This is a genomic window from Paracoccus sp. MKU1 (assembly GCF_001447385.1).
In the GTDB taxonomy this organism is placed as follows: Bacteria; Pseudomonadota; Alphaproteobacteria; order Rhodobacterales; family Rhodobacteraceae; genus Paracoccus.
Genome location: NZ_LLWQ01000162.1, coordinates 109,307 through 161,919 on the forward strand (window position 1 = coordinate 109,307; position 52,613 = coordinate 161,919).

44 protein-coding genes and 1 tRNA gene (1 of these 45 cut by a window edge) are annotated in these 52,613 nt (G+C 68.8%); 36 read left to right on the forward strand and 9 right to left on the reverse strand.

Annotated elements, in window-relative coordinates:
• From AQY21_RS12245 to AQY21_RS12255, 3 genes are all read left to right on the forward strand, one after another.
• Positions 1–62: transfer RNA gene (locus tag AQY21_RS12245), tRNA-Leu, on the forward strand (it extends 23 nt beyond the left edge of the window).
• 398 nt (positions 63–460) lie between these two features.
• Complete coding sequence (locus AQY21_RS12250; protein ID WP_238986761.1) at positions 461–904, forward strand: hypothetical protein; 444 nt, start codon at positions 461–463, stop codon at positions 902–904.
• A 94-nt stretch (positions 905–998) separates the two neighbouring features.
• Positions 999–3,311, forward strand: coding sequence for a Tex family protein (locus AQY21_RS12255; protein ID WP_238986762.1), 2,313 nt, complete (start codon positions 999–1,001; stop codon positions 3,309–3,311).
• 71 nt (positions 3,312–3,382) lie between these two features.
• Here the strand turns inward: AQY21_RS12255 and pdxY are convergent, their stop codons facing one another.
• Together pdxY and AQY21_RS12265 are read right to left on the reverse strand one after the other, a co-directional pair.
• Positions 3,383–4,219: a pyridoxal kinase gene (gene pdxY, locus AQY21_RS12260; protein WP_058097927.1), complete on the reverse strand. Its 837-nt coding sequence runs from the start codon at positions 4,217–4,219 to the stop codon at positions 3,383–3,385.
• On the reverse strand, positions 4,216–4,968 hold the full coding sequence (locus tag AQY21_RS12265; protein WP_058097928.1) for an MOSC domain-containing protein: 753 nt from the start codon (positions 4,966–4,968) through the stop codon (positions 4,216–4,218). The genes pdxY and AQY21_RS12265 overlap by 4 nt, the downstream gene beginning before the upstream one ends.
• A gap of 229 nt (positions 4,969–5,197) precedes the next feature.
• Here AQY21_RS12265 and AQY21_RS12270 point away from each other — a divergent pair, with 229 nt between their 5' ends.
• The 7 genes from AQY21_RS12270 (at position 5,198) to AQY21_RS12300 (ending at position 14,708) form a co-directional block, all read left to right on the forward strand.
• On the forward strand, positions 5,198–5,788 hold the full coding sequence (locus AQY21_RS12270; protein ID WP_036753460.1) for an ANTAR domain-containing response regulator: 591 nt from the start codon (positions 5,198–5,200) through the stop codon (positions 5,786–5,788).
• Positions 5,779–6,951 (forward strand): CmpA/NrtA family ABC transporter substrate-binding protein, encoded by a 1,173-nt coding sequence (locus AQY21_RS12275; protein ID WP_058097929.1) that lies wholly within the window; start codon positions 5,779–5,781, stop codon positions 6,949–6,951. The genes AQY21_RS12270 and AQY21_RS12275 overlap by 10 nt, the downstream gene beginning before the upstream one ends.
• Positions 6,952–7,237: 286 nt before the next feature.
• On the forward strand, positions 7,238–8,446 hold the full coding sequence (locus AQY21_RS12280; RefSeq protein ID WP_058097971.1) for a nitrate/nitrite transporter: 1,209 nt from the start codon (positions 7,238–7,240) through the stop codon (positions 8,444–8,446).
• A 15-nt stretch (positions 8,447–8,461) separates the two neighbouring features.
• A complete protein-coding gene (gene nirB, locus AQY21_RS12285) occupies positions 8,462–10,894 on the forward strand; it encodes a nitrite reductase large subunit NirB (RefSeq protein WP_058097930.1) in 2,433 nt (810 codons plus the stop codon).
• The gene (gene nirD / locus AQY21_RS12290; protein ID WP_058097931.1) at positions 10,891–11,226 is read left to right on the forward strand and encodes a nitrite reductase small subunit NirD; all 336 of its coding nucleotides are present in this window, start codon (positions 10,891–10,893) and stop codon (positions 11,224–11,226) included. The genes nirB and nirD overlap by 4 nt, the downstream gene beginning before the upstream one ends.
• A gap of 12 nt (positions 11,227–11,238) precedes the next feature.
• Positions 11,239–12,087, forward strand: a complete 849-nt coding sequence (locus AQY21_RS12295) for a formate/nitrite transporter family protein (protein ID WP_058097932.1) — start codon at positions 11,239–11,241, stop codon at positions 12,085–12,087.
• Positions 12,088–12,095: 8 nt separating this feature from the next.
• Positions 12,096–14,708 (forward strand): nitrate reductase, encoded by a 2,613-nt coding sequence (locus AQY21_RS12300; protein ID WP_058097933.1) that lies wholly within the window; start codon positions 12,096–12,098, stop codon positions 14,706–14,708.
• A gap of 7 nt (positions 14,709–14,715) precedes the next feature.
• On the opposite strand, the gene AQY21_RS12305 is transcribed toward AQY21_RS12300, so the two are convergent.
• Positions 14,716–15,831: an ABC transporter ATP-binding protein gene (locus tag AQY21_RS12305; RefSeq protein WP_058097934.1), complete on the reverse strand. Its 1,116-nt coding sequence runs from the start codon at positions 15,829–15,831 to the stop codon at positions 14,716–14,718.
• Positions 15,832–15,924: 93 nt separating this feature from the next.
• On the opposite strand from AQY21_RS12305, the gene AQY21_RS12310 reads away from it, so the two are divergent.
• From AQY21_RS12310 to AQY21_RS12375, 14 genes are all read left to right on the forward strand, one after another.
• Positions 15,925–16,938: an extracellular solute-binding protein gene (locus tag AQY21_RS12310; protein WP_058097935.1), complete on the forward strand. Its 1,014-nt coding sequence runs from the start codon at positions 15,925–15,927 to the stop codon at positions 16,936–16,938.
• Positions 16,939–17,023: 85 nt separating this feature from the next.
• Positions 17,024–18,613 (forward strand): iron ABC transporter permease, encoded by a 1,590-nt coding sequence (locus AQY21_RS12315; RefSeq protein WP_238986763.1) that lies wholly within the window; start codon positions 17,024–17,026, stop codon positions 18,611–18,613.
• 53 nt (positions 18,614–18,666) lie between these two features.
• On the forward strand, positions 18,667–19,086 hold the full coding sequence (locus tag AQY21_RS12320) for a hypothetical protein (protein WP_058097937.1): 420 nt from the start codon (positions 18,667–18,669) through the stop codon (positions 19,084–19,086).
• Between the two features lie 69 nt (positions 19,087–19,155).
• The gene (locus tag AQY21_RS12325) at positions 19,156–20,124 is read left to right on the forward strand and encodes a DUF1775 domain-containing protein (RefSeq protein ID WP_058097938.1); all 969 of its coding nucleotides are present in this window, start codon (positions 19,156–19,158) and stop codon (positions 20,122–20,124) included.
• The gene (locus AQY21_RS12330; protein ID WP_058097939.1) at positions 20,111–20,731 is read left to right on the forward strand and encodes an SCO family protein; all 621 of its coding nucleotides are present in this window, start codon (positions 20,111–20,113) and stop codon (positions 20,729–20,731) included. Before AQY21_RS12325 ends, AQY21_RS12330 begins: the two co-directional genes overlap by 14 nt.
• Before the next feature lie 458 nt (positions 20,732–21,189).
• Positions 21,190–22,467 carry an ABC transporter substrate-binding protein gene (locus AQY21_RS12335; protein ID WP_058097940.1) on the forward strand — a complete coding sequence of 426 codons (1,278 nt, stop codon included), beginning with the start codon at positions 21,190–21,192 and terminating at the stop codon, positions 22,465–22,467.
• 71 nt (positions 22,468–22,538) lie between these two features.
• Entirely contained in the window at positions 22,539–23,501 is a 963-nt protein-coding gene (locus AQY21_RS12340; protein ID WP_058097941.1) for a carbohydrate ABC transporter permease, read from the forward strand.
• Complete coding sequence (locus AQY21_RS12345) at positions 23,498–24,331, forward strand: carbohydrate ABC transporter permease (RefSeq protein ID WP_058097942.1); 834 nt, start codon at positions 23,498–23,500, stop codon at positions 24,329–24,331. The genes AQY21_RS12340 and AQY21_RS12345 overlap by 4 nt, the downstream gene beginning before the upstream one ends.
• A gap of 3 nt (positions 24,332–24,334) precedes the next feature.
• Complete coding sequence (locus tag AQY21_RS12350; protein ID WP_058097943.1) at positions 24,335–25,336, forward strand: ABC transporter ATP-binding protein; 1,002 nt, start codon at positions 24,335–24,337, stop codon at positions 25,334–25,336.
• Positions 25,337–25,377: 41 nt separating this feature from the next.
• Positions 25,378–26,163 carry a ThuA domain-containing protein gene (locus AQY21_RS12355; RefSeq protein WP_058097944.1) on the forward strand — a complete coding sequence of 262 codons (786 nt, stop codon included), beginning with the start codon at positions 25,378–25,380 and terminating at the stop codon, positions 26,161–26,163.
• A complete protein-coding gene (locus tag AQY21_RS12360) occupies positions 26,163–27,212 on the forward strand; it encodes a Gfo/Idh/MocA family protein (protein WP_058097945.1) in 1,050 nt (349 codons plus the stop codon). The genes AQY21_RS12355 and AQY21_RS12360 overlap by 1 nt, the downstream gene beginning before the upstream one ends.
• A gap of 67 nt (positions 27,213–27,279) precedes the next feature.
• Positions 27,280–28,452, forward strand: coding sequence for a Gfo/Idh/MocA family protein (locus AQY21_RS12365; RefSeq protein ID WP_203416487.1), 1,173 nt, complete (start codon positions 27,280–27,282; stop codon positions 28,450–28,452).
• A gap of 104 nt (positions 28,453–28,556) precedes the next feature.
• Positions 28,557–29,690: an aminodeoxychorismate synthase component I gene (locus tag AQY21_RS12370; RefSeq protein ID WP_058097973.1), complete on the forward strand. Its 1,134-nt coding sequence runs from the start codon at positions 28,557–28,559 to the stop codon at positions 29,688–29,690.
• The gene (locus tag AQY21_RS12375; protein WP_058097974.1) at positions 29,642–30,277 is read left to right on the forward strand and encodes an aminotransferase class IV family protein; all 636 of its coding nucleotides are present in this window, start codon (positions 29,642–29,644) and stop codon (positions 30,275–30,277) included. Before AQY21_RS12370 ends, AQY21_RS12375 begins: the two co-directional genes overlap by 49 nt.
• Positions 30,278–30,282: 5 nt before the next feature.
• Here the strand turns inward: AQY21_RS12375 and AQY21_RS12380 are convergent, their stop codons facing one another.
• Positions 30,283–31,047 carry an IclR family transcriptional regulator gene (locus tag AQY21_RS12380; protein WP_058097975.1) on the reverse strand — a complete coding sequence of 255 codons (765 nt, stop codon included), beginning with the start codon at positions 31,045–31,047 and terminating at the stop codon, positions 30,283–30,285.
• Between the two features lie 266 nt (positions 31,048–31,313).
• Between AQY21_RS12380 and nadA the strand changes: the two genes are divergently transcribed.
• The 10 genes from nadA to AQY21_RS12430 all read left to right on the forward strand — a co-directional run bounded on the left by nadA (position 31,314) and on the right by AQY21_RS12430 (position 47,909).
• Positions 31,314–32,366, forward strand: coding sequence for a quinolinate synthase NadA (nadA, locus tag AQY21_RS12385; RefSeq protein WP_058097946.1), 1,053 nt, complete (start codon positions 31,314–31,316; stop codon positions 32,364–32,366).
• 1 nt (position 32,367) lies between these two features.
• Positions 32,368–33,933, forward strand: coding sequence for an L-aspartate oxidase (locus AQY21_RS12390; protein ID WP_058097947.1), 1,566 nt, complete (start codon positions 32,368–32,370; stop codon positions 33,931–33,933).
• Positions 33,930–34,781 (forward strand): carboxylating nicotinate-nucleotide diphosphorylase, encoded by an 852-nt coding sequence (gene nadC / locus AQY21_RS12395; RefSeq protein ID WP_058097948.1) that lies wholly within the window; start codon positions 33,930–33,932, stop codon positions 34,779–34,781. Before AQY21_RS12390 ends, nadC begins: the two co-directional genes overlap by 4 nt.
• 248 nt (positions 34,782–35,029) lie before the next feature.
• Positions 35,030–37,426, forward strand: a complete 2,397-nt coding sequence (locus AQY21_RS12400; RefSeq protein WP_058097949.1) for a glycogen/starch/alpha-glucan phosphorylase — start codon at positions 35,030–35,032, stop codon at positions 37,424–37,426.
• A gap of 21 nt (positions 37,427–37,447) precedes the next feature.
• Complete coding sequence (glgB, locus tag AQY21_RS12405; RefSeq protein WP_058097950.1) at positions 37,448–39,643, forward strand: 1,4-alpha-glucan branching protein GlgB; 2,196 nt, start codon at positions 37,448–37,450, stop codon at positions 39,641–39,643.
• 43 nt (positions 39,644–39,686) lie between these two features.
• On the forward strand, positions 39,687–40,949 hold the full coding sequence (gene glgC / locus AQY21_RS12410; RefSeq protein ID WP_082658087.1) for a glucose-1-phosphate adenylyltransferase: 1,263 nt from the start codon (positions 39,687–39,689) through the stop codon (positions 40,947–40,949).
• On the forward strand, positions 40,946–42,349 hold the full coding sequence (gene glgA / locus AQY21_RS12415; RefSeq protein WP_058097952.1) for a glycogen synthase GlgA: 1,404 nt from the start codon (positions 40,946–40,948) through the stop codon (positions 42,347–42,349). Before glgC ends, glgA begins: the two co-directional genes overlap by 4 nt.
• Positions 42,349–44,442 (forward strand): glycogen debranching protein GlgX, encoded by a 2,094-nt coding sequence (gene glgX, locus AQY21_RS12420; RefSeq protein WP_058097953.1) that lies wholly within the window; start codon positions 42,349–42,351, stop codon positions 44,440–44,442. Before glgA ends, glgX begins: the two co-directional genes overlap by 1 nt.
• Positions 44,435–46,267: a 4-alpha-glucanotransferase gene (locus AQY21_RS12425; RefSeq protein ID WP_058097954.1), complete on the forward strand. Its 1,833-nt coding sequence runs from the start codon at positions 44,435–44,437 to the stop codon at positions 46,265–46,267. Before glgX ends, AQY21_RS12425 begins: the two co-directional genes overlap by 8 nt.
• A gap of 10 nt (positions 46,268–46,277) precedes the next feature.
• Entirely contained in the window at positions 46,278–47,909 is a 1,632-nt protein-coding gene (locus AQY21_RS12430) for an alpha-D-glucose phosphate-specific phosphoglucomutase (RefSeq protein ID WP_058097955.1), read from the forward strand.
• Positions 47,910–47,930: 21 nt separating this feature from the next.
• Here the strand turns inward: AQY21_RS12430 and AQY21_RS12435 are convergent, their stop codons facing one another.
• From AQY21_RS12435 to AQY21_RS12455, 5 genes are all read right to left on the reverse strand, one after another.
• Positions 47,931–48,269: a carboxymuconolactone decarboxylase family protein gene (locus tag AQY21_RS12435; protein ID WP_058097956.1), complete on the reverse strand. Its 339-nt coding sequence runs from the start codon at positions 48,267–48,269 to the stop codon at positions 47,931–47,933.
• 103 nt (positions 48,270–48,372) lie between these two features.
• Positions 48,373–49,515 (reverse strand): alpha-D-ribose 1-methylphosphonate 5-triphosphate diphosphatase, encoded by a 1,143-nt coding sequence (locus AQY21_RS12440; protein ID WP_058097957.1) that lies wholly within the window; start codon positions 49,513–49,515, stop codon positions 48,373–48,375.
• A 188-nt stretch (positions 49,516–49,703) separates the two neighbouring features.
• Complete coding sequence (locus AQY21_RS12445; RefSeq protein ID WP_058097958.1) at positions 49,704–50,384, reverse strand: NAD-dependent deacylase; 681 nt, start codon at positions 50,382–50,384, stop codon at positions 49,704–49,706.
• A gap of 7 nt (positions 50,385–50,391) precedes the next feature.
• Positions 50,392–50,697, reverse strand: coding sequence for a hypothetical protein (locus AQY21_RS12450; RefSeq protein WP_058097959.1), 306 nt, complete (start codon positions 50,695–50,697; stop codon positions 50,392–50,394).
• 169 nt (positions 50,698–50,866) lie between these two features.
• Entirely contained in the window at positions 50,867–51,052 is a 186-nt protein-coding gene (locus tag AQY21_RS12455) for a heavy-metal-associated domain-containing protein (protein WP_058097976.1), read from the reverse strand.
• Between the two features lie 87 nt (positions 51,053–51,139).
• Here AQY21_RS12455 and AQY21_RS12460 point away from each other — a divergent pair, with 87 nt between their 5' ends.
• Together AQY21_RS12460 and AQY21_RS12465 are read left to right on the forward strand one after the other, a co-directional pair.
• Positions 51,140–52,045, forward strand: a complete 906-nt coding sequence (locus AQY21_RS12460) for a DMT family transporter (protein WP_058097960.1) — start codon at positions 51,140–51,142, stop codon at positions 52,043–52,045.
• A 41-nt stretch (positions 52,046–52,086) separates the two neighbouring features.
• On the forward strand, positions 52,087–52,613 hold a 527-nt coding region (locus AQY21_RS12465), incomplete at its 3' end, for a GTP-binding protein (RefSeq protein ID WP_152988211.1).

The window sequence follows — 52,613 nt, forward strand, 5'->3', positions numbered from 1 at the left end:
CGCACCAGATTTAGGTTCTGGCGCCGCAAGGCGTGGGGGTTCAAGTCCCTCCACCCGCACCATTCTGAAGATCCTTGAAATCATCTCTCCGTGCGCTGTTCGCCGGGCCCTGCCTGCCGCGATCTGCCTTGCGCTGCGCGCAGAAAAGCCCGGCCAGTAGCCTGCGGGCCGTCGGCATATGCGGCAAGCGCCCTGCGGGGCGGGTTGTCCAGCGGCAAGCCGGGACAGGGCTTCGCCAGCCAGCCGCAACCTGAGGCTGTTCGGCGCGGCTGCGATTTGTTCCCGCGATAATTCATCAATAACAATGTCTTGAACTATCGCTGTTGAGGATTCGTTAACCTGTCCTAAAGGGCAACTGGCCTGAATCAAGCGGATCGTTTTAATTGTATCTTATTAAGTGATCTCTATTGTTGGTTGGTGAGTGATGTTGGTGAATGGCAAGGCCATGCATGCGGCTGGCATGCAATATCCCTATGGCGACCACGGCAGCCTGACCTTTCTTCAGGTCCCCGGAATCGGGGTTGGCGGCCAGAGCTTCTCGGGCTCGGTGGCGGATTGGTGCGCAGAGGGTTTCTCGATCTGCGAAAGCTACCTGATCGAGGCGCAGACCCTTTTCATCGAAGGCGATCCCTCAGGGTTCTTGGCCATGGCCGAGGCTCAGCTCGACGCCGAGCTGGTCGATGAGGCGCTGCTGCATGCCAATGCGCTGCTGAAGGGCGTGGCCTTCCGCAGCCTGGCCGGGCGGCTGCAACTGGTCGAGAACGGCGATGCGCCGCTTGGCCTGAACTGGACCGCCATCGCCAACCTGTGGTGCGCGATGGAGACGACCAAGGGCGACATGCGCATGCCGCGCCTGGAGCCGGAGTTCGAGCGGCGGATGCGCGCGGCGATGCGGCTGTCCTGAACGGTTTCTGCGGTCCGGTTTTCTGCGGTCGACCGGTCGGAATGCTTGGATCGCGGGCCGGTTTTGGCTATGACGGCGCTCCAGTCAGCAGAGGATGCCGCCCGTGGACGCGACCGACCGCATAGCCCGCACCATCGCCGCCGAGATCAGCGCCAGCCCCGCCCAGGTTGCGGCGGCGGCCAGCCTGCTGGACGGGGGCGCAACCGTGCCCTTCGTCGCACGCTATCGCAAGGAGGCGACAGGCGGGCTGGACGACACCCAGCTGCGGACGCTGTCGGAACGGTTGGCCTATCTGCGCGAGCTCGAAGCGCGGCGGGCCTCGATCCTCGAATCGATCAAGGGGCAGGGCAAGCTGACCGACGAACTGGCCCGCGCCATCGCCGGGGCGGAAACCAAGGCCACGCTGGAAGACATCTACCTGCCCTTCAAGCCCAAGCGCCGCACCAAGGCGATGATCGCGCGGGAAAACGGGCTGGAGCCGCTGCTGCGCGCCATCCAGGACGATCGTGCCGCCGAGCCCGAGGCACTGGCGGCGGGCTATGTCTCGGAATCGGTGCCGGATGTGAAATCGGCGCTGGACGGCGCGCGCGACATCCTGGTCGAGGAGCTTTCCGAGAATGCGGCGCTGCTGGGCCGGCTGCGCGAATTCATGCAGGCCGAGGCGATCATCTCGGCCAAGGTGGTGCCGGGCAAGGAGCAGGTCGGCGCCAAGTTCAGCGATTATTTCGACCAGTCCGAGAAATGGGCGGCGATCCCGGCGCATCGGGCGCTGGCGATCCTGCGCGGCGCCAAGGAAGAGGTGCTGACCATCGAGATCGCCCCCGAGCCGGAAACCGGCACGTCGCGGGCCGAGGGCATCGTCGCCTCGGCCCTGGGGCGGCTGGGCGACCAGCCGGGCGACAGGTGGCTGCGCAAGGTGGCGGGCTGGTGCTGGCGGGTGCGGCTGTCGAACACGATGTATATCGACCTGCTGACCGAGCTGCGCGCCCGCGCCCATGCCGAGGCGATCCGGGTTTTCGCCCGCAATCTCAAGGACCTGCTACTGGCCTCGCCCGCCGGGCCGCGCCCGACCCTCGGGCTGGATCCCGGCATCCGCACCGGCGTCAAGCTGGCCGCGGTGGACGGTACCGGCAAGCTGGTCGAGACGGCGACGCTTTATCCCTTTCCGCCTAAATCCGACCTGCGCGGGGCGGAAGCGGCGCTGGCCGCCGCCATCACCCGCCACAAGATCGAGCTGATCGCCATCGGCAACGGCACTGCCAGCCGCGAGACCGAGCGCTTCGTGGCCGAGGTGCTGAAGCGCCTGCCCGAGGGCGTGAAGCAGCCGGTCAAGGTGATCGTCAGCGAGGCCGGCGCCTCGGTCTATTCCGCCTCGGAACTGGCTGCGAAGGAGTTTCCCGGCCTCGACGTGTCCTTGCGCGGCGCGGTCTCGATCGCGCGGCGGTTGCAGGATCCGCTGGCCGAACTGGTCAAGGTGCCGCCTGAATCAATCGGCGTCGGGCAATACCAGCACGACGTGGACCAGCGGCATCTGGCCAGGACGCTGGAGGCGGTGGTCGAGGATGCGGTGAACGCGGTGGGGGTGGATCTGAACACCGCCTCGGCCCCGCTGTTGGCGCATGTGGCCGGGCTGGGTCCGTCGCTGGCGCAGAACATCGTGGCCTGGCGCGACGAGAATGGCGCCTTCCCGTCGCGCGCGGCGCTGAAGAAGGTCGGCGGGCTTGGTCCGCGCGCCTTCGAGCAATGCGCGGGCTTCCTGCGCATCCGCGACGGCAAGGAGCCGCTGGACGCTTCCTCGGTCCATCCCGAGGCTTACGGCGTCGCGCGCAGGATCGTCGCCGCCTGCGGCCGCGACATCCGCCAGATCATGGGCAATGGCGCGGCGCTGAAGGGTATCCGGGCGGAAGCCTTCGTCGACGAGCATTTCGGCCTGCCCACCATCCGCGACATCCTCTCCGAACTGGAAAAGCCCGGCCGCGACCCGCGCCCCAGCTTCGTCACGGCGAGCTTCGCCGAGGGGGTCGAGGACATCAAGGATCTGCGCCCGGGCATGGCGCTGGAAGGCACGGTGACGAATGTGGCGGCCTTCGGCGCCTTCGTCGATATCGGCGTGCATCAGGACGGGTTGGTGCATATCAGCCAGCTCGCCGACCGGTTCGTGAAGGACCCGAACGAGGTGGTGAAGGTCGGCGACGTGGTCAAGGTCCGGGTGACCGAGGTGGACGTGGCGCGCAAGCGCATCGGCCTGACCATGCGCAAGGATGGCGGCGCCTCGGCCCGCGACGCGCAGAAGGAGCGCGGACCCAGGGCCCAGCCGGGCCGAGGCCCGAAATCCGCGGCGCCCGCCGGCAAGGAACAGCCCGGCGCCCTGGGCGCGGCGCTGCTGAACGCGCTGCGCAAGGATTAGGGGGCTCTGCCCCCGTCGTGCCTGCGGCCCGACTCCCCCGGGATATTTGGGCACGAAAGAAGCCCGCGGCATCAGGGCCTGAGCAACGCGGTGCGGAATTCGGGGTCGGAAAGCACCACCTCCTTGGTGCCAAGCTCCGCCGCCCGGCTGAGCGCGCGCGCGGTCTGGATCTGTGCGAATTCGACGGCCTGCGCCAGGCTGCGACCCTGCCCCAGCGCGGCGGTGATCAGCCCGGCGAGCAGGTCTCCGGTCCCGGCCAGGGCCACGGGCAGGTGCGGCGTCGGATGGCGCGTCAGCCCCTGTGGTCCCCGGATCACGCTTTCCAGCATGCCGGGCGCGGTCTCGCGCAGCTTGCAGCCGGTGACGATCAACTGCGCCTGGGGCGCCATGCGCAGGGCCAGCGCGGCGCGGTGGATGTCGGCCAATTCCGCGATGGGCTGGCCGGTCAGCCAGGCGACCTCGAACGGGTTGGGCGAGGCGATGTCGGCCATGGGCAGCAGCCGGTCGCGGAAGGTGTCGGCGATCTCCTGCGGCACATAGAGGCCGGGCTGCTCGTCCCCCAGAACCGGGTCGCAGTAATAGCGCAGGCGCGGGTTCGCCGCCTTGGCGCGGGCGACGAAATCGGCGGTCAACTGCGCCACTTCGACCGAGCCGATATAGCCGGTCAGCAGGAAATCCGCGCGCTCGGGCAGGCCGCGATCCCAGGCGCCTTGCAGCAGGTCGGCGAAGAAATCACCGGGCAAGGGCCGGCCGCGCAGGGTCGGATAATCGGGCGTGTTGGAAAAGATCACCGTCGGGATCGGCGTCACCTCCAGCCCCGCCGCCAGCATCGGGAACACCGCCGCCGAATTGCCGACATGACCCATGACCACCTGGCTCTGGATCGAGATCACCAGCGGGCGGGTCATGCGCGGCCCTCCAGCCGCTGCGACCAGTCCTCGACCCGGCCGCTTTCCAGTCGGCGGATGGCATAGCGCCGCCAGCCTTCGGCCAGAACGTCCAGCGCGGCGATGCCCTGCAACTCGCCAAGGTTCAGCCGGTCCACATAGAGCGCATGCCACAGCCGGCGTAGCGTCCAGTCCGGCGCCACGCGATCAATCAGCTCCAGCCGATCGCCGGTCGTCACGATTCCCGGCTCCAGCACGCGGTAATACCAGCCGGTGCGGCCGCTTTCCTGCACGCGCCGCGCCATGGCCTCGACCCCGAAGCGGCGGTTCAGCTTCCAGCACGGCTGGCGGCCCTGCGAGACCTGCACCAGCGCCGTGCCGAGCCGGAAGATGTCGCCCACCGCGACCTCCGCCTCGGTCAGCCTCCGGGTCGAGATGTTCTCGCCAAAGGCGCCGGGCGCCTCCAGCAACCGCCTGATTTCACCGTTTTCCAAATACTCCACGGGGGTCCGGGGGTGTGAAACCCCCGGCGGTTCCGCCGGGCGCAGCGGCCCAAGCTCTTCGCGCCATGCCGCATAATGGTCGAATGGATAATGATGCACGGCCTTTTCCGGCCCGCCATGCACGCGACGGTCGGCCTGCTCGTCGCCGGAAAACCCCTCGGGGCCAAGTGCCAGCGGGCGATCCACCGGGCGCTTGTCGATGCCGCTTTTCTGGTCGCTTCCGGGCAGCGGGGCGGCCTTGCCCGTCAACAGGATGATCTCCGCCATGGCTTCCCTCTGCTCGCGCGTCGCGCCCAGATTAGCCGAACCCCTCGCAGGCTCAAGGCCGCGGGGCGGGAATCGGGCGGCCCTGGCACCGCCCGAACCATGGGCAGTGCCGCCCTCAGCTGCCCGTATATTGCGCAGATCCGGGACTGGCCGGGCTGCGCGCCGGGACAGGCGTTGCGGGCGCGGGGTTGCGGTGGCACCTGCTGGGGCGGGAGAGAGCAGGAAGCAGATGGACAAGCGCCTTTCGATCGTCGTCATCGAACCCGACCCGGAGCGCGCCGCCCCGATCGTGGACGGGCTGCGCGAGATCGGCGACCATGACATCCGCATCATCTCCGAGGAAACCGGGCTGGCGCGCCATATCGCCGAATGCCGGCCCGACATCGTGCTGATCGATCTGGCCAACCCCTCGCGCGACGTGCTCGAGGAGCTGGCGCTGGCCTCGGGCCCGACCGAGCGGCCGGTGGCGATGTTCGTGGACCGCTCGGACGAGCACCTGACGCGGGCGGCGGTCGAGGCCGGCATCTCGGCCTATGTCGTGGACGGGCTGCGCCCCGACCGGATCAAGCCGGTTCTGGACGCGGCCATCGCGCGCTTTCACATGTTCCAGCGCATGCGCGCCGAACTGGCCGCCACCCGCGCCGCGCTGGAGGAGCGCAAGGTGATCGACCGCGCCAAGGCCGTGCTGATGAAGGCACGCGGCATCGACGAAGAGGCCGCCTATGCGCTTTTGCGCAAGACGGCGATGGACCAGGGCAAGCGTGTGGCCGAGATCGCGCAGCAACTGGTCCTTGCCGCGGGGTTGCTCTCATGCCGTTGACACCCTTGCGCCTGGGCTATGTGCCGCTGATCGATGCCGCGCCGCTGATCGTGGCGCGCGAGCTGGGCTTTGCCGCCGAGGAAGGGCTGGAGTTCCGGCTACTGCGCCTGGGCGCCTGGGCGCAGGCCCGCGACATGCTGGGTGCCGGGCTGATCGAGGCGGCGCATATGCTGGTGCCGATGCCGGTGGCGCAGGCGCTGGGGTTGGGCCCGGCGCTGCCGGACCTGGACCTGGTGATGTTCCTATCCCAGGGTGGGCAGGCGGTCGCGGTCAGCGCCGCGCTGGCCGCCAGGATGCGCGAGCAGGGCCATGATTTCGACTTTCGCGACGCCCGAAAGGCCGCCCTTGCGCTGCATTGCGCCGCGCCGGGCCGGTTGCGGGTGGGCGTGCCCTTCCATTTCTCGACCCAGCTGGAACTGATCCGGCACTGGCTCGGCGCCTGCGGCTTCAGCCCGGCCTTGGAGGTCGTCACCGTGCCGCCGCCGCTGATGGCCGAATCCATGGCCGCGGGCGAGGTCGATGCCTTCTGCGTCGGCGAGCCCTGGGCATCGAGCGCGGTGGACCGGGGATTGGCCGCGCTGCTCTTGCCCGGCACGGCGATCTGGGCCGCGCCGCCGGAAAAGGGGCTGGTGCTGCGTCGCGACTTCACCGAAGCCGAGCCGCAGGTGACAGGTGCGCTGATGCGGGCCATCTGGCGTGCGGGGCGCTGGCTCGACGAGCCCGAGAACCGCGACACCGCCGCCGAGATCCTGTCGCGGCGCGAATATCTGGACCTGCCGGCCGAACTGGCCGAGCGCGGCTTGACCGGCCGGTTGCAGGTCACGCCCTCGGGCGAGATCCGCCATGTGCCGGGCTTTGTCGCCTTCCATGCCGGCGCGGCGAATTTTCCCTGGAAAAGCCTGGCCGCCTTCTTTGCGCAGCGCATCGCGCAGCGCCATGGGCTGGAGCCTGGGCCGGCGATGGAAAAGGCGATGGCGCATTTCCGCACCGATCTTTACCGTCGGCATCTGCGCGCGGCGGGGGCAGCCTTGCCCGGCGCCTCGGCCCGGCTGGAGGGTGCGCTGGCGCAGGACCGCGAGGTCGCGGCCGAAAAGGGCCAGATGATTCTGCGCGCCGATGCCTTCTTCAACGGCACTATCTTCGAGCCACCCTTCGCCGGCTGAGCGTTTTGCGGGCAGATCGGGCACGGGGATGCCCGGCTTTCGGGCGGAACCGGCGGCGGATGCTGCGATGCCGCATCAGGGCTTGATCCGGCCCGCGTCCTGACCCAGTCTGATCCCATGGCCCGGCGCAACGGCGCGCCACCGGCCCGCTCGCAATGATGCGGCACGGGTTCCCGCGACGATGCGGAAATCCTCTCCTCCGAAAGCGCAATTCCGCTGCGGTCTCTCGCCGCCCGGCCGCGTGCTTTCCGACAGCCTTCGCCATCAGCAACGCATCGGAGCCATCATGCCCGCCGTTCCCCCCGTTCCATCATCCGAGGCCAGCCGCGCGCTGGGCCTCTCGACCTTCGCCTTCACCATCTGCTTCGCGGTCTGGACGATCTTCTCGATCATCGGCTTGCAGATCCGCGAGCAGCTTTCCCTGACCGAGACCCAGTTCGGCCTGCTGATCGGCCTGCCGATCCTGACCGGTTCGCTGGTCCGCATCGGGCTGGGCGTGCTGACCGACCGGCTGGGCGGGCGGCTGGTCTATACGCTGACCATGCTTTCCGCCGCCGTCGCGACGTTTCTTTTGTCCCTGGCCACGACCTGGCCGCAGATGCTGCTGGCGGCGCTGGGCGTCGGGCTGGCCGGCGGTTCCTTCGCCGTGGGCGTCGCCTATGTCTCGCGCTTCTATGCCGAGGGGCGGCAGGGCACGGCGCTGGGCATCTTCGGCACCGGCAATGTCGGCGCCGCCGTGACCAAGTTCGCCGCGCCCTTCGTCATGCTGGCGCTGGGCTGGCAGGCGACCGCGCAGATCTGGGCCGGCGCGCTGGCGCTGACCGCCGTGCTGTTCTGGCTGCTGAGCAAGGACGATCCCGTCACCGCCGCAGGGGCCGGCCGCAAGGCGCCGCTGCGCGCCGAGTTCGCGCCGCTGGGTCAGCTTCGGGTCTGGCGCTTCTCGGCCTATTACTTCTTCAGCTTCGGCGGCTTCGTGGCACTGGCGCTGTGGCTGCCGCATTACCTGACGCAGGTCTATGGCTTCGGTGTCGGGACCGCCGGCATGATCGGCGCGGCCTATTCCATCCCCGGCTCGATCTTCCGCGCCTATGGCGGAGTGCTTTCGGACCGCATCGGCGCGCGGGCGGTGATGTATGCGACCTTCCTCGTCTCGCTGGCCGCGACCGCGATCCTGTCGATCCCCTCGGGCGTGCCGGTGCCGGTCTTCCTGGCGGTGATCTTCGTGCTGGGCTTCTTCATGAGCCTGGGCAAGGCCGCCGTCTACAAGCACATCCCCAGCTATTACCCCGGCCATGTCGGCGCGGTCGGTGGGCTGGTGGGCATGATCGGCGGCCTTGGCGGCTTTGCGCTGCCGCTGCTGTTCGGCTGGCTGCGCGACCAGACCGGGCTGTGGTCCAGCTGCTTCATGGCGCTGTTCCTGCTGGTCGGGGCCTGCGCGCTCTGGATGTACGCCTCGATCCGCCAGATGGGCCGCGCGCCCCTGCAAGCCGCCTGAGAAAGGAGTCCCGCGATGAAGAAACTTGTCGTCATCGGTGCCGGCATGGCCTCGGGCCGCCTGCTGGAGCAGCTGTTCGAGGCCGCGCCCGGCGAATGGCAGGTCACCCTGTTCAACGCCGAGCCGCGCGGCAACTACAACCGGCTGATGCTGTCGCCGGTCCTGTCGGGCGAAAAGACCTATGAGCAGATCGTCACCCATGACGCGGACTGGTATGCCGCGCATGGCGTCGATTGCCGCTTCGGCGAGCCGGTGGTGCGGATCGACCGCACCAATCGCGCCGTCTATTCCAATGCGGGCGGGGCGCCCTATGACGCGCTGGTCATCGCCACCGGCTCGGCGCCCTTCATCATCCCGGTGCCGGGCAGCGATCTGCCGGGCGTGGTGACCTATCGCGACCTCGAGGACACCAACGCGATGATCGAGGCCGGCGTGGCCGGCAAGGATGCCGTGGTGATCGGCGGCGGGCTTCTGGGCCTCGAGGCCGCCGCCGGCATGGCGGCGCGGGGTGCCAATGTCACCGTCGTCCACCTGATGGGCCACCTGATGGAGCGGCAACTCGACCCCGCTGCCGGCTATCTGCTGCAACGCGACCTGGAGCGGCGCGGCATCAAGGTGCATTGCAAGGGCGCGACCAAGGCGATCCTGGGCCATGGCCGCGCCGAGGCGGTGTTGCTGGAGGACGGCACCGTCCACCCCGCCGATCTGGTCTGCATGGCGGTCGGCATCCGCCCCGAGGTGCGGCTGGCCAACGATGCGCATCTGGAGGTCGAGCGCGGCATCGTCGTCGATGACGCCTTGCGCACCAGCGACCCGCATATCTTCGCGCTTGGCGAATGCGTCGAGCACCGGGGCCAGGTTTTCGGCCTTGTCGCGCCGCTTTACGACCAGGCCAAGGTGCTGGCCCGGACCCTACTGGGTGAGGAGGCCGAATTCCGCCCGGTCCAGACCGCGACAAAGCTGAAGGTGACCGGCTGCGACCTGTTCAGCGCCGGCGATTTCGCCGAAGGCGAGGGGCGCGAGGACATCGTGTTCCGCGACCCCGGCCGCGGCATCTACAAGCGGCTGGTGCTGGAGAACGACCGCATCGTCGGCGTGGTCATGTATGGCGACACCGCCGACGGCAATTGGTTCTACGGGCTGATGAAGGACGAAACCGACATCGGCGAGATGCGCGACACGCTCATCTTCGGCCCGGCCTTCCAGGGGGGGACCGCGCTGGACCCTATGGCGGCCGTTGCAGCCTTGCCGCCTGAGGCGGAGATCTGCGGCTGCAACGGCGTCTGCAAGGGAACCATCGTCGCCGCGGTGCAGGGCGGCGCGCATACGCTCGATGCGGTGCGCGCCTGCACCAAGGCCAGCGGCTCCTGCGGCACCTGCACCGGGCTGGTCGAGCAGGTGATGAAGCTGACGCTGGGCGACGGTTTCGTCGCGCCCGCGCCCGCCGGCATGTGCAAATGCACCGACCACAGCCACGAGGACGTGCGGCGGCTGATCCGTTCCATGGGCTTGAAGTCGATCCCGGCCGTCATGCAGGAGCTGGGCTGGAAAACGGCCGGCGGCTGCCATTCCTGCCGCCCGGCGCTGAACTATTACCTGCTGGCCGAATACCCGCTGGAATACCAGGACGACCGCCAGTCTCGTTTCGTGAACGAAAGGAACCACGCCAATATCCAGAAGGACGGCACCTATTCGGTGGTGCCGCGCATGTGGGGCGGCGTCACCACGCCCTCGGAGCTGCGCGCCATCGCCGACGCGGCCGAGAAATATGCCGTGCCGATGGTCAAGGTCACCGGCGGTCAGCGCATCGACCTGCTGGGCGTGAAGAAAGAGGACCTGCCGCATATGTGGGCCGACCTGAATGCCGCCGGGCTGGTCTCGGGCCATGCCTATTCCAAGGGGCTGCGCACGGTGAAAACCTGTGTCGGCAGCGAGTTCTGCCGCTTCGGCACCCAGGATTCGACCGGGCTGGGGATCAGGCTGGAAAAGCTGCTCTGGGGTTCGTGGACGCCGCACAAGGTCAAGCTGGGCGTCTCGGGCTGCCCCAGGAACTGCGCCGAGGCGACCTGCAAGGACGTGGGCGTGATCTGCGTCGACAGCGGCTACCAGATCAGCGTCGCCGGCGCCGCCGGGATGGAGGTGAAGGAGACCGAGCCTCTTGCCTCGACCCCGTCCGAGGACGAGGCGGTCGAGATCATCACCGCCTTCGTCCAGCTTTACCGCGAACATGCGCGCTATCTGGACCGGCCCTATAAATGGGTGGCCAAGGTCGGGCTCGACTGGGTGAAGGAACAGATCGCCGACCTGCCGACCCGCCGCGCGCTGGTCGAACGCTTCGAGATCAGCCAGTCGGTCTATCGCCGCGACCCCTGGGCCGAACATTCCACCATTACCGAAACGCCCAAATGGGCCCCCCTTGCCGATTTGACCCTGGAGGCCGCGGAATGACCATCTTTGTCGATATCGGAGCCCTGGACGAGATTCCCCGCCAGGGCGCGCGCGTGATCCGCACGGCGCAGGGCTGCGTCGCGGTGTTCCGCACCCTGGACGACCGGGTCTTTGCGCTGGACGACCGCTGCCCGCACAAGGGCGGCCCGCTGTCCGAGGGCATCGTGCATGGCGATCGCGTGACCTGCCCGCTGCACAATTGGGTGTTCGACATGAACTCGGGCGCAGCGCAGGGCGCCGACGAGGGCGCGGTCCGCACCTGGCCCGTCCGCGTCGAACAGGGCCGCATCCTCATCAGCGCCGAACTCGTCTCACGCCCCCGCGCCGCCTGAAGGAGCAAGCTCATGTCCTATGTCAATCCTGCCGATTTCGCTAAGAAGATGATCGATGCCGGCGAGGCCAAGGTCTTCATGTCCACCAAGGACACGCTGATCCGCGCCTATATGGCCGGGGCGATCCTGGCACTGGCCGCCGCCTTCGCCGTGACCGTCACCGTGAACACCGGCGAGCCGCTGATCGGCGCGCTGCTGTTCCCGGTCGGCTTCTGCATGCTCTACCTGCTGGGCTTCGATCTGCTGACGGGCGTGTTCACGCTGGTGCCGCTGGCGCTGATCGACCGTCGCCGCGGCGTCACCATGCAGGGGATGTTGCGCAACTGGGGCCTGGTCTTTGCCGGCAATTTCGCCGGCGCCTTCACCGTCGCGGTCTTCATGGCGATCATCGTCACCTTCGGCTTTTCCGAGGCGCCGAACGCGGTGGGCGAACAGATCGGCCATATCGGCGAGGGGCGGACGCTCGGCTATGCCGCCCATGGCGCGGCGGGGATGCTGACGCTGTTCATCCGCGCGGTCATGTGCAACTGGATGGTTTCGACCGGCGTGGTGGCGGCGATGATGTCCACCAGCGTCTCGGGCAAGGTCATCGCCATGTGGATGCCGATCCTGGTGTTCTTCTACATGGGCTTCGAGCATTCCATCGTGAACATGTTCCTGTTCCCGGCCGGGCTGCTGCTGGGCGGCCAGTTCACCATCATGGACTACATGATCTGGAACGAGATCCCGACCGTGCTGGGCAACCTGGTCGGCGGGCTGATCTTTGTCGGCGCGATGATCTATGCCACGCATCACAGGACCTCGCCCCGGCGTGCGGTGGATGCGCCCTCCGAAGCCACCGCCGCCGTTCCTGCCGAGTGAGGGCCGCCATGCAGACCATCCGCACCACCTGTCCCTATTGCGGCGTGGGTTGCGGCGTGCTGGCGACGCCCGACGGTCGGGGCGGGCTGGACATCGCGGGCGATCCCGATCATCCGGCGAACCGGGGCCGGCTTTGCGTCAAGGGCGCGGCGCTTGGCGAGACGGTCGGCCATGCCGGCCGGCTGCTTGCCCCGCGCATCCACGGGCGCGAGGCCGGCTGGGACGAGGCGCTGGACCTGGTCGCGCGCCGGTTTTCCGAAACCATCGCAGAACACGGGCCGGATTCGGTCGCCTTCTACGTCTCGGGCCAGCTGCTGACCGAGGATTACTATGTTGCCAACAAGCTGATGAAGGGCTTCATCGGCTCGGGCAATATCGACACCAATTCGCGGCTCTGCATGGCCTCGGCGGTCGCGGGGCACCGGCGGGCCTTTGGCACCGACACGGTCCCGGGGCTCTACGAGGATCTGGAGCTGGCCGATACGGTGGTGCTGGTCGGCTCGAACCTGGCCTGGTGCCATCCGGTGCTTTACCAGCGGCTGGCGGCGGCGCGCGAGGCGCGGGGCACGCGGGTCGTGGTGGTCGATCCGCGCCGCACCGCGACTTGCGATATTGCTGACCTGCATCTGCCGCTGGCGCCGGGTTCGGATGCGGCGCTGTTCAATCTGCTGCTGGCCGAGATCGCGCGGCGCGGTCTCGCCGATGGGGATGCCGGTGCGCATCTGGACGGGCTCGACGAGGCGCTGGCCGCTGCGCGCCAGACGTTGCCCTCGGCCACCGGGCTGGCGCATAGCCAGCTGCGGCAGTTCTTCGACCTGTGGTGCGGCAGCGACAAGGTGGTGACGGTCTGGTCGCAGGGCGTGAACCAGTCCGACAGCGGCACCGACAAGGTGAATGCGATCCTGAACTGCCACCTGGCCAGCGGCCGCATCGGCCGGCCGGGCATGGGGCCGTTCAGCGTCACCGGCCAGCCCAATGCCATGGGTGGGCGCGAGGTCGGCGGGCTGGCCAACATGCTGGCCTGCCACCTGGAGATCGAGAACCCGGCGCATCGCGCGGCGGTGCGCGGCTTCTGGAACGCGCCGCGCATGGCCGAGCGGCCGGGGTTGAAGGCCGTGGACATGTTCCGCGCCGTCGAGGAGGGCCGGATCAAGGCGCTGTGGATCATCTGCACCAACCCCGCCGCGACCATGCCCGAGGCCGATCGCGTCGCCCGCGCCATCGCCGGCTGCGGCTTCGTCGTGGTCTCGGACATCATGGCGCGGACCGACACCGCGCGGCTGGCGCATGTGCTGCTGCCGGCGACCGGCTGGGGCGAAAAGGATGGCACGGTGACGAATTCGGAACGCCGCATCAGCCGCCAGCGCCGCACCCTCGCCCCCGCCGGGCAGGCGCGCGACGACTGGCGCATCCTGGCCGAGGTCGGGCGCCGCATGGGCTGGGCCGATGCCTTCGGCTGGACCGGCCCCGCGCAGGTCTTTGCCGAACATGCCGCGCTGTCCGGCGTCGCAGGCGGGCTGGGCAGCGATTTCGACATCTCGGCCCATGCCGGCATCACCCAGCCGGAATATGACGCGCTGGAGCCTTTCCTGTGGCCGCAATCGGCGGGCAGGCAGGGCGGGCGGTTCTTTGGCGACGGGCGGTTTCATACGCCTTCGGGCCGGGGCCGGATGGTCGCGGTCTCGCCGCGCCCGCCGCAGCCGGTCGGCGCCGAATATCCCTTCCGGCTGAACACCGGCCGGGTGCGCGATCATTGGCACACCATGACCCGCACCGGCCTGTCGCCGCGGCTGTCCCGCCATCTGGCCGAACCCTTCCTGGAACTGCATCCCAGCGACGCGGCCCGGCTGGGCCTGGCCCCCGCCAGCCTGGCCGAGGTTGCCAGCCCGCATGGCCGCGCGGTCCTGCGGGTGCTGGTGACCGACCGGGTGGCGCCGGGCCATCCCTTCGCGCCGATGCATTGGACGGGCGAGACTGCGCCCTCGGGCCGGGTCGATGCGCTGGTGCCGGGGACGGTCGATCCGGTCTCGGGCCAGCCGGCCCTGAAATCGGCGGCGATGGCGATCCGGCCCTTTGCCGCGCGCTGGTTCGGCTTTGCCGTCTCGGCGGGCGCGATCCGGCCGGATTGCGCTTATTGGGCGCGGGCCACGCTGCCCAGGGGAGAGCAGGCCGAACTGGCCGGGCTGGAGCCGGTGCAGGACTGGACCGCCCATGCCCGCGCGCTGTTCGGCCTCCCGGACGAGCCGCTGGTGCTGCACGACCGCGCCCGCGGGCAGGTGCGGCTGGCCTTCTTGCGCGACGGCCGGCTGCGGGCGGCGCTGTTCGTCGCGCCCGCGCCGGTGGGCCTGTCGCGCAGCCATGTCGCGGCGCTGCTGGGCGAGGACGGCGCGGGCGCGCTGGCCGGCCGCCCCGGCGCCGACCGCCCGGACGAGGGCGCGCTGGTCTGCGCCTGTTTCGGCATCGGCGTGAACAGCATCGTGCAGGCCATCGCCAGCCAGCGCCTGACTTCGGTCGAGGCGGTGGGGCGGGCGCTGCGGGCGGGCACGAATTGCGGCTCGTGCCGCCCCGAGATCCGCGCGCTGCTCGAGGCCGGCACCGCCTGCCGGGCGGCGGCCGAATAGTAAGGTCCTATTCGCCGTCGCCGGCAAAGACCATGGCGCTGTCGGGCTGCGCGGCGATATGGATCAGGCTGCCGGGTGCGGGCAGGATCAGGCCGGGGACGCGGGACTTCATCGCCGCGCCGCCGGGTTCCAGCCGGGTCTCGATCAGGCTTTCGCGGCCCAGATAGCGGGCACGCTCGACCCGGGCCGGCGTGCCGCCGGCCTCGGTGGGGACCAGGTGCTGGGGACGGATGACGACCTCGGCCGGGCTGCCTTCGGCAAGACCGGGGGCCGGAAAGGCGCCCAGGCTGGTCTGCACCCGGCCGCCCGACACCCGGCCGGCGACGATGTTCAGGTCCGAGAAAAAGGCCGCCACGCCGCGATCCGCCGGGCGGTTGTAAAGCTCGTCCGGGCGGCCTTCCTGGATCAGCCGGCCCTTGCGCATCACGGCGATGCGATGGCCCATCAGCATCGCCTCCTCGGGGTCGTGCGTGACCATCAGCACCGTGGTCTCGCTTTCGCGCAAGAGGTCCAGCGTCGCGTCGCGCACCCCGTCGCGCAGCCGGTGGTCGAGGCTGGAAAACGGCTCGTCCATCAGCATCAGGCAGGGGCGCGGCGCCAGGGCGCGGATCAGCGCCACGCGCTGCTGCTCGCCCCCCGAAAGCTCGTGCGGATATTTCGCGGCATGGCTGGACAGGCCGACCCGCTCCAGCAGCGCGCCCACCCGGTCGCGTTTTTCCGGCGCCGGACCCTGCAAGCCGAAGCCGACATTCGCCGCCACGTCCAGATGCGGGAACAGCGCGAAATCCTGGAACACCAGCCCGACCGGGCGCCGCTCGGGCGGCAGGAAGGCGCCGCTGTCGCACATGGCCCGGCCACCGATCTGGATGCGGCCGGAATCGGGCCGCTCGATGCCGGCAATCATACGCAATGTGGTGGACTTGCCACAGCCCGAAGGGCCGAGCAGGCAGATCACCTCGCCTCGGGTGACGCTGAAGCCGACATCCTCGACCGCCGCCACGCCGCCGAAGCGGCGGCACAGCGCCTCGACCTCCAGCATGGGCCGGGTTGCGGCGGCATCCGGCGCGACATGGCGCGCATCCACTTGGCTGGCCCAGTCGGGAGGGCTGGCGAATTGGTTCATCGGCATCCCTTCGTGACCGCAACCGCATGAGAATAGTTTACATTAGTAATTAGTTTAGTAAACATGTCGAGAAATCGCAAGGAGGACAGGCTGATGCGTGTTGGACTATCTGGACTGATTGGCGCCATGCTGGCTGCGCAGGCGGTTGCCGCCAGCGCCCAGGAACTGAACCTTTACACCACGCGCGAGCCGAATCTGATCGAGCCGATGCTGGCCTCGTTCACCGAAACCACCGGGGTGAAGGTCAACACCATCTTCCTCAAGGACGGCCTGCCCGAGCGGGTCGAGCAGGAGGGCGAGGCGTCGCCCGCCGATGTGCTGATGACCGTGGACATCGGCAACCTGGTCGATCTGGTGGATCGCGGCCTGACCCAGCCCGTCGAATCCGAGGCGCTGAGCGCCGCCATCCCCGAGAATCTGCGCGACAAGGACGGCAACTGGTTCGCGCTGTCGCAGCGGGCGCGGGTGCTTTACGCCGACAAGGATCTGGACCTGTCAAGCTTCACCTATGAAGACCTCGCCAAGCCGGAATGGCAGGGCAAGGTTTGCATCCGCTCGGGCCAGCACCCCTATAACGTGGCGCTGACCGCCTCGTACATCGTGCATCACGGCGAGGAAGCCGCCAAGACCTGGCTGGAGGGCGTCAAGGCGAACCTGGCCCGCACCGCCGGCGGCGGCGACCGCGACGTGGCGCGCGACATCATGGGCGGCATCTGCGAGATCGGTATCGCCAATTCCTATTACGTCGGCCTGATGCGCAGCGGTGCTGGCGGCCCCGAGCAGGAGGAATGGGTCAAGGCGATCAAGGTCGTCCTGCCGACCTTCGAAGGCGGCGGCACGCAGGTGAACGTCTCGGGCGCGGCGGTGGCCAAGAATGCGCCGAACCGCGACCAGGCGGTGCAGCTGCTGGAATACCTGGTCTCGGACGAGGCGCAGAAGATCTATGCCGAGGCGAATTTCGAATATCCGGTGAAGCCCGGCGTCGCGGTCAGCCCGGTGATCGAGGATATTGCCGATCTCAAGGTGGACGGCGCCGACCTGACCGAGATCGCCCGCCAGCGCAAGGCGGCGAGCGAGCTGGCCGAGGCGGTGGGCTTCGACAACTGAGCCTGTCGCGGGCGCAGGCCGCATGATCCCCGAACTGGCACAACGCTCCCGCGTCCGCGCGGGGGCAGGTTGGCAGGCGGCAGCCTTGGCTGTCGCCGCGCTCGTTCTGCTGCCGGTGCTGGCGCTGGGGCTGTTCGCGCTTCAGGGCAGCCCGGGGCTGTGGGCGCATCTGGTCAGCAACGTGCTGCCGGTGGCGGCGCGGCAGACGGTGATCCTGCTGGCCGGTGTCGGCATCATCGTCGCGACGCTCGGCACGGTGACGGCCTGGCTGGTCGCGGCCTGCGATTTCCCGGGGCGGCGCATCTTCGGCTGGGCGCTGCTGCTGCCCTTGGCAGTGCCGACCTATATCGTTGCCTATGCCTATCTGGACCTGCTGCATCCGGTCGGGCCGGTGCAGGGCGCGATCCGCGGCTGGCTGGGCTATTCCAGCCCGCGCGAGTTCCGCCTGCCCGACATCCGCTCGATGCCGGGCTGCATCGTGCTGCTGGGACTGGTGCTTTACCCCTATGTCTATCTGCCGGTGCGGGCGCTGTTTGCCATGCAGGCGGGCAACCTGCTGGATGCCGGGCGGACGCTGGGGGCGGGGCCGGTCGCCACCTTCCTGCGCGTGGCGATTCCGCTGGCCCGGCCCGCCGTCGCCATCGGCACGGCGCTCGCGCTGATGGAGGCAATGAACGACATCGGCGCGGCCGAGTTCCTGGGCGTGCGGACGCTGACCGTCTCGGTCTATTCGACCTGGATCAACCGCTCGGACCTGCCGGGGGCGGCGCAGATTGCGCTTGCGATGCTGGCCATCACCATGGCGCTGGTCATGCTGGAGCGCCGCGGCCGCAGGCGCCAGCGCTACGCGGCGGGCGCGCAGCGCAGCCAGCCCTTGCGGCGCACGCGCTTGCGCGGCTGGCGGGCCTGGGGGGCGATGCTGGTCTGCGCGCTGCCGGTCACCTTCGGCTTTGCGGCGCCGGCCTGGTATCTGGTCGGCGCGGCCTGGGCGCGCTACCGCTTTGCCGGGCTGTCGCCGCGCATCCTCGAGGAGGCCGGCAACACCGCCTTCTTCGCGGCGCTGGCGACGCTGGTCGCGCTGCTGTTGGGGCTGGTGGTGACCGGCGCGGCGCGGATGCGGCCCGGGCGGCTGACCCAGGCCATGGCGCGGCTTTCGACGCTGGGCTATGCGGTGCCCGGCACCATCCTGGCCATCGGGCTCTTGCCGGTGATCGCGCTGGCCGACCGGCAGATCGCCGCCATCTCGCAGGCGCTGTTCGGCGCCGGGCCGGGGCTTTTGCTGCTCGGCTCGGGGGCGGCGCTGATCTATGCCTATGTCGCGCGCTTCCTGGCCATCGCCACCGGCGGGATCGAGGCGGGGCTTAGCCGGGTGCCGCGCTCGCTCGACCATGTGGCGCGGACGCTGGGCCGCAGCCCGGGCCAGGTGTTCCGCGAGGTGCATGTGCCGATCTCGCGCCCGGCGCTGGCGGCCTCGGGGCTGCTGATCTTCGTCGATTGCGTCAAGGAGCTGCCCGCCACCCTGCTGCTGCGGCCGCTGAACTTCGAGACGCTTTCGACCCATCTTTATGGCGAGGCGGCGCGCGGCACCTACGAGGATGCCGCCATTGCTGCGCTGATTATCGTGCTCATCGGCATCCTGCCGGTCATCGTTCTGGCGCGGACGATCCGCCGGTGATTGCGGCATATTGTCCCTTTTCTCCGGCGCGGATTTCTGACAGGGCTGCGGGCATGCAGGTTCAGGGCGGATATCGGACGGCGGGGCTTGGGCGCGGCGGGTCGCTGCGGCGCCTGTGCTGCTGGCTGGCGGTCCTGCCCTTCCTGCTGTTCTCGCTGATCCTGCCCGGCACGATGATCGCCCGCGATGCGCAGGGCAGCGTCACCGTCGTGTTGTGCTCGGGCGAGGGGCCGGTCCAGATGGCCGTGGCGGCCGATGGCAGCCTGGTCCCGGCCGGCGAGGCGCCGCATGGCGATCCCCATGCCTGCGACTGGGCGCCGCATGGCCAGCCGCTGTTGCAGGGCGCGGTAGCCGCGGCGCCGGCGCCGCTGTTGCCGGCGCTGCGCATGGAACGGTCGCTGGATCTGCCCGACCACCTCTATCGCGCCGAGATGCTGGCCCCCTCGGCGCGGGGGCCGCCGGTGCTCGTCTGACGGAATCCTGCTTTGGCAGCCCGTGGGCCAAGTCCCGCCGGGCATCCTTTCCATCAGATGAGAACGATCATGCAAAACCCTGTTTTTGGCGCGCTCTGCGTCTCGTTGCTGGCGCTTGGCGCCAGTCCCGCCCTCTCCCATGCCACGCTGGAGCACTCCGAGGCCCCGGCCGGTGCCGCCTATCGCGCGGTGATCCGCATCGGCCATGGCTGCGACGGGCAGGCCACCCAGACCCTGCGCGTGCAACTGCCCGAGGGTTTCTACAACGCCAAGCCCATGCCCAAGGCGGGCTGGACGCTGGAAACGGTAAAGGGCCCCTATGCCCAGCCCTTCGACAATCACGGCACGCCGATGACCGAGGGCACGCGCGAGGTGGTCTGGTCCGGCGGCGCGTTGCAGGACGACTGGTATGACGAATTCGTCATTCGCGGCACGGTCGGCGCCGATGTCGCACCGGGCACGGTGCTGTATTTCCAGACCGTGCAGGAATGCGCGGATGGCAAGGAGGAGTGGATCGACGTCACCGGCAACAAGGAAGCGCCGAACCCCGCCCCGGGCGTGACCGTCACCGAGGCCAAGGCCGGGCACGGGCATGGAGGCCATGCGGCAACGGCCGGGACGGTGACCTTGGGCGATCTGACGCTCAGCGGGGCCTTCAGCCGCGCGACGCCTCCCGGTGCGCCGGTGGCGGGCGGTTTCCTGACCGTCGCCAATGCCGGCGCGGATGACAGGCTGGTCTCGGCCAGCGTCGATTTCGCCGGCCGCGCCGAGATCCACGAGATGGCGATGGAGGGCGACGTGATGAAGATGCGGCAGCTTGCCGACGGGCTGCCGATCCCCGCCGGGGCGACGGTTGAACTGAAGCCCGGCGGCTATCACCTGATGTTCATGGAATTGAAGCAGCCGCTGGTCGAGGGCGAGACGGTCAATGTCACGCTGCATTTCGAGAAGGCCGGCGAGGTCGAGGTGCCGATGACGGTCGGACCGATGAATGCCGGCAAGCACGGCGGAAAGGATGGTGGACATGGCGGACATTAGAAAGGGCTCGCCGCTGCGGCCAGTGCGCTATGCGCTCTGGGCGCTGGTGGTGCTGGCGCTGGCGGGGCTCGGCTGGTTCCAGTTCGTCGCGCCACGCTCGGGCACCATCGCCGATGCGGGCACCGCCTCGCTGGGGCGGGGCGATTACCGCCTTGCCGCCACGGATGGCACAGAGTTCACCCAGGCGACGCTGAAGGGCCAGCCCTCGGCGGTGTTTTTCGGCTTCACCCATTGCCCGGACGTCTGCCCGACCACGCTGGGCGACGTGGCGAGCTGGCAGGAGGAACTGGGCGAGGCCGGCAAGGATCTGCGGGTGTTCTTCGTCACCGTCGATCCCGAGCGCGATACGGTCGAGGCGTTGCGCGAATATGTCTCCTGGGTGCCGGGCGTGGTTGGCGTCTCCGGCACGCCGGAGGAGGTCGCCAAGGCGATCAAGGCCTTCCGCATCTATGCCCGCAAGTCGCCGCAAGAGGGCGGCGACTACAGCATGGACCATTCCTCGACCATGCTGCTGTTTGACGCCAATGGCGATTATGCCGGGCTGATCGGCTATCAGGAGGAGCGCGAGCGCGCCATGGCCAGCTTGCGGCGCCTGCTCGAGAGCTGAAATCCAGCGGCGCCGGCCAAGCCGGCGCCTTTTTTCCGCAGCCGCGCCGGTTTGCCGCCCTCGGGCCGGATAGCCCGAAATCTGTGGATCCTTTCATCCGAAATGTTTTGGAACGCCTTTGCGCGGCCGGTTTTCGGCTGGGCCGGGTGATTCGGGCCGCGGAATCGTCTTGGGCCCGAAACGATGGCGCCGATGTTAGCGCATGACATCGGCGATGCGCCTTCCGCGTTGAGAGGGCGTCGCTCCGCCATGCGGACTTTCTTTGGAAATGCATGGTTTTTGCCGGGTTCGTGCGGTTTCATGTTGGCGATGACGGCTGGGTTGCCGGAATTCTTGACCGGAATCGGCAAATGCAGTAGAGATTTCCGAAAGGTTTCGGATTGTCTTCAGGATGGCGCAAGCAAGGCGCCGACGCTGCGAACGGTGCTGGGGAGGCACCTTGTAAAGGGGAGGAATTGATGGGAAAATTCAGCCGGGGCGCCTTGCGTCCGGTCGCATTGGCCGCGCTGATGGGCAGCATCGCGCTGCCTGCCGTGGCGGACGAGTTGTTCTATGTCGCGGGCGGGGTCGGCAAGCAGGCCGAGCATTTCAAGGAATTGGTCAAGCCCTGGGAGGAACGCACCGGCCATACCGTGACGCTGGTGCCGATGCCGCAGTCCAGCTCGGACCAGTTCGCACAATACCGGCTGTGGCTGGCGGCCGGCACCAAGGACGTCGACCTCTATCAGACCGACGTGATCTGGGCGCCGCAGCTTTCCGAATATTTCGTCGATCTGTCCGAGGCGGCCAAGGACATTGTCGGCGAACATTTCCCCTCGGTCATCGAAAGCCAGACCACGGACGGCAAGCTGGTGGCGCTGCCGCTCTATACCGATGCCCCGGCGCTTTATTACCGCACCGACCTGCTGGAGAAATACGGCAAGCCGGTGCCCGGCACCTGGGCCGAACTGACCGAGACCGCCAAGCTGATCCAGGACGGCGAGCGGGCTGCGGGCCAGGGCGATCTGTGGGGCTTCGTCTGGCAGGGCAATGCCTATGAGGGGCTGACCTGCAACGCGCTGGAATGGGTGAAATCCTTTGGCGGCGGCCAAATCGTCGAGGCGGACGGCACCGTCTCGATCAACAATCCGCAGGCGGTGGCGGCGCTGGAACTGGCGGCCAGCTGGATCGGCACCATCAGCCCGCGCGGCGTGCTGGCGCACAAGGAAGAAGAGGCGCGCGGCGTCTGGCAGACCGGCAACGCCGTTTTCATGCGCAACTGGCCCTATGCCTTCGCGCTGAGCGCGGGCGCGGACAGCGCGGTCAAGGACAAGTTCGACGTGGCGCCGCTGCCCGCCGGCACGGCCGAGGCCGGCTCGGCCGCGACGCTGGGCGGCTGGAACGTCGCGGTGTCGAAATTCTCGACCAAGCAGGAGGCGGCGGTCGATCTAGCGCTCTATCTCGCCTCGGCCGAGGCGCAGAAACGCCGCGCGCTGCTGGACGGCAACCTGCCCACCGTGGTCGCGCTCTACGACGATGCCGAGATCGCCGAGGCGGTGCCGCTGATCCCGCGCTGGAAAGAGGTCTTCGCCAATGCGGTGCCGCGCCCCTCGGGGCCGGTCAAGAGCAAGTATAACGAGATCTCGTCGAAATTCTGGTCGGCCGTGCATGACACGCTGTCGGGCAACGGCACCGCGGCCGAGAACCTGGAACTGCTGGAGCTGGATCTGACCGATCTGCAAGGTTCGGGCTGGTAAGGCGCTTTGCGGGGGCTGGCGGGTTCGCGCCGGCCCCGACCGGCCCCTGCGGCCGATGAGGAGTTTCCCCCATGACTGACCCCATCGCGGGCCGCCCCGGCGGTCCCAGCCTGCGGCAGCGTCGGCAAAGGGCGGCCTTCTGGTTCCTGGCCCCCATGCTTTTCGCGCTGCTCTGCGTCGCGGCCTGGCCGCTGGCGCGCACCATCTGGTTCTCGTTCACCAACACCACGCTGTCGAACCTTTACGGCGGCGAGTGGATCGGCTTCGACAATTACCTGTCGATGCGCACGCTGTCCTCGGGGCGGGTGGTCTGGCGCGGCACGCTGGTCGATCCGGCCTGGTGGAACGCGGTCTGGAACACCGTCCGCTTCTCGCTGATCTCGGTCGGGTTCGAGACGGTTCTGGGCCTGATCGTCGCGCTGGTGCTGAATGCCGAGTTCAAGGGCCGCGCCCTGGTGCGCGCCGCCATCCTGATCCCCTGGGCGATCCCGACCATCGTCTCGGCCAAGATGTGGGCCTGGATGCTGAACGACCAGTTCGGGATCCTGAACGACATCCTGCTGCGGCTGGGGCTGATCGGCGAAAAGATCGCCTGGACCGCCAGCACCGAGACCGCGATGACCGCCGTGCTGATCGTCGATATCTGGAAGACCACGCCCTTCATGGCGCTGCTGATCCTGGCCGGGTTGCAGATGGTGCCGCGCGACATCTACGAGGCGGCGCGGCTCGACGGCATCCACCCGGTCAGGGTGTTCTTCCGCGTCACCCTGCCGCTGATCAAGCCGGCGCTGATGGTGGCGGTGATCTTCCGCATGCTCGACGCGCTGCGCATCTTCGACCTGATCTATGTGCTGACGCCGAACAGCTCGGCCACCAAGACCATGTCGGTCATCAGCCGCGAGAACATGATCGACTTCGACAAGTTCGCCTATGGCGCGGCGCAATCGACGCTGCTCTTCGCGATCATCGCCGTCTTCGTCAGCGCCTATATCTGGCTCGGTCGCGTGGACTTGGGCGGGGAGGGCTCGAAATGACCCGTCACAAACTGCTGAAACGGATCGGCTTTTACGCGCTGGTCGCGGTGATCGTCGTCTTTTCGGTCTTTCCCTTCTACTATGCCGTGGTGACCAGCTTCGCCTCGGGGACGGCGCTGTTCAGGGTGAACTACCTGCCCTCGGGGTTCGACCTGCGCAACTACCAGGCGGTGCTGGGATCGAGGAACTTCCTCTATTCCATCGGCAACTCGCTGATCATCGCCACGGCCACGGTGGGGCTGTCGCTGTTCCTGGGCGTCACCGCCTCATACGCGCTGGCGCGGGTGCGGTTCCGGGGGCGGGGGCTTTTGCTGATGACCATCCTGGCCGTGTCGATGTTCCCGCAGATCGCGGTTCTGGCCGGGCTGTTCGAGCTGGTGCGCTTTCTGGGCATCTTCAACACCCATTGGGCGATGATCCTGTCCTATACGATCTTCACGCTGCCCTTCACCGTCTGGGTGCTGACGACCTTCATGCGCGACCTGCCGGTCGAGATCGAGGAGGCGGCGATCGTCGACGGCGCCAGCCCCTGGATCATCATCACCCGCGTCTTCCTGCCGCTTCTGTGGCCGGCGATGGTGACCACCGGACTTCTGGCCTTCATCGGCGCCTGGAACGAGTTCCTGTTCGCGCTGACCTTCACTAGCACCGAAAGCATGCGCACCGTGCCGGTGGCCATCGGCCTGCTTTCGGGCGCCTCCGAGCAAGAGATCCCCTGGGGCCCGATCATGGCCGCCTCGGTCATTGTGACGGTGCCGCTGATCGTCCTCGTCCTCATTTTCCAGCGCAAGATCGTGGCGGGCCTGACCGCCGGCGGCGTGAAAGGTTGAAGCATGGCCAAGATTGAGTTGAAGAACGTCACCAAATCCTATGGCGGCTTGCAGGTCATCAAGGGCATCGACCTGGAGATCCGCAAGGGCGAGTTCATGGTCTTCGTCGGCCCGTCCGGCTGCGGCAAGTCCACGCTGTTGCGACTGGTCTCGGGGCTGGAGGAGATCACCAGCGGCGACATGCTGTTCGACGGGCAGCGGGTGAACGACCTGGTGCCCTCGGATCGCGGCATCGCCATGGTGTTCCAGAGCTATGCGCTTTACCCGCATATGAAGGTCTATGACAATATGGCCTTCGGCATGAAGCTGGCCAAGGCCGGGAAGGCCGAGATCGACCGCCGCGTGCGCGAGGCGGCGCGGCTCTTGCAGATCGAGCATCTGCTGGACCGGCTGCCCAAGCAGCTGTCCGGCGGCCAGCGCCAGCGCGTCGCCATCGGCCGCGCCATCGTCCGCGACCCGCGCGTGTTTCTGTTCGACGAGCCGCTGTCGAACCTTGACGCGGCGCTCCGGGTGCAGACGCGGCTGGAGATCGCCAGGCTGCATCACGGCATGGAGGACGTGACGATGATCTACGTCACCCATGACCAGGTCGAGGCGATGACGCTGGCCGACCGCATCGCCGTGCTGCGCGACGGCAGGCTGGAGCAGGTCGGCACGCCCGCCGAGCTTTACGAGCGGCCGAATTCCACCTTCGTCGCCGGCTTCATCGGCAGTCCCAAGATGAACTTCCTGACCGACGGTTTCGCGCATGCGCATGACTGCGCGACCCTGGGCATCCGGCCCGAGCATATCGACATCGTCGAGGCCGGCCCTTGGTCGGGCGAGGTCGTCCATGCCGAGGACCTGGGCGCCGACCATTACCTCTTCGTCGAGATCGGCGCGGCCGAGCCGCTGGTCGTGCGCCAGCCCGGCAAGCTGGCCCGGCCGCTGGGCACGCGGCTGAGCCTGGCGCCGCGCTTGGGCCACCTGCACCGTTTCGACGCCAACGACGCGCCGATCCGCTGAATCCACCACCGCTCCCGCAGGGGAGCAACAAGGAGCGATGAATGACCATCCGAGTGACTGTCTGGGGCGAGAACGTCCACGAGCAGAAGAACAGGACCGTCGCGGGGATCTACCCGGACGGCATGCACAACACCGTCACCGCGGCGCTGAACCGCGATCCGGGCATCGCGGCCGGCAGCGTGACCCTGCAAGACCCCGAGCATGGGCTGACGGCCGAGAGACTGGCCGAAACCGACGTGCTGATCTGGTGGGGTCATTGCGCCCATGGCGAGGTGCAGGATGCGGTGGTCGAGCGCGTGGCCGAGGCGGTCTGGTCCGGCATGGGCATGATCTTCCTGCATTCGGCGCATTTCTCCAAGCCGTTCAAGCGGCTGATGGGCACGCCCTGCAACCTGACCTGGCGCGAGGCGGGCGAGCGCGAGCGGCTGTGGCTGACCTCGCGCAACCATCCCATCGCCGCCGGCCTGCCCGATCATTTCGAGCTGGAGCACGAAGAGATGTATGGCGAGCCCTTCGGCGTGCCCGAGCCGCTGGAGACGGTCTTCGTCAGCTGGTTCGCGGGCGGCGAGGTGTTCCGCTCGGGCCTGACATACAAGCGCGGGGCCGGCAACGTGTTCTATTTCCGGCCCGGGCACGAAACCTATCCGACCTATCACGACGCCAACGTGCAGCGGGTGATCCTGAACGCGGTGAAATGGGCGCATAACCCGGCCGCGCGGCTGGCCGAGCCGACCGTGGCGCCCAATGTCCCGATCGAGCAGGCGCTGGAGCCGATCGAGGAACGCGGCCCCAGGCTGCATGCCGCCGGCGAGGAGGGCTATCGCTGATGGTCCGGCTTCTCGTCATCGGCACCGGCGGCATGGCGGCGAACCATGCCCGCGCCTTTGCCGCCATTCCCGGCGTCGAGCTGGTGGGCGGCGTGGACCCGCGGCCCGGGCCGCTGGCCGCCTTCAACGCCGAACATGGCATCGCGCGCGGCTTTGCCAGCCTTGACGAGGCGCTGGCCTGGGGCGGATTCGACGCGGCGACCAACGTGACGCCGGATGCCGCGCATTTCCCGACCACCATGCCGCTGCTGGCGGCGGGCAAGCATGTGCTGTGCGAAAAGCCGCTCGCCACCAATGCCGCGGATGCCGGCGCCATGGCCGAGGCGGCGGCGCGGGCCGGGGTGGTGAACATGGTCAATCTCAGCTATCGCGACGTGCCGGCGCTGCAAAAGGCGGCCGCCATGGTGCGCGCGGGCGAGATCGGCGCGGTGCGGCATTTCGAGGCGAGCTATCTGCAAAGCTGGCTGACCCAGCCCAGCTGGGGCGACTGGCGGACCGACCCGAAATGGCTGTGGCGGGTCTCGACCGCGCATGGTTCCAAGGGGGTGCTGGGCGATGTCGGCATCCACATCCTCGATTTCGCCACCTTCATCGCCGGGCAGGACGCGGCGCAGGTTTCCTGCCTGCTCAAGACCTTCGACAAGGCGCCGGAGGGGCGGATCGGGGACTATGTGCTGGACGCCAACGACAGCGCCACCATGCAGATCGTGCTGGAGAACGGCGCGCTGGGGACGGTGGCGGCGACGCGTTTCGCCACCGGGCACCTGAACGACCTGCGGCTGCGGATCTATGGCGACCGGGGCGGGCTGGAGGTCTGCTTCGAGAACCGCGTCAGCCGGCTGCGCGCCTGCCTGTCGCCGGACCTGGAGATCGCCGCCTGGCACGAGGTCGAATGCCCGCCGGTGCCGACGATCTATCAGCGCTTCATCGCCGCGATCCGGGGCGAGGGCGCGGCCGATCCCGATTTCGCCCGCGGCGCGGCGCTGCAACGCCTGCTGGACCGGGCCGAGGAATCCTCGGTCGAGGCGGGTCTCGGCCTCGCCGTCTAGGGCGCAACCGATCCGGCGGCGGCCTTCTCCTCCCTGCCGCCGCCGGACACCTTGCAAGGAGCATGGCATGACCCAGACCGTTCCCGCGCAGGCCCGCCGCGCGCCCCGCATCCGCCTTGGCATGGTCGGCGGCGGGCAGGGCGCCTTCATCGGCGCCGTGCATCGCATCGCCGCCCGCATCGACGACCAGTATGAGCTGGTCGCGGGCTGCTTTTCCTCGACGCCGGAAAAAAGCGCGGCCTCGGCGGCGGAACTGGGCGTGGGCCGCGCCTATGGCGATTTCGCGCAGATGGCGATGCGCGAGGCGCGGCGCAAGGACGGGATCGAGGCGGTCGCCATCGTCACCCCGAACCACCTGCACGCCCCCATCGCCCGCGCGTTCCTGAAGCGCGGCATCCATGTCATCTGCGACAAGCCCCTGACCGCGTCCCTGCCCGAGGCGCGCAAGCTGGCCAAGGCCGCTGAAGGCTCGGAGGCGCTGTTCGTGCTGACCCACAACTATACCGGCTATCCGATGGTCCGGCAGGCCCGCGCCATGACCCTGGCGGGCGAACTGGGCGAGATCCGGCTGGTGCAGGTCGAATATGCACAGGACTGGCTGGCCGAGCCCATCGAGCAGGCGGGCAACAAGCAGGCCGGCTGGCGCACCGACCCGGCGCAATCCGGCGCGGGCGGGGCCATCGGCGACATCGGCACCCATGCCTTCAACCTGGCCGGTTTCGTGACCGGGCTGGAACTGGAGGCGCTGGCCGCCGATCTGCACAGCTTCGTGCCGGGCCGGGCGGTCGATGACAACGGCCATGTGCTCTTGCGCTATCGCGGCGGGGCGCGCGGGATGCTGTGGTGTTCGCAGGTCGCCTCGGGCTGCGAGAACGCGTTGCGGTTGCGGGTCTATGGCAGCCGCGCCGGCATCGAATGGGCGCAGGAAGAGCCGAACTATCTATGGGTCACGCAGCTGGGCCGGCCGCGCTATCGGCTGTCGCGCGGCGGCACGGGTACGGGAGCCGAGGCCGCGCGCCTGACCCGCATCCCCGCCGGCCACCCCGAGGGCTATCTGGAGGGTTTCGCGAATATCTATGCCGAGGCGGCGCGTGCCATCCTCGCCCGTCGCGAGGGCCGCGCGCCCGACCCGGCGGTGACGTTTCCCGGCATTCGCGAGGGGTTGGAGGGCGTGGCCTTCGTCGATGCCTGCCTGCGCTCCGGCAAGCGCAACGGCGCCTGGGTGGCGCTGGCGCTCTAGCCCGGAACTCCCGCCTTCCGCCGCATTGTCGCGCCGCTCCCATCGCGGCCATTGTTCCCGCCGTCCCGCCTATGCTACCCCGCGCGGCGAGAATGGAGGCGCGCGTGATCCTTTGCGAATTCGGTCCTGACGGCGGGCCGGTCCTGTTCCGGGACCCGCGGGAATTGCTGGTGGTGACCCGCCCCGAGGATGTCGCGCCTGCGCTCGACCATCTCGAGGCCCGGCGCCGGCAGGGGGCCTGGATCGCGGGCTACCTGTCCTATGAGCTGGGCTATGCGCTGGAGCCGGTGCTGGCCCGCGCCATGCCGGCGGACCGGCGCACGCCGCTCATGGCCTTCGCCGTCCATGACGCGCCTGAGCCGGCCCCGCCGCTGCCCGCGCCCGGCGCGGCCCGGCTGGCGCCGTTGAAACCCATGATCTCGCAACAGGATTACGCGGCCGCCTTTGCCCGGACCCGCGACTATATCGCGGCCGGCGACTGCTATCAGATCAACCTGACCTTTCCCATCGGCTCGCGCCTGATCTCCGGCTCGGCGTTGGAGCTTTACGCTGCGCTGGCGGCGCGCCAGCCGGTGGGCTTCGGCGCCTATGCCGATCTGGGGCAGGGGCCGGTCGTCGTCTCGCGCTCGCCCGAGCTGTTCTTTCGCCTAGATGCGCAGGGCCGCATCGAGGCGCGGCCGATGAAGGGCACGGCGCCGCGCGACCCGGACCCGGCGCGCGACGCGGCCCTGGCAGCGGCGCTGGCGGCATCGGAAAAGAACCGGGCCGAGAACCTGATGATCGTGGACCTGCTGCGCAACGACATTGCCCGCATCTCGCGCGTGGGCTCGGTGCGGGTGCCCGAGCTTTTCGCCGTGGACAGCTTCGCCACCGTCCACCAGATGAGCTCGCGCGTCGTGGGCCGGCTGGAGCGCCCGGCGGAATTGGGCGCGATGCTGCGGGCGCTGTTTCCCTGCGGCTCGATCACCGGCGCGCCCAAGATCCGCGCCATGCAGATCATCCGCGAGGTCGAGCCGTTCCCGCGCGGGGTCTATTGCGGCGCCATCGGCTGGATGGCGCCGGACGGGGCGGCCTGTTTCTCGGTGGCGATCCGCACGCTGTCGGTCTGGCCGGATGGCGAGGTCACGCTGAATGTCGGCGGCGGCGTGGTGCAGGATTCGACCGCCGAAGGCGAATGGGAGGAGGCGCTATGGAAAGCCCGCTACGCGCAGGAGCTGACGACCCCGAATTGCGGCTGATCGAGACCGCGCTCTGGGACGGCGCCGGCTGCCCGCGGATCGAGGCGCATCTGGCGCGGCTGGCGGCGGGGGCGCGGGCGCTCGGCTGGCCCTGCGATTCGCCGGCCGCCCGCGCCGCGCTGATCGCGCCCCAGGGCCAGCCGGCGCGCCTGCGGCTGACGCTGGACCGCATGGGGCGGATCGAGGTGACGCGCGGCCCCTTGCCGGCGTCGCGCCCGGAATGGCGGCTGGCGCCGGCCGGCACGCGGCTCAATTCGGGCGATCCCTGGCTGCGGCTCAAGACCACGCGGCGGGCGCATTACGACGCTGCCCGCGCCGCGCTGCCCGAGGGGATCGAGGAGGCGATCTTTCTGAACGAGCGCGGCGAGGTCTGCGACGGCACCATCACCACGGTCTTCTTCGACCGCGGCCAAGGTATCCGCACGCCGCCCCTGTCCTGCGGTCTCCTGCCCGGCGTGCTGCGGGCGGGGATGCTGGCCGAGGGCGCCTGCCGCGAGGAGCTGTTGCTGGCCGAGGAACTGCCCCGCGTCCGGCTGTGGGTGGGCAATGCCCTGCGCGGGCTGATCCCCGCCATCTGGGCGGGCTGAGCCTCTCAGGCCAGTTCGGCCAGCTCGCGTGCGGCGCGCTGGAGCGCCGGCAGATGGGTCATGGCGACGTCCAGCGGCATGCGCTGGACGGGCGCGTGGAAGGTCACGGCTGCCAGCACGCGGCCGCGCGCATCCAGCGCCGGGACCGAGATGCCGACCATGCCGGGAATGAATTCCTGGTCGTCGACGGCATAGCCCTGTTCGCGCACCCGCGCCAGTTCCTCGCGCAGGCTGCCGGCCGAGGCGAAGGTGTTCGGCGTATGCGGGTGCAGCCGGGCATGGCACAGGAAATGCTCGACGCTCTGCGGGTTCATGAAGGCCAGGCAGACCTTGCCGGCGGCGGTGGCATGCAGCGGCACGCGGGTGCCGAGCCGGATCACCAGCCGCAGCGGCCAATTCGTCTCGACCCGGTCCACATAGACCAGCGTGTCGCCTTCAGGGATAGAGATCGAGCAGGTCTCGCCGACGGCGGTGAACAGCCGCACCAGCACGTCATGGCGCGGCAGGTCGTACTGGCTGGCATGCATGACGCCCAGCATCATCTGCCGCAGCTTGAGGCCGGGCAGATAGCTGCGCCCGTCGAGCTGGCGCGACAGGTAGCCCTCTTGCTCCAGGTTCGCGACCAAGCGGTGGATGGTCGGCTTGGGCAGGCCGATGCTGGCATTGATCTCGGTGGCGGTCATCGGCCGCGCCTCGCGCGCCAGCACTTCCAGGATCTGGAGGTTTCGCAGGCTGGGGGGCACTTGGGAACCGTCTTGAAACTTTTGCATGGCCTGGAACCTGATCACGTCACGGTATCTTTTTTACCGCAGCGCGGCCGGAGGTCCAGACGCCGCGGGCCGACTTGTGTCCTTTTGCGCCTTGCGCCGGGACCGGGCGGGGGCCTTCCATCCCGTCGCCGCACCGTAGCATTTGCGTTGCCCCAGCGTCATCCTTCCGTTAGGAACCCCGACTCACAGGCCCCGGCGCTCTGGTATCGGGGGCCGGGCGCATTATATCCGGGGTGACTGCGACGCGGGCAGAGTGGGGGGACCGAATGCTCGATCTGACGACCATCCGCAGCGAGCTGGGCTCGCATTACGATCTCGAGCCCTCGCTCGAGCTGGCCGAGCGCATGGCCGACATCCATGCCCGGATGGGCCGTGTCATGCCCTGGCCCGATTGGGCGATCCATGCGCCCTATGTCGCGGCGATCAACAAGCTGAAGAAAGAACGCAATGCCGTGGTGCTGGCGCATAACTACATGACGCCGCAGATCTATCACGGCATTTCCGACGTGGTGGGCGACAGCCTGGCGCTGGCCATAGCCGCGACCAAGGTCGAGGCGCAGGTGATCGTGCAATGCGGCGTGCATTTCATGGCCGAGACCTCGAAGATCCTGAACCCGCAGAAGACCGTGCTGATGCCCGATATGGAGGCGGGTTGCTCGCTGGCCGAAAGCATCACCGCCGAGGGCATCGCCGAGATGCGCGCGCGCTATCCCGGCGCGCCGGTGGTCAGCTATGTCAACACCACCGCCGAGGTGAAGGCGGCGTCCGACATTTGCTGCACCTCGGCCAATGCGGCGCAGATCGTCGCGGCGCTGGATGCCGAGACGATCATCATGACGCCCGACAAGTGGCTGGCGCAGAACGTCGCCAACAAGGTGCCGCAAAAGCGCATCGTCTGGTGGGACGGCGCCTGCATCGTGCATGAGCAGTTCACGGCCCAGGATTTGCGCGACTTCCGCGACTGGAACCCGGGGCTGAAGATTATCGCCCATCCCGAATGCCCGCCTGAGGTGGTGGCCGAGGCCGATTATGCCGGCTCGACCGCCAATATCCAGGACTGGGTCGAGGCCGAGCGGCCGAAGCAGGTGATGCTGGTCACGGAGTGCTCGATGGCCTCGAACATCTCGGATGCGAACCCGGATGTCGAGTTCCTGGGCCCCTGCAACATGTGCCCCTACATGCAGAAGATCACCCTGGAAAAAGTGCTGTGGTCGCTGCACACCATGACCGGCGTGGTCGAGGTCGATCCCCAGGTCGCGGACCGCGCCCGGCTGGCCGTGCAGCGCATGATCGACCTGTCGCAACGCCTGGCGGCCTGAAGTGCGCGAGATTTCGACCGGCCGCGCCATCATCGTCGGCGCGGGGCTGGGGGCGCTATACGCGGCGCTGAAGCTGGCGCCGCGCCCGGTGCTGATGATCTCGCCCGAGGTGCTGGGGCAGGGCGCAAGCTCGGCCTGGGCGCAGGGTGGGGTGGCGGCGGCCATGGACCCGGCCGACAGCGCCGAGGCCCATGCCCGCGACACCTTGCGGGCCGGCGCCGGCACCGTCGATCCCGCCGTCGCGGCGCTGGTCACGGATGAGGCGCGGGCGCATATCCTGGACCTGACCACGCTGGGCACCCCCTTCGACCGCAAGCCGGACGGCGGCTATGTGCTGTCGCGCGAGGCGGCGCACAGCTTTGCCCGTGTCGTGCGGGTGCGCGGCGACCAGGCGGGGGCCGAGATCATGCGCGCGCTGGTCGCTTGCGTGCGCGAGACGCCCTCGGTGCAGGTGCTGGAGGGGGTGATGGCCACCGGGCTGCGCGTCGAGGCCGGCACGGTTGCGGGGGTCGAGGTGGCGCTTTCCGGCCCGCAGGGCTCGGCGCCGGTCCTGATCCGGGCGCCGGCGGTGTTGCTGGCCGGCGGCGGTTCGGGCGGGCTTTATGCGCTGACCACCAACCCGCCGCGCATCCGCGGCCAGGTGATCGGCATGGCGGCGCGGGCCGGGGCCGAGATCGCCGATGCGGAATTCGTGCAGTTCCACCCCACCGCCATCGATTGCGGCGAGGATCCGGCGCCGCTGGCCACCGAGGCGCTGCGCGGCGAGGGCGCGCATCTGGTCAACAGGCTGGGCGAGCGCTTCATGCTGGCGGTGCATCCCGATGCCGAGCTTGCGCCGCGCGACGTGGTGGCGCGCGCCATCTATGCGCAAAGCCAGGCCGGGCTGCGGCCGATGCTGGACACCCGCGCCTGCCTGGGCGACCGCATCCTGACCGAGTTTCCGGCCGTGGCGGGCGCCTGCGCGCGGGCGGGGATCGACCCGACGCGCGAACCGATCCCGGTGGCGGCCGCCGCGCATTACCACATGGGCGGGGTGGCGGTGGACAGCGACGGCCGCGCCAGCCTCGACCGGCTCTGGGTCTGCGGCGAGGCGAGCTCCACCGGGCTGCATGGTGCGAACCGGCTGGCCTCGAACGGGCTTCTGGAGGCCCTGGTCTTTGCCCGACGCTGCGCGCTCTCCATCGAGGCGCGGCTGGGTCCCGTGCAGGACGCGGCTCCGGTGACGCTGCCCGATCTGCCGCCCGGACCGGTGCCCGATCCAGAGCTGGTCGCCCGCCTGCGCCGCGCCATGACCGAGGGCGCAGGGGTCTTGCGCGATGCGCAAGGCCTGACCCGCTGCCTGCGCGAGATCGCCGCCATCGAGGCGGCGCAGCCCGATTGCCCGGCGCTGCTGAACATGACCGCCACCGCCACGCTGATCGCTGCCGTGGCGCTGATGCGGCAGGAAAGCCGCGGCGCGCATTGCCGCACCGATTTCCCGCAGACCGCGCCCGAGGGGCGCCGCTCGCGCCTGCGGCTTTCGCAGGCGCTGGCCCTGCGCGCCTCGCTTGAACCGGAGACGACATGACCGAGATGCCCCCGCTGCCCGACCTGGTGCTGGAGCCGCTGCTGCGCGCCGCGCTGACCGAGGATCTGGGCACCTATGGCGACATCACCACCCGCACGGTGATCCCGGCCGGCACCCGCTATCGGGCGCGGATCGTAGCGCGCGAGGCGGGCGTGGCCTCGGGGATGCAGCTCGCCGGCATCGCCTTTCGCCTGATCGACCCCGCGCTGGACTGGCGGCTGCACCGTCCCGACGGCAGCCGCTTCCAGCCCGGAGACACCCTGGCCGAGATCGAGGGCGAGGCGGCCTCGATCCTCTCGGCCGAGCGGGTGGCGCTGAACTTTGCCGGCCGGCTGTCCGGCATCGCCACGCAGACGGCGGCTTTCGTGGCCGAGACGGCGGGGACGAAGGCGTGCATCACCTGCACCCGCAAGACCACGCCCGGCCTGCGGCTGGTCGAGAAGCAGGCGGTGCTGCATGGCGGCGGCTTCAACCACCGCTTCAGCCTGTCGGACGCGATTCTCATTAAGGACAACCACATTGCGGCGGCGGGCGGCATCCGGCCGGTCCTGCAAGCGGTGAAGGCCCGCGCCTCGCACATGATGCGGGTCGAGATCGAGGTGGACCGGCTCGACCAGCTTGCCGAGGTGCTGGAGGAGGGCGGCGCCGATGTCGTGCTGCTGGACAACATGCAGACGGCGGACCTGCGCGAGGCGGTGGCGATGACCGCCGGCCGCGTGGTGCTGGAAGCCTCGGGCAACATGCGACTCGGCCGCGTGGCCGAGGTGGCGGCGACCGGGGTGGATTACATCTCGGTCGGGGCGCTGACGCATTCGGCGCGCACGCTGGATCTGGGTCTGGATTTCTGACCAAAATCCCGGCAGATCGCAAATCCAGAACCCATTCAGAGGGATGATCCGGATATCTCGAAAATGACCGGCCGCCTCCGGCCTTTCAGCGCCCCGCCCGGTCGGGGCGTTTCTGCCATGTTCCGCCGAAAATCGGTTAACGCTAACATTTTCCCTTGCACAGCTTGCGCTCGGCCGTGCTTTAAGCAGAGTCGAGGGAAAGGCCCGGGTTTTCGCGGGCGGGTGCGATGATTTGGACAGGGGAAAGCATGGCCAAGGACGAGATGCCCAAGAGCGATTTCCGCGACGCGATCCTGTGGCACCTGACCTATACGTTGGGCAAGGACCCGGATCACGCGCAGCTTTTCGACTGGCGGCTGGCGCTGAGCCATGCGGTGCGCGATCGCATCGTGGACCGCTGGATGGAGTCGACCCGCGCCACCTATCGCGCCGACGCCAAGCGGGTCTATTACCTGTCGATGGAATTCCTGATCGGCCGGCTGCTTCAGGACAATATCGTCAACCTGCAACTGGCCGAGGAGGCGCAGGCGGCGATCGAGAGCTTCGGCCTCGACTATTCCGACCTGCTGCTGGACGAGCCAGACGCTGCCTTGGGCAATGGCGGCCTGGGCCGGCTGGCGGCCTGCTTCATGGAGTCGCTCGCCACGCTGGGCTGCCCGGCCTATGGCTACGGCATCCGCTACGAACACGGGCTGTTCCGCCAGAGCTTCGCCGAGGGGCGGCAGGTGGAAGCGCCCGAGGACTGGCTGGAACAGCCCTTCGTCTGGCAGTTCGAACGCCCCGAGGCGCGCTTCACCCTGGGCTTCGGCGGCCGGGTCGCGACCTGCGAGGGCCGCGCGGTCTGGGAGCCCGAGAACTTCGTGCAGGCCGAGGCCTATGACACGCCGGTCATCGGCTGGCGCGGCGCCTGGGCCAATACGCTGCGGCTCTGGGCCGGGCGGGCGGTCGATCCCTTCGACCTGAACCGCTTCAACGCCGGCGACTTCACGGCGGCCGCCGAGGCCGAGGCGCTGGCGCGCACCATCTCGCGCGTGCTCTATCCCGAGGATTCGACCGAAGCAGGCAAGCGGCTGCGGCTGACGCAGGAATATTTCTTCTCGGCCGCCTCGATCCGCGACATCCTGCGCCGCTTCGAGGCCGATCACGCCGACCTGCGCCTGCTGCCGCAGAAGGTGGCGATCCAGCTCAACGACACCCATCCGGCCATCGCCGGGCCGGAACTGCTGCGCATCCTGCATGACGAACGCGGCCTGCCCTTCGACGAGGCGCTGGCGATCACCCGCGGCTGCGTGAACTACACCAACCACACGCTCTTGCCCGAGGCGCTGGAAAGCTGGGGCGAGGGGCTGTTCGGCGACCTGCTGCCGCGCCACTTGCAGATCATCGACCGCATCGATGCCGAGGATGCCAAGGCGCATCCCGACCGCCGGAATGCGGCGCGGGGCGACGGGCGGGTCAGGATGGGCGAGTTGTCCTTCATCCTGTCGAACCGGGTGAACGGCGTCTCGGCGCTTCATACCGGGCTGATGAAGACCACGGTTTTCGCCGACCAGCATCGCATCTGGCCGGAGCGCATCGTGAACCAGACCAACGGCGTCACCCCGCGCCGCTGGCTGCACGGCTGCAACCCGCACCTGTCGCGGCTCATCACCCAGACCATAGGCGACGGCTGGATCGGCGATCTGGAGCAGTTGCAGGCGCTGGAGCCCCATGCCGCCGATGCCGGCTGGCTGGAGCAGTTCGCCGCCGTGAAGGCTGCGAACAAGGCCGATCTGTGCGACTGGATCGCCCGCGAGCATGGCGTGATGCTGAACCCGCAGGCGCTGTTCGACGTGCAGATCAAGCGCATCCATGAATACAAGCGCCAGCACCTGAACATCCTGGAAGCCGTCGCGCTGTGGCAGGAGATGCGCGAGAACCCCTCGGCCGACTGGACGGCGCGGGTCAAGATCTTTGGCGGCAAGGCGGCGCCAGGCTATTTCTTCGCCAAGGACATCATCCGGCTGATCAACGACGTGGCTGCCGTTATCAATGCCGACGCGGCGACGAACGAGAAGCTGCAAGTCGTCTATCTGCCGAATTACAACGTGACGCTGGCCGAGCGGCTGATCCCCGCCGCCGACCTCTCCGAACAGATTTCCACGGCCGGCAAGGAGGCGTCGGGCACCGGCAACATGAAATTCGCGCTGAACGGCGCGCCCACCATCGGCACGCTGGACGGCGCCAATGTCGAGATCCGCGAACTGGTCGGGGCCGAGAACTTCTTCCTGTTCGGCCTGACCGCCGAGGAGGCCGAGGCCCGCCGCGCCGTTCCAGACCATGCCGCCAGGGCGGTCGCCGGCGATCCGCGCCTCAAGCGTGCCGTCGAGGCGATCCGCAGCGGCGTCTTCAGCCCCGGCGAGCCGGACCGCTATGCGAATATCGTCGAGAACCTGACGGCGGCGGATTACTTCCTGGTCGCCTCGGATTTCGCCGATTACTGGCGGGCGCAGCGCGAGGTCGATTTCGCCTATGCCGACCGGACCGAATGGACGCGGATGGCGGCGCTGAACGTGGCGCGCTCGGGCTGGTTCTCGTCGGACCGCACGATCCGCGGCTACATGCAGGACATCTGGAACGCGAAAAGCCTGCTCGGGCAGGAGTGAGGCCATCGCGGAGGGGGAACCATGGCGCAGATCGACCCGAATGACGTCGCCGATCCCGCGGTGCTGACCCGCATCACCGAGGGGCGCTTCGACGATCCCTTCGCGGTTCTCGGCCCGCATCCCAGGGGCGGCACGCGCCATGTCACCGCCTTCGATCCCGGCGCGCAGGAGATGGCGGCCATGGTCGGCGGCAAGGCGCATCCGCTGCACCCGGTCGAGGGTTATCCGGGCCTGTTCCATGGCAAGGTGCCGGGCGCGGAACCCTATCTCTTGCGCGGGCGGCGCGACGGCGAGGAATGGCTGGTCGAGGACGCTTATCGCTTCGGCCCGGTCCTGGGCGAGCTTGACGAATACCTGCTGGGCGAGGGCCGGCACCAGCGGCTTTGGCAGGCGCTCGGTGCGCATGTGATCGAACACCAGGGCACGCGCGGCACACATTTCGCGGTCTGGGCGCCCAATGCCCGCCGCGTGTCGCTGATCGGCGATTTCAACGCCTGGGACGGGCGGCGCCATGTCATGCGCCGGCGCGGCGCGACCGGCGTGTGGGAAATCTTCATGCCCGATCTGGGCGAGGGCACGGCCTATAAATACGAGATCCTCGGCGCCTATGGCGGGTTGGCGCAAAAGGCCGATCCGGTCGGCTTCGGCGCCCAGCATCCGCCGGCGACGGCTTCGGTGGTGCGCGAGATCGGGGGCTATGGCTGGTCGGATGGCGGCTGGATGGGCACGCGGGCCGAAGCGCAGCGCATCGACCGGCCGATCTCGATCTACGAGGTGCACCTGGGCAGTTGGCGCAGGAAGGACGGCGGCCGCCCGATCTCCTACCGCGAGGCGGCGGTGGAACTGGTCGATTACGCCCGCGACATGGGCTTCACCCATATCGAACTCTTGCCGATCAGCGAATATCCCTTTGACGGCTCCTGGGGCTATCAGCCGGTCGGGCTGTTTGCGCCGACCATCCGCTTTGGCCCGCCGCACGAGTTCCGCGACCTGGTGAATGCCGCGCACAAGGCGGGGCTGGGGGTGATCCTCGACTGGGTGCCGGGGCATTTCCCGACCGATCCGCACGGGCTGGTGCAGTTCGACGGAACCGCGCTTTACGAACATGCCGACCCGCGCGAGGGCTTTCATCAGGACTGGAACACCCTGATCTACAATTACGGCCGCAGCGAGGTGATGAACTACCTGACCTCGAACGCGCTCTATTGGCTCAGGGAATACCACCTCGACGGGCTGCGGGTGGATGCGGTGGCCTCGATGCTCTACCGCGACTATTCCCGCGCCGAGGGGCAATGGATCCCCAACAAGGACGGCGGGCGTGAGAATTACGAAGCCATCGCCATGTTGCAGGAGATGAACCGCCTGACCTATGGCGCGGAGCCGGGCATCATGACCGTGGCCGAGGAATCGACCAGCTACCCCAAGGTCTCGCGGCCGGTGCATGAAGGCGGCCTGGGCTTCGGCTTCAAGTGGAACATGGGCTGGATGAACGACACGCTGGACTATATCCGGCGCGAGCCGATCCACCGCAAGCACCATCACCACCAGATGACCTTCGGCCTGCATTACGCCTTCAGCGAGAATTTCATCCTGCCGATCAGCCATGACGAGGTGGTGCACGGCAAGGGCTCGATGCTGGCCAAGATGCCGGGGGGCGAATGGGAGAAATTCGCCAACCTGCGTGCCTATTACGGCTTCATGTGGGGCCATCCAGGCAAGAAGCTGCTGTTCATGGGACAGGAGTTCGCCCAAGGCTCGGAATGGAACCACGACGCCGAGATCGACTGGGCCTGCATCGGCAACCCGCTGCATCACGGCATGCAGTTGTTGGTGCGCGACCTGAACGCGATCTATCGCGGCACGCCCGCGCTTTACGCGCGTGATTGCGACGGCGCGGGCTTCCAGTGGATCGAGGCGAATGACGCCGCCCATTCCATCTATGCCTGGATCCGGCGCGGGGGTCCGGGCGATCCCGAAGTGGCGGTGGTCTGCAACTTCACCCCGGTCGAGCGCAGCGGCTGGCGCATGGGCTTTCCGCAGGCGGGCCTGTGGCGCGAGGTGCTGAACACCGATGCCGAGGTCTATGGCGGGGCCGGGCGCGGCAATCTGGGCCGCGTCGCCGCCCTACCGGGCGAGAGTCATGGCCAGCCCGCCCATGCCGATCTGGTGTTGCCGCCGCTTTCGACGCTGATCTTCGTGAGGGACGACAAGACGTAACCATCCCGCGCACAGGCGCCGGGTAAAGAGGGAGGGGATAGAGATGGCCCAGCGTGAGGAAAGGCTTTCCAGAAGATCCATGGCCTTCATTTTGGCCGGCGGCCGCGGCTCGCGCCTGCGCGAGCTGACCGACAAGCGGGTGAAGCCGGCGGTCTATTTCGGCGGCAAGTCGCGGATCATCGACTTCGCGCTGTCGAACGCGCTGAACTCGGGCATCCGCAAGATGGCGCTGGCCACGCAATACAAGGCCCACAGCCTGATCCGCCACGTCCAGCGCGGCTGGAACTTCTTCCGCGCGGAGCGCAACGAATTCCTCGACATCCTGCCCGCGTCCCAGCGCTACGACGAATCGATGTGGTATCGCGGCACCGCCGACGCCGTGGCGCAGAACATCGACATCATCGACAGCTACGGCGTCGATTACGTGCTGATCCTGGCCGGCGACCATATCTACAAGATGGATTACGAGCTGATGATCCGCCACCATGTCGAGGCGGGCGCGGACGTAACCATCGGCTGCCTGACCGTGCCGCGGGCCGAGGCCTCGGCCTTCGGCGTCATGGCGGTGGACGGCAAGGACGTCATCACCAGCTTCCTGGAAAAGCCCAAGGACCCGCCCGGCACGCCGGACGACCCCGAGGTGACGCTGGCCTCGATGGGCATCTATGTGTTCCGCTGGGATTTCCTGCGCGACCTGCTGATCCGCGACATGCAGGACGACAATTCCAGCCACGATTTCGGCAACGACCTGATTCCGCAGATCGTCAGGAACGGCAAGGCGCAGGCGCATCGCTTTGCCGACAGCTGCGTGCGCTCGGACGGCGATCCGGTCTATTGGCGCGACGTGGGCACGGTCGATGCCTTCTGGCGGGCGAATATCGACCTGACCGACTTCAACCCCGAGCTGAACCTCTGGGATCGCGACTGGCCGATCTGGACCTATTCCGAGCTGGTGCCGCCCGCCAAGTTCATCCATGACGAGCCCGACCGCCGCGGCAGCGCCGTCAGCTCGCTGATCTCGGGCGGCTGCATCATCTCGGGCAGCGAGATCCGCGAGTCGCTGCTGTTCACCCAGGTCCACACCAATTCCTATTCCAGCCTGGAGCGCGCGGTGGTGCTGCCTTACGCCAATGTCGCCCGACACGCGCGTTTGACCAATGTGGTCATTGACCGCGCCGTCAGAATCCCCGAAGGGCTCGTGGTCGGCGAGGACCCCGACGAGGACGCGAAATGGTTCCGCGTCTCGGAAGGCGGCGTCACGCTGATCACGCAGGATATGCTGGATCGAAGGGAAGCGTCTTTATGACAAGGGTTCTGTCCGTCGCCTCGGAATGCGTGCCGCTGGTCAAGACCGGCGGGCTGGCCGACGTGGCGGGGGCGCTACCGGCGGCGCTGGCCGGGCACGGGGTCGGGATGCGGGTGCTGCTGCCCGGCTATCCGGCGGTGCTGGCCGCGCAGGCCAAGGCGCCGGTGCTGCGCGAGATCCCGGAGCTGTTCGGCGGTCCGGCCCGCATCCGGCGCGGCGCGCTGGGGGATGCGGTGCTTTACATCCTTGACGCGCCGCATCTTTTCGACCGGCCGGGCGGCATCTATCTGGGGCCGGACGGCCGCGACTGGCCCGACAATCCGCAGCGTTTCGCCGCGCTTTGCAAGGCCGCCGCCCTGACCGCCGCCGAGGGGATCGAGGACTGGCGCCCGCAGGTGCTGCACCTGCACGACTGGCAGGCGGGGCTGGCCCCGGTCTATCTGCGCCAGGCCGGGGTGCGGGACGTGCGGACGCTGCTGACCATCCACAACATCGCCTTCCAGGGCCTAGCCCCGGCGCATATGCTGTCGGCGCTGCAACTGCCGGCGCATCTCTTCAACCCGCGCGGTTTCGAATATTGGGGCCGGATCTCGGCGCTGAAGGCGGGGATCGTCTTTGCCGATCAGGTCTCGACCGTCAGCCCGACCTATGCCGAGGAGCTGATGACCCCGGAATACGGCATGGGGATGGAGGGCGTGCTGGCCGACCGGGCCGCCGACTTCACCGGCATCCTGAACGGCATCGACCTGGACGCCTGGAAGCCGCCCTATGCCACGCCGCAGGGCAAGGCGCCGCATCGCTCCGCGCTGCGCAAGGAATTCGGCCTGCCCGAGGCCGAGGGGCCGCTTTGCGTCGTCGTCTCGCGCCTGACCGGGCAGAAGGGGTTGGACCTCTTGATCGAGGCGCTGCCGGCGCTGCTGGAAAACGGCGGCCAGCTGGCGGTGCTGGGCTCGGGCGACCCAGAGCTGGAAGCGGCGTTTTCGCAGGCCGCCGCCCGCCATCCCGGCGTCGCGCTGCGGCTGGGCTATGACGAGCCGCTGTCGCGCCGCATGATCGCCGGCGGCGACGCCATCCTGGTGCCGTCGCGCTTCGAGCCCTGCGGGCTGACGCAGCTTTACGGGCTGCGCTTCGGCACCCTGCCGCTGGTGGCGCTGACCGGCGGGCTGGCCGATACCGTTATCAACGCCTCGGCCGCCGGGCTGGCCGCGGGGGTGGCGACCGGGGTGCAGTTCCACCCAGTCGATGCCCGGGCGCTGTCCCGCGCGCTGGCCCGGCTTTGCACGCTCTGGCGCCAGCCGGCGGTCTGGCAGCGCATGATGGAAAACGCCATGGCGCAACCGGTCGGCTGGGACGCCTCGGCCCGCGCCTATGCCGAGCTGTTCGGGGCGATGGCCGCCTGATGACCCAACTGCGCATACTCGAGGGCCGGGCGGAACCGCTGGGCGCCACCTTCGACGGCGAGGGCGTGAACTTCGCCGTGTTTTCCGAACATGCGCGCCGGGTGACGCTGTGCCTGTTTTCGCCCGATGGCCGGACCGAGACGCATCGGCTGGACCTGCCGGAACGCGACGGCGACGTCTGGCACGGCTATATCCCCGGCCTGCGTCCCGGCCAGCTTTACGGGCTGCGCGCCGATGGCCCCTATGCGCCGGCCGAGGGGCACCGTTTCAACTATCACAAGCTGCTTCTCGACCCCTATGCCAAGCGGCTGACCCGGCATCCGGTCTGGCACGACGCGCTGATGGGCTACACGGTCGGCGCGCCCGAGGCCGACCTGAGCTTCGACCGCCGCGACAGCGCCCGCTTCATGCCGCGCTGCGTGGTCGAGGATCCCTCCTTCGCCTGGGGCCCCGACCAGCCGCCGTGCCGCGACATCGCCGAAACGGTGATCTACGAGGCCCATGTCAAGGGCCTGACCCAGTTGCACCCGGAGGTGCCGCATCGCGGCACATTCCTCGGCCTCGCCTCGGACCCGGTGCTCGATCACCTGCAATCTCTGGGCATCACCGCGCTGGAGCTGCTGCCGGCACAGGCTTTCCTCAACGACCGTTTCCTGCTGGAAAAGGGGCTGGTGAACTACTGGGGCTACCAGACGCTGGGTTTCTTCGCCCCCGATCCCCGCTATCTGGCCAAGGACCAGATCGCCGAGTTCCAGCACATGGTTGCCCGGATGCATGCCGCCGGCATCGAGGTCATCATGGATGTGGTCTACAACCACACCTGCGAGGGCAACGAGATGGGCCCGACGCTGAGCTTCCGCGGCCTCGACAACCGCAGTTATTATCGGCTGCAAGAGGATCCGCGCCATTACATCAACGATACCGGCACCGGCAACACGCTGAACGTGAACCACCCGATGGTGCTGCGCATGGTCATGGATTCCTTGCGCTATTGGGTCGAGGTCATGCATGTGGATGGCTTCCGCTTCGACCTTTGTGCCTCGCTGGGCCGGCGGGTCCGCGGCGGCTTCGACCGCAGCGCCTCGTTCTTCGACGCGATCCGCCAGGACCCGGTGTTGACGTGGGTGAAGCTGATCGCCGAGCCTTGGGACATCGGCCCCGGCGGCTATCAGCTGGGCGGCTTCCCGCCGCCCTTCCTGGAATGGAACGACAAGTATCGCGACGGCATCCGCCGCTTCTGGCGCGGCGATGCGCGGCAGGTGCCGGAACTGGCCGACCGCATGGCGGGTTCCGCCCGGCAGTTCGACCATTCCGGCCGTCCCGCCACGGCCTCGGTGAACTTCCTGACCGCGCATGACGGCTTCACGCTGATGGACGTGGTCAGCTATTCCGAAAAGCACAACGCCGCCAATGGCGAGGAGAACCGCGACGGCCATTCCGAGAATTTCTCGGACAACATGGGCGCCGAGGGGCCGACCGACGACCCCGCTATCCTGGACGCCCGCGCGCGGCGCCGCCGCAACCTGCTGGCGACGCTGCTTCTGTCGCAGGGCACGCCAATGCTGCTGGCCGGGGACGAGCTGGGCAATTCGCAACAGGGCAACAACAACGCCTATTGCCAGGACAATGAGATCGGCTGGGTGCAATGGCAGGGCGCCGACCCGACATTCCTGGACTTCACCCGCCGGCTGATCGCCTTTCGTCGTGCCCATCCGATCCTGCGGCAGAAACGCTTCCTGCATTCGCGCCCGCGCCTGACCGACGGGCTGCCCGACCTGTTCTGGCTGCGCCCGGACGGCGCGCAGATGACCCCGGCCGATTGGGGCAACCCCGAGCTGCGGGTGCTTTGCGCCGAGCTGCGCATGGCCGCCGGCACCCCCGACTATGCGCAGCGCGAGGAGGCGCTGTTTCTGGTCTTCAACAATGGCGGCCCGCTGGAGGTGATGCTGCCCGAGCGCCCGGCGGGCTGGCGCTGGCGGCTGCACCTGGATACCAGCCGCCCCGACCTGGCCCCGCATGTGGTCGAGGCCGAGCGGCTGGCGGTGGACGGCCAGTCTGTGCTGGTCTTCGATCTGGAGCGCGCGGATGACTGACCCCCGCCTGACCTTGGCCGGCCGCATGGGCGTGCTGCCGGGCTTTCACGACCTTGCCGGGCAATGGCGCGAGACCTCGGTCGAGACGGCGGTGGCGCTGCTTGCCGCCATGGGCCTTGCCGTGCCCACCACGGCCGAGGCGCAGGCGGCGCTGGACGACCATGCCGACCGCCTGCCGCAGGACGTGATCTGCGCCGCCGGCGCGCGCCCGGACCTGGCCCTGGGCGACTGGCAACTGACCTTCGAGAGCGGCACCGAGGCCGAGGGAAACGGCCCGCTGCCGGGGCTGCCGCTGGGCATCCACTGCCTGCGGGCCGGGGGCCGCGACTATACGCTGCTTGCCGCGCCGCCGCGCCTGCCCGAGCCGGCGCGCTGCTGGGGGCTGATCGCGCCGCTTTACGGCATTTCGGAAACGGGCATCGGCAGCTATGCCGACCTTGCGGTGCTGGCGCGGGGCATGGGCGAGAAGGGCGCGGCATTCCTGGGCATCAACCCTGTCCATGCCGGCTTTCCGACCGAGCAGCAGCTTTTCAGCCCCTATACGCCCTCGCATCGCCGGCGGCTGAACGTCATCCACCTGCCCGGTGGTCCCGGCACCCCCGGCCCGCGCCTCGACTATGCCCGCGACATCCCGGCCCGCATGGTCGCCTTGCGGGCGGAATACGAAGCCTTTGCGGACGATCCCGGTTTCGACGCCTGGCAGGCGGGTGAGGGCGAGGGCCTGCAACGCTTCGCCCTGCATCAGGCGCTGTCGGCCCGACATGGTGCCTTCTGGGGCGACTGGCCGGCGACGCTCGCCTCGCCCGACATGCCCGCCGCCATTGCCGCGCGGGCCGAGCTGGCGGGCGAGATGCGCTTTCACGCCTGGCTGCAATGGCGGGCCGAACAAGCGCTAGCGGCGGCAGGGCAGGCGGCGCGCGACGGCGGGATGGCGCATGGGCTCTATCTCGACCTCGCCGTCGGCACCCATCCCTTCGGCGCCGAGACCTGGGAGGATCGTGCGAGCTTCGCCTTCGGCGCCTCGCTCGGCGCGCCGCCCGACGCTTTCGCCCCGCAGGGGCAGAACTGGTCGCTGGCACCCTTCAACCCCTTGGGATTGCGCGCCCAAGCCTATGCGCCGCTGGCCGAGACCCTGCGCCGGCAGCTGCAATTCGCCGGCGTGCTGCGCATCGACCACATCCTGGGCTTCGAGCGCGCCTATTGGGTGCCGGAGGCCGCCCCCGGCGCCTATGTCGCCATGCCGCGCGACGCCATGCTGGCCGTGGCCCGGATCGAGGCCGCCCGTGCCGGGGCGGTCATCGTCGGCGAGGACCTGGGCAACATCCCCGAGGGTCTGCGCGAGGCGCTGGCGGCTTCCGGCATCCTCGGCTGCCGCGTGGCGATGTTCGAGCGCGACGGCTGGCATCCGCCCACCTTCCGCCCGGCCGAAGCCTATGACCGGGATGCCATTGCCAGCTTCTCGACCCATGACCTGCCGACATGGCGCGGCTGGCGGCAGGGCGCCGATATCGAGGCCCGCGCCCGCATCACCGGGCAGGAAACCGCCGCCGGGCAGCAAGAACGCGCCGAGGAGGTCGCCGCCTTCGACCGGCTGCTGCCCGATCCCGGCGTGGATGGGCTGCACGGTTTTCTCGCCCGCACGCCGTCGCTTCTGGTGGCGGTGCAGGCGGAACTGCTGCTCGACATGACCGACCAGCCGAACCTGCCCGGCACGGTCGGCGAATATCCCAACTGGCAGCTGCGCCTGCCGGTGGCGGCCGGGGATTTCCCGGCATTGCCCTCGGTCGCGCGGACTGCCAGCATCATGCGCGACCACGAACGCTAAGGAGAGGTCCATGACCGTTCACACCGTCCCGACCCAGCCCATCGCGGGGCAGAAGCCCGGCACCTCGGGCTTGCGCAAGAAGACCCCGGTCTTCATGCAGCCGCATTACCTGGAAAACTTCGTGCAGGCGATCTGGAACGGCACCGGCGGCGCCGCGGGCAAGACCTATGTGCTGGGCGGCGACGGGCGCTATTTCGGCGATCGCGCCGCGCAGGTCATCCTGCGCATGGCGGCGGCCAGCGGCGCGAAGAAGGTGATCGTCGGGCAGAACGCGCTGCTTTCCACCCCCGCCGCCTCGCACCTGATCCGGCTGCGCAAGGCGGATGGCGGCATCATCATGTCCGCCAGCCACAATCCCGGCGGCCCGACCGAGGATTTCGGCGTCAAGTACAACACCGCCAATGGCGGCCCCGCGCCCGAGCCGGTGACCGAGGCGATCTTCGAGGCGACCAAGACCCTGGCCGAGTACCGCATCCTCGACGCGCAGGACGTGGACCTGTCCTCGCTGGGGACCAAGACCCTGGGCGGCATGGAGATCGAGGTCGTCGATCCCGTCGCCGACTATGCCGAGCTGATGCGCTCGATCTTCGATTTCGCCAAGATCCGCGCGCTGTTCGCGGACGGCTTCCGCATCCGCTTCGACGCCATGCACGCGGTGACCGGGCCCTATGCCAAGGCGATCCTGGAAGGCGAGCTGGGCGCGCCTGCGGGCTCGGTGGTGAATGCCGTCCCGAGCCCGGATTTCGGCGGCGGCCATCCCGACCCGAACCCGATCTGGGCCAAGGACCTGATGGACGCGATGTTCGGGCCGGACGCGCCGGATTTCGGCGCCGCCTCGGATGGCGACGGCGACCGCAACATGATCGTCGGCCGCAACTGCTACGTGACGCCTTCGGACAGCCTTGCGGTGCTGGCGGCCAATGCCGCGTTGGTCCCGGCCTATGCCTGCGGGCTGAAGGGCGTGGCGCGCTCCATGCCCACCTCGCGGGCGCTGGACCGGGTGGCCGAGCGGCTGGGCCTTGCCTGCTACGAGACGCCGACCGGCTGGAAGTTCTTCGGCAACCTGCTCGATGCCGGCAAGGCGACGCTCTGCGGCGAGGAAAGCGCCGGCACCGGCTCGGACCATGTGCGGGAAAAGGACGGGCTCTGGGCGGTGCTGTTCTGGCTGAACCTGCTGGCCGAGCGCCGGCAGCCGGTGGCCGGGATCATGGCCGACCATTGGGCGAAATACGGCCGCAACTACTATTCCCGCCACGACTATGAGGCGGTGGATGCCGCGGCCGCGGCCGAGCTGATGCAGGCGCTGCGCGAGCGTCTGGCCGATCTGCCGGGCCAGACCGCGGCCGGGCTGCGGATCGAGGCGGCGGACGAGTTCGCCTATGACGACCCGGTGGATGGCTCGCGCACCGAGGCGCAGGGCCTGCGCGTCATGACCGAGGGCGGCGGCCGGATCGTGCTGCGGCTTTCGGGCACCGGCACCGAGGGCGCGACGCTGCGCGTCTATCTGGAGCGGGTCGAGACCGACCCCGCCCGGATGCAGGACGAGCCGCAAGAGGCGCTGGCCGGGGTCATCGCCGCCGCCGAGGAAATCGCCGGCATCCGCGCCCGCACCGGCCGGGATGCGCCCGACGTCATCACCTGAGCGCGTCCCGCGGCGGCGGGATCAGCCCGCCGCCAGCTCATCCCAGCAGGCCAGCGCGTGGCCGGCATACATCAGGCCCGGCCCGCCGCTCATCTGGATCGCCATGGACAACACGTCGCCCAGTTCCTCGCGCGTGGCGCCGGCCTTCATCAGCGCCTCGACATGGAACAGGATGCAGGGCTCGCAACGCTGGACGATGGCCATGCCGACGGCGATGAATTCCTTGGTCTTGGCGTCCAGAACGCCGCCGTCATGCACCGCCTTGGACAGCGCGCCGAAGCCCTTGGCGGTGTCGGGGATGGCCTTGCTCATCACCCGCAATTCGCCGCGCATCTCGTCGATCTTTGCCCTGTAGCTCATGGTTCGCCCTCCTTCTGGCCGGGCATGGCTTAGCCCGGTGCCGGTGGCTGCGGCTTGATCCAGGTCAATGAAGTTACGAATTTTCGCAGCTTTGCGGCAACGGTCAGACCCGCCGCCCCCGCACCCAGGTCTCGCGCATGACCGGGGTGTCCTCCAGCATCGCGAAGCGGATCAGGTCGGCGCGCAGCCCCGGCGTCAGCCGGCCGCGATCATGCAACCCGGCCGCCTGCGCCGGGTTGGCCGTCACCGTCGCCATGGCACGCGGCAGGTCGTCCCAGATCCGCGCCAGGATCAGCGCCCCGGCCAGCAGTCCCGAGGGCACGTAATCCGACGACAGGATGTCCAGATGTCCGGCCCGCGCCAGTTCTGCCGCCGAGACATTGCCGGAATGGCTGCCGCCGCGGATCAGGTTCGGCGCCCCCATCATTACCATGATGCCGTGGTCGTGGCAGGCGGCCGCGGCCTCGGCGGTGGTGGGGAACTCGGCCAGCCGCACGCCATGGCCGGCCGAAAGCGCGACATGTTCGGCCGTGGTATCGTCATGGCTGGCCAGCACCGCGCCCAGCCGGTGCGCGATCTCGACCGCGGCGGCCTCGTGCCGGTCGCCGAAGCGGGCGCGCAATGCCTTGAGCCGGGCGACGTGATCGGCGAATTCCGCGTCCGAGAGCTTGTACTTTCCCTGCACATATTGCGCGAGCTTCGAGATGTCGCGGAACTGGCGCTGGCCGGGGGTGTGGTCCATCAGGCTGATGATGCCCACCCGGTCCTCGGGGCCGAACTCGTCCAGCTCGGCCAGCAGGGTTTCCGAGCAGACCTCGGCGCGCAGATGCAGGAAATGGCTGATGCGCAGCACGCCGCGGGCGCGGATGGCGGCAAGCTCATGCGCCAGCTCGCGGGCATATTTGTCGTAATCCTGATCCGGTCCCTCGTTCGGGATCGAGCCCACCCGCATGGCGTCGAAGACCGTGGTGATGCCGCAGCCCGCCAGCTCGGTGTCATGCGCCAGGATGGCCCCGGCATGGGGCCAGTCCACGCCGGGGCGGGGGCGGATGTGGCGCTCCAGGTTGTCGGTATGCAGCTCGACCATGCCGGGGGCGAGGAAGTCGCCGCCCATGTCCAGCGCGCCGGCCGGGACGGTCGTGCCCGGCTCGATCCCGGCGATGGTGCCGTCCTCGATCACGACGGCGCCGGGGATCACGGTCTGGGGCAGGATCAGGCGGGCATTGGCGAGGATGGTTCGGGTCATGGCGGACTTTCGGCGCGGGCCTTCGGGTTTCGGCAGGCAAGGGGTGGCCGATTGCGCCTGCGGGGTCAAGCGTGCTGCGGATTGCACGGGTGCCCGGGGGCTCTGCCCCCACGCCGGGCCGGCCCCTGGATGGGGCCCGCCCGGCGTTCCCCCGGGGTATTTCGGCAACAGAGAAGGCGTAGGAGAAGTCAGTTGCAGAGCGCGTCCACCCATTGCGGCACCACCGCGGTCGCGGGGCCGGTGCGGCGGTCGGAGAAGTCGCGGCTGACGGCCGAGGCCGCCAGGTTCAGTTCGATCGTCTCGGCGCCTTTGCGGCGGGCGTGTTGCGCGAGGCCGGCGGCCGGATAGACCAGGCCCGAGGTGCCGATGGCGGCAAAGAGGTCGGCGCTTTCGACCGCTTCCCAGATCCGCTCCATGTGATAGGGGATCTCGCCGAACCAGACGATGTCGGGCCGGGTCAGCGCCTGGCCGCAGGCCGGGCAGGGATCCGGCGCCCGCATCACCAGCGCCGCCGGCCAGCGATGCCCGCAGCCGGCGCAGAGCGCGCCGAGCAGGCTGCCATGCATATGGATCACCTCGGGCGAGCCGCCGCGTTCGTGCAGGTCGTCGACGTTCTGCGTGATCAGCGTCACCTGGTGACGCTCTGCCAGCCGTGCCAGCGCCCGATGCGCGGCATTGGGCTGCGCCCGGGCGGCATCGGCGCGGCGCTGGTTGTAGAAGCGATGCACCAGCGCCGGGTCGCGCTGAAAGCCCTCGGGCGTCGCGACATCCTCGATGCGGTGCTCCTCCCACAGGCCGTCGGTGGCGCGGAAGGTCCTGATGCCGCTTTCGGCCGAGATGCCGGCTCCCGTCAGTATGGCGATGCGCATTCCTGCCTCAGCGCGCGCAATAGGCCTCGGCCGCGGCGGCGAAATTCTTGTAGCGCGCCCAGAAGGCGTTGTCGGCGTCGCTTTTCGACATGCGCACCTCTTGCGCCTTGTCCGCGTCGCGGAAGAAGCGCGCGGCCCGGCGCTGGTCCGAGCGCGACAGCGTCTGGTCGGCCACCTGCTGGATGCAGCGGCACGCCTGGCTGTTGCGGGCGCCGCGTTCCGAACGCACGCAGGCGGAATCGATCGGGCCGGCGTCAGCGAGCGGCGCAGTCAAAACCACCGCCGCGGCTGCGATCATCAATCGGTTGAACATCTCTGTCTCCTCGGCTCCTGCCACGGCAACGGGGCTGGGCACCCTCTTTCGGCCGCGCATCTTGTCTGGCGAAGCTTAACAGAAGCCGCCCTTCGCCTCAATTGCGGCAGGGCGGCATGGCTGCTCCAAGGATGGCGGCTGCGGGGGGCTGCGACCGCAAGATATGCGGTCAGGCCGGCGCCGGCGTGTAGCCCGCCTGGCGAATCACCTCGGCCGCGCGGGCCGGCTCCAGCCCCTCGACCGTGACGCTGCGGCCGGCCAGGTCGGTCGTGGCCCGGCCGCCGGCCTCGGCCACCGCCTTTTGGATGGCGGCGGTGCAATGGCCGCAGCTCATGTCCTCGACGCGGAATTTCATCGGCGCATCCTTTCGCTCGCCCAGGAACCGGCCTATGATCGCGTCGCGGCGCCGCGGGCGCAACTCCCCCTCATGAGGCTGCGACCAATGGTCACCGAAAATTTCCGCGGCGCGATTCTGATGGTCGTCTCGATGGTGCTGTTCGCCTTCGAGGACATGTTCATCAAGCTGCTTGCGGCCGAGTTGCCCTATGCGCAGGTGCTGGCGCTGATCGGGCTTCTGGGCTTTCTCGCCTTCACGGCCATGCTGAAGCTCAAGGGCGGGCGGCTGTTCACGCGCGACCTGGTCCGCCCCATCGTGCTGTTTCGCGGGTTGATGGAGGCGGTGGGCTCGATCGGCATCGTCGTGGCGCTGGCGCTGACGGAACTTTCCTCGACCTCGGCGATCATGCAGGCGCTGCCCCTGGCCATCGTGCTGGGCGCGGCGCTGTTTCTGGGCGAGCCGGTCGGCTGGCGGCGCTGGAGCGCGATCATCGCGGGCTTTCTTGGCGTGCTGCTGGTGATCCGGCCGGGGCTGGCCGGGTTCCAGCCGGTGTCGCTGATGGCGCTGATGGCGGTGGTGGGGCTGGCGGCACGCGACATCGCCACCCGACGGGTGCCGGCGCATATCCATTCCGACCAGCTTGCCGCCTCGGCCTTTTTCGCCATCCTGATCGCTGCGGTGCTGATGGGGCTGGCGCTGGGGCAGGATTTCGTCATGCCGAGCCCGCGGCAATGGCTGCTGTTTCTCGCCTGCATCACCCTGGGTGTCGGCGGCTATGCGCTGCTGGTCACCGCCACCCGCGTTGGCGAGGCCTCGGCACTTGCGCCCTATCGCTATGCAAGGCTGGTCTTTGCCCTGATCCTGGCCTTTCTGGTCTTTGGCGAGCGTCCCGACGCGCTGACGCTGACCGGCGCCGCGATCATCGTCGCCTCGGGCTGCTACACCATGTGGCGCGAGGCCGCGCTGCGCCGCCGCCGGCTGCGCGAGGCCGGTTTCGTCGCCGCCTCATGAACCCTCTTTCCGCAACGCCAAAGCCCTTGTATAGCCCGGCCATGACCGACCTTGACCTCATCCGCAATTTCTCGATCGTGGCCCATATCGACCACGGCAAATCCACCCTGGCCGACCGCCTGATCCAGCTGACGGGTACGGTCGCCGAACGCGACATGAAGGCCCAGCTGCTCGACAGCATGGATATCGAGCGCGAGCGGGGCATCACCATCAAGGCCAACACCGTGCGCATCGAATACCCCGCGCGGGACGGGCGGACCTATGTGCTGAACCTGATCGACACCCCCGGCCACGTGGACTTCGCCTATGAGGTCAGCCGAAGCATGCGCGCGGTCGAGGGCAGCCTGCTGGTCGTGGACGCGACGCAGGGGGTCGAGGCGCAGACGCTGGCCAATGTCTACCAGGCCATCGATGCCGGGCACGAGATCGTGCCGGTGCTGAACAAGATCGACCTGCCCGCCGCCGAGCCCGACCGCGTCAAGGAACAGATCGAGGACGTGATCGGCATCGACGCCCATGACGCCATCGAGATCTCGGCCAAGACCGGCCTCGGCATCCCCGACGTGCT

Coding starts and splice junctions, on each gene's coding strand:
- AQY21_RS12250 (WP_238986761.1), top strand. CDS start 461: ATGCAATATCCCTATGGCGACCACGGCAGCCTGACCTTTCTTCAGGTC.
- AQY21_RS12255 (WP_238986762.1), top strand. CDS start 999: ATGCCGCCCGTGGACGCGACCGACCGCATAGCCCGCACCATCGCCGCC.
- pdxY (WP_058097927.1), bottom strand. CDS start 4,219: ATGACCCGCCCGCTGGTGATCTCGATCCAGAGCCAGGTGGTCATGGGT.
- AQY21_RS12265 (WP_058097928.1), bottom strand. CDS start 4,968: ATGGCGGAGATCATCCTGTTGACGGGCAAGGCCGCCCCGCTGCCCGGA.
- AQY21_RS12270 (WP_036753460.1), top strand. CDS start 5,198: ATGGACAAGCGCCTTTCGATCGTCGTCATCGAACCCGACCCGGAGCGC.
- AQY21_RS12275 (WP_058097929.1), top strand. CDS start 5,779: ATGCCGTTGACACCCTTGCGCCTGGGCTATGTGCCGCTGATCGATGCC.
- AQY21_RS12280 (WP_058097971.1), top strand. CDS start 7,238: ATGCCCGCCGTTCCCCCCGTTCCATCATCCGAGGCCAGCCGCGCGCTG.
- nirB (WP_058097930.1), top strand. CDS start 8,462: ATGAAGAAACTTGTCGTCATCGGTGCCGGCATGGCCTCGGGCCGCCTG.
- nirD (WP_058097931.1), top strand. CDS start 10,891: ATGACCATCTTTGTCGATATCGGAGCCCTGGACGAGATTCCCCGCCAG.
- AQY21_RS12295 (WP_058097932.1), top strand. CDS start 11,239: ATGTCCTATGTCAATCCTGCCGATTTCGCTAAGAAGATGATCGATGCC.
- AQY21_RS12300 (WP_058097933.1), top strand. CDS start 12,096: ATGCAGACCATCCGCACCACCTGTCCCTATTGCGGCGTGGGTTGCGGC.
- AQY21_RS12305 (WP_058097934.1), bottom strand. CDS start 15,831: ATGAACCAATTCGCCAGCCCTCCCGACTGGGCCAGCCAAGTGGATGCG.
- AQY21_RS12310 (WP_058097935.1), top strand. CDS start 15,925: ATGCGTGTTGGACTATCTGGACTGATTGGCGCCATGCTGGCTGCGCAG.
- AQY21_RS12320 (WP_058097937.1), top strand. CDS start 18,667: ATGCAGGTTCAGGGCGGATATCGGACGGCGGGGCTTGGGCGCGGCGGG.
- AQY21_RS12325 (WP_058097938.1), top strand. CDS start 19,156: ATGCAAAACCCTGTTTTTGGCGCGCTCTGCGTCTCGTTGCTGGCGCTT.
- AQY21_RS12330 (WP_058097939.1), top strand. CDS start 20,111: ATGGCGGACATTAGAAAGGGCTCGCCGCTGCGGCCAGTGCGCTATGCG.
- AQY21_RS12335 (WP_058097940.1), top strand. CDS start 21,190: ATGGGAAAATTCAGCCGGGGCGCCTTGCGTCCGGTCGCATTGGCCGCG.
- AQY21_RS12340 (WP_058097941.1), top strand. CDS start 22,539: ATGACTGACCCCATCGCGGGCCGCCCCGGCGGTCCCAGCCTGCGGCAG.
- AQY21_RS12345 (WP_058097942.1), top strand. CDS start 23,498: ATGACCCGTCACAAACTGCTGAAACGGATCGGCTTTTACGCGCTGGTC.
- AQY21_RS12350 (WP_058097943.1), top strand. CDS start 24,335: ATGGCCAAGATTGAGTTGAAGAACGTCACCAAATCCTATGGCGGCTTG.
- AQY21_RS12355 (WP_058097944.1), top strand. CDS start 25,378: ATGACCATCCGAGTGACTGTCTGGGGCGAGAACGTCCACGAGCAGAAG.
- AQY21_RS12360 (WP_058097945.1), top strand. CDS start 26,163: ATGGTCCGGCTTCTCGTCATCGGCACCGGCGGCATGGCGGCGAACCAT.
- AQY21_RS12365 (WP_203416487.1), top strand. CDS start 27,280: ATGACCCAGACCGTTCCCGCGCAGGCCCGCCGCGCGCCCCGCATCCGC.
- AQY21_RS12375 (WP_058097974.1), top strand. CDS start 29,642: ATGGAAAGCCCGCTACGCGCAGGAGCTGACGACCCCGAATTGCGGCTG.
- AQY21_RS12380 (WP_058097975.1), bottom strand. CDS start 31,047: ATGCAAAAGTTTCAAGACGGTTCCCAAGTGCCCCCCAGCCTGCGAAAC.
- nadA (WP_058097946.1), top strand. CDS start 31,314: ATGCTCGATCTGACGACCATCCGCAGCGAGCTGGGCTCGCATTACGAT.
- nadC (WP_058097948.1), top strand. CDS start 33,930: ATGACCGAGATGCCCCCGCTGCCCGACCTGGTGCTGGAGCCGCTGCTG.
- AQY21_RS12400 (WP_058097949.1), top strand. CDS start 35,030: ATGGCCAAGGACGAGATGCCCAAGAGCGATTTCCGCGACGCGATCCTG.
- glgB (WP_058097950.1), top strand. CDS start 37,448: ATGGCGCAGATCGACCCGAATGACGTCGCCGATCCCGCGGTGCTGACC.
- glgC (WP_082658087.1), top strand. CDS start 39,687: ATGGCCCAGCGTGAGGAAAGGCTTTCCAGAAGATCCATGGCCTTCATT.
- glgA (WP_058097952.1), top strand. CDS start 40,946: ATGACAAGGGTTCTGTCCGTCGCCTCGGAATGCGTGCCGCTGGTCAAG.
- glgX (WP_058097953.1), top strand. CDS start 42,349: ATGACCCAACTGCGCATACTCGAGGGCCGGGCGGAACCGCTGGGCGCC.
- AQY21_RS12425 (WP_058097954.1), top strand. CDS start 44,435: ATGACTGACCCCCGCCTGACCTTGGCCGGCCGCATGGGCGTGCTGCCG.
- AQY21_RS12430 (WP_058097955.1), top strand. CDS start 46,278: ATGACCGTTCACACCGTCCCGACCCAGCCCATCGCGGGGCAGAAGCCC.
- AQY21_RS12435 (WP_058097956.1), bottom strand. CDS start 48,269: ATGAGCTACAGGGCAAAGATCGACGAGATGCGCGGCGAATTGCGGGTG.
- AQY21_RS12440 (WP_058097957.1), bottom strand. CDS start 49,515: ATGACCCGAACCATCCTCGCCAATGCCCGCCTGATCCTGCCCCAGACC.
- AQY21_RS12445 (WP_058097958.1), bottom strand. CDS start 50,384: ATGCGCATCGCCATACTGACGGGAGCCGGCATCTCGGCCGAAAGCGGC.
- AQY21_RS12450 (WP_058097959.1), bottom strand. CDS start 50,697: ATGTTCAACCGATTGATGATCGCAGCCGCGGCGGTGGTTTTGACTGCG.
- AQY21_RS12455 (WP_058097976.1), bottom strand. CDS start 51,052: ATGAAATTCCGCGTCGAGGACATGAGCTGCGGCCATTGCACCGCCGCC.
- AQY21_RS12460 (WP_058097960.1), top strand. CDS start 51,140: ATGGTCACCGAAAATTTCCGCGGCGCGATTCTGATGGTCGTCTCGATG.